56 protein-coding genes (2 of these 56 cut by a window edge) are annotated in these 57,671 nt (G+C 43.8%); 22 read left to right on the top strand and 34 right to left on the bottom strand.

Annotated elements, in window-relative coordinates; translation table 11 throughout:
- The 6 genes from ACVBIL_RS04630 to zapE form a co-directional block, all read right to left on the bottom strand.
- Window positions 1–129 carry the 5' end (the start) of a tetratricopeptide repeat protein gene (locus tag ACVBIL_RS04630; protein ID WP_447165821.1) on the bottom strand. Its footprint begins 495 nt before the window's first position, so 129 of the gene's 624 nt are visible here — the first part of the coding sequence; its start codon is at window positions 127–129; the stop codon falls past the left edge of the window.
- A gap of 174 nt (window positions 130–303) precedes the next feature.
- A complete protein-coding gene (locus ACVBIL_RS04625) occupies window positions 304–1,599 on the bottom strand; it encodes an adenylosuccinate synthase (protein ID WP_447165820.1) in 1,296 nt (431 codons plus the stop codon).
- A gap of 66 nt (window positions 1,600–1,665) precedes the next feature.
- Window positions 1,666–1,854, bottom strand: coding sequence for a DUF2065 domain-containing protein (locus tag ACVBIL_RS04620; RefSeq protein ID WP_447165819.1), 189 nt, complete (start codon window positions 1,852–1,854; stop codon window positions 1,666–1,668).
- A 607-nt stretch (window positions 1,855–2,461) separates the two neighbouring features.
- The gene (gene rpsI, locus ACVBIL_RS04615) at window positions 2,462–2,854 is read right to left on the bottom strand and encodes a 30S ribosomal protein S9 (RefSeq protein ID WP_447165818.1); all 393 of its coding nucleotides are present in this window, start codon (window positions 2,852–2,854) and stop codon (window positions 2,462–2,464) included.
- Window positions 2,855–2,868: 14 nt separating this feature from the next.
- On the bottom strand, window positions 2,869–3,300 hold the full coding sequence (rplM, locus tag ACVBIL_RS04610; protein WP_447165817.1) for a 50S ribosomal protein L13: 432 nt from the start codon (window positions 3,298–3,300) through the stop codon (window positions 2,869–2,871).
- Between the two features lie 376 nt (window positions 3,301–3,676).
- On the bottom strand, window positions 3,677–4,786 hold the full coding sequence (zapE, locus tag ACVBIL_RS04605) for a cell division protein ZapE (protein ID WP_447165816.1): 1,110 nt from the start codon (window positions 4,784–4,786) through the stop codon (window positions 3,677–3,679).
- Between the two features lie 302 nt (window positions 4,787–5,088).
- On the opposite strand from zapE, the gene ACVBIL_RS04600 reads away from it, so the two are divergent.
- The 3 genes from ACVBIL_RS04600 to degS all read left to right on the top strand — a co-directional run bounded on the left by ACVBIL_RS04600 (window position 5,089) and on the right by degS (window position 8,195).
- Window positions 5,089–5,445, top strand: coding sequence for a ZapG family protein (locus ACVBIL_RS04600; protein WP_447165815.1), 357 nt, complete (start codon window positions 5,089–5,091; stop codon window positions 5,443–5,445).
- 167 nt (window positions 5,446–5,612) lie between these two features.
- Window positions 5,613–6,968 carry a DegQ family serine endoprotease gene (locus ACVBIL_RS04595; protein WP_447165814.1) on the top strand — a complete coding sequence of 452 codons (1,356 nt, stop codon included), beginning with the start codon at window positions 5,613–5,615 and terminating at the stop codon, window positions 6,966–6,968.
- A gap of 144 nt (window positions 6,969–7,112) precedes the next feature.
- A complete protein-coding gene (gene degS, locus ACVBIL_RS04590; RefSeq protein ID WP_447165813.1) occupies window positions 7,113–8,195 on the top strand; it encodes an outer membrane-stress sensor serine endopeptidase DegS in 1,083 nt (360 codons plus the stop codon).
- 452 nt (window positions 8,196–8,647) lie between these two features.
- On the opposite strand, the gene ACVBIL_RS04585 is transcribed toward degS, so the two are convergent.
- The 11 genes from ACVBIL_RS04585 to mlaF all read right to left on the bottom strand — a co-directional run bounded on the left by ACVBIL_RS04585 (window position 8,648) and on the right by mlaF (window position 17,708).
- Complete coding sequence (locus ACVBIL_RS04585) at window positions 8,648–8,812, bottom strand: hypothetical protein (protein ID WP_447165812.1); 165 nt, start codon at window positions 8,810–8,812, stop codon at window positions 8,648–8,650.
- Window positions 8,813–8,993: 181 nt separating this feature from the next.
- The gene (locus ACVBIL_RS04580) at window positions 8,994–10,667 is read right to left on the bottom strand and encodes an Ig-like domain-containing protein (protein ID WP_447165811.1); all 1,674 of its coding nucleotides are present in this window, start codon (window positions 10,665–10,667) and stop codon (window positions 8,994–8,996) included.
- A gap of 190 nt (window positions 10,668–10,857) precedes the next feature.
- Window positions 10,858–11,496 carry a response regulator gene (locus ACVBIL_RS04575; protein ID WP_447165810.1) on the bottom strand — a complete coding sequence of 213 codons (639 nt, stop codon included), beginning with the start codon at window positions 11,494–11,496 and terminating at the stop codon, window positions 10,858–10,860.
- A complete protein-coding gene (locus ACVBIL_RS04570) occupies window positions 11,493–12,818 on the bottom strand; it encodes a sensor histidine kinase (protein WP_447165809.1) in 1,326 nt (441 codons plus the stop codon). Before ACVBIL_RS04570 ends, ACVBIL_RS04575 begins: the two co-directional genes overlap by 4 nt.
- 216 nt (window positions 12,819–13,034) lie before the next feature.
- Window positions 13,035–14,297: a UDP-N-acetylglucosamine 1-carboxyvinyltransferase gene (murA, locus tag ACVBIL_RS04565; RefSeq protein ID WP_447165808.1), complete on the bottom strand. Its 1,263-nt coding sequence runs from the start codon at window positions 14,295–14,297 to the stop codon at window positions 13,035–13,037.
- Between the two features lie 21 nt (window positions 14,298–14,318).
- Entirely contained in the window at window positions 14,319–14,570 is a 252-nt protein-coding gene (locus ACVBIL_RS04560; protein WP_028766454.1) for a BolA family protein, read from the bottom strand.
- 13 nt (window positions 14,571–14,583) lie between these two features.
- The gene (locus ACVBIL_RS04555) at window positions 14,584–14,877 is read right to left on the bottom strand and encodes an STAS domain-containing protein (protein ID WP_447165807.1); all 294 of its coding nucleotides are present in this window, start codon (window positions 14,875–14,877) and stop codon (window positions 14,584–14,586) included.
- Window positions 14,877–15,545: an MlaC/ttg2D family ABC transporter substrate-binding protein gene (locus ACVBIL_RS04550; protein WP_447165806.1), complete on the bottom strand. Its 669-nt coding sequence runs from the start codon at window positions 15,543–15,545 to the stop codon at window positions 14,877–14,879. The genes ACVBIL_RS04555 and ACVBIL_RS04550 overlap by 1 nt, the downstream gene beginning before the upstream one ends.
- A 32-nt stretch (window positions 15,546–15,577) precedes the next feature.
- Window positions 15,578–16,048: an outer membrane lipid asymmetry maintenance protein MlaD gene (gene mlaD, locus ACVBIL_RS04545; RefSeq protein WP_447165805.1), complete on the bottom strand. Its 471-nt coding sequence runs from the start codon at window positions 16,046–16,048 to the stop codon at window positions 15,578–15,580.
- 75 nt (window positions 16,049–16,123) lie between these two features.
- Complete coding sequence (gene mlaE, locus ACVBIL_RS04540) at window positions 16,124–16,909, bottom strand: lipid asymmetry maintenance ABC transporter permease subunit MlaE (protein ID WP_447165804.1); 786 nt, start codon at window positions 16,907–16,909, stop codon at window positions 16,124–16,126.
- On the bottom strand, window positions 16,896–17,708 hold the full coding sequence (gene mlaF, locus ACVBIL_RS04535) for a phospholipid ABC transporter ATP-binding protein MlaF (RefSeq protein WP_447165803.1): 813 nt from the start codon (window positions 17,706–17,708) through the stop codon (window positions 16,896–16,898). Before mlaF ends, mlaE begins: the two co-directional genes overlap by 14 nt.
- Window positions 17,709–17,883: 175 nt before the next feature.
- Between mlaF and ACVBIL_RS04530 the strand changes: the two genes are divergently transcribed.
- From ACVBIL_RS04530 to mgtE, 12 genes are all read left to right on the top strand, one after another.
- Window positions 17,884–18,843, top strand: coding sequence for a calcium/sodium antiporter (locus ACVBIL_RS04530; RefSeq protein ID WP_447165802.1), 960 nt, complete (start codon window positions 17,884–17,886; stop codon window positions 18,841–18,843).
- A 47-nt stretch (window positions 18,844–18,890) separates the two neighbouring features.
- Window positions 18,891–19,868, top strand: coding sequence for a KpsF/GutQ family sugar-phosphate isomerase (locus ACVBIL_RS04525; protein ID WP_447165801.1), 978 nt, complete (start codon window positions 18,891–18,893; stop codon window positions 19,866–19,868).
- 1 nt (window position 19,869) lies between these two features.
- A complete protein-coding gene (kdsC, locus tag ACVBIL_RS04520; RefSeq protein WP_447165800.1) occupies window positions 19,870–20,421 on the top strand; it encodes a 3-deoxy-manno-octulosonate-8-phosphatase KdsC in 552 nt (183 codons plus the stop codon).
- The gene (gene lptC / locus ACVBIL_RS04515; protein WP_447165799.1) at window positions 20,418–20,975 is read left to right on the top strand and encodes an LPS export ABC transporter periplasmic protein LptC; all 558 of its coding nucleotides are present in this window, start codon (window positions 20,418–20,420) and stop codon (window positions 20,973–20,975) included. The genes kdsC and lptC overlap by 4 nt, the downstream gene beginning before the upstream one ends.
- 67 nt (window positions 20,976–21,042) lie before the next feature.
- Window positions 21,043–21,582: a lipopolysaccharide transport periplasmic protein LptA gene (gene lptA / locus ACVBIL_RS04510; RefSeq protein ID WP_447165798.1), complete on the top strand. Its 540-nt coding sequence runs from the start codon at window positions 21,043–21,045 to the stop codon at window positions 21,580–21,582.
- A complete protein-coding gene (gene lptB / locus ACVBIL_RS04505) occupies window positions 21,579–22,310 on the top strand; it encodes an LPS export ABC transporter ATP-binding protein (protein WP_447165797.1) in 732 nt (243 codons plus the stop codon). The genes lptA and lptB overlap by 4 nt, the downstream gene beginning before the upstream one ends.
- Before the next feature lie 136 nt (window positions 22,311–22,446).
- Window positions 22,447–23,907: an RNA polymerase factor sigma-54 gene (locus ACVBIL_RS04500; protein ID WP_447165796.1), complete on the top strand. Its 1,461-nt coding sequence runs from the start codon at window positions 22,447–22,449 to the stop codon at window positions 23,905–23,907.
- A 30-nt stretch (window positions 23,908–23,937) separates the two neighbouring features.
- The gene (gene hpf / locus ACVBIL_RS04495; protein ID WP_447165795.1) at window positions 23,938–24,225 is read left to right on the top strand and encodes a ribosome hibernation promoting factor; all 288 of its coding nucleotides are present in this window, start codon (window positions 23,938–23,940) and stop codon (window positions 24,223–24,225) included.
- A 2-nt stretch (window positions 24,226–24,227) separates the two neighbouring features.
- Window positions 24,228–24,671 carry a PTS IIA-like nitrogen regulatory protein PtsN gene (gene ptsN / locus ACVBIL_RS04490; RefSeq protein ID WP_447165794.1) on the top strand — a complete coding sequence of 148 codons (444 nt, stop codon included), beginning with the start codon at window positions 24,228–24,230 and terminating at the stop codon, window positions 24,669–24,671.
- A gap of 207 nt (window positions 24,672–24,878) precedes the next feature.
- Complete coding sequence (gene rapZ, locus ACVBIL_RS04485) at window positions 24,879–25,733, top strand: RNase adapter RapZ (RefSeq protein ID WP_447165793.1); 855 nt, start codon at window positions 24,879–24,881, stop codon at window positions 25,731–25,733.
- Window positions 25,720–25,995, top strand: a complete 276-nt coding sequence (locus ACVBIL_RS04480; protein WP_447165792.1) for an HPr family phosphocarrier protein — start codon at window positions 25,720–25,722, stop codon at window positions 25,993–25,995. Before rapZ ends, ACVBIL_RS04480 begins: the two co-directional genes overlap by 14 nt.
- A gap of 96 nt (window positions 25,996–26,091) precedes the next feature.
- Window positions 26,092–27,456, top strand: coding sequence for a magnesium transporter (gene mgtE / locus ACVBIL_RS04475; RefSeq protein WP_447165791.1), 1,365 nt, complete (start codon window positions 26,092–26,094; stop codon window positions 27,454–27,456).
- Between the two features lie 54 nt (window positions 27,457–27,510).
- On the opposite strand, the gene ACVBIL_RS04470 is transcribed toward mgtE, so the two are convergent.
- The gene (locus ACVBIL_RS04470) at window positions 27,511–28,302 is read right to left on the bottom strand and encodes a molybdate ABC transporter substrate-binding protein (RefSeq protein ID WP_447165790.1); all 792 of its coding nucleotides are present in this window, start codon (window positions 28,300–28,302) and stop codon (window positions 27,511–27,513) included.
- Between the two features lie 593 nt (window positions 28,303–28,895).
- Window positions 28,896–29,570 (bottom strand): OmpA family protein, encoded by a 675-nt coding sequence (locus ACVBIL_RS04465; protein WP_447165789.1) that lies wholly within the window; start codon window positions 29,568–29,570, stop codon window positions 28,896–28,898.
- A 513-nt stretch (window positions 29,571–30,083) separates the two neighbouring features.
- On the opposite strand from ACVBIL_RS04465, the gene ACVBIL_RS04460 reads away from it, so the two are divergent.
- On the top strand, window positions 30,084–30,299 hold the full coding sequence (locus ACVBIL_RS04460; RefSeq protein WP_447165788.1) for a transposase: 216 nt from the start codon (window positions 30,084–30,086) through the stop codon (window positions 30,297–30,299).
- 148 nt (window positions 30,300–30,447) lie between these two features.
- Here ACVBIL_RS04460 and ACVBIL_RS04455 read toward each other — a convergent pair whose 3' ends face one another.
- From ACVBIL_RS04455 to ACVBIL_RS04445, 3 genes are all read right to left on the bottom strand, one after another.
- Window positions 30,448–31,815, bottom strand: coding sequence for a hypothetical protein (locus ACVBIL_RS04455; protein ID WP_447165787.1), 1,368 nt, complete (start codon window positions 31,813–31,815; stop codon window positions 30,448–30,450).
- Between the two features lie 270 nt (window positions 31,816–32,085).
- The gene (locus ACVBIL_RS04450; protein ID WP_447165786.1) at window positions 32,086–33,693 is read right to left on the bottom strand and encodes an FG-GAP repeat domain-containing protein; all 1,608 of its coding nucleotides are present in this window, start codon (window positions 33,691–33,693) and stop codon (window positions 32,086–32,088) included.
- Between the two features lie 274 nt (window positions 33,694–33,967).
- Window positions 33,968–34,543: an esterase/lipase family protein gene (locus ACVBIL_RS04445; protein WP_447165785.1), complete on the bottom strand. Its 576-nt coding sequence runs from the start codon at window positions 34,541–34,543 to the stop codon at window positions 33,968–33,970.
- A 232-nt stretch (window positions 34,544–34,775) separates the two neighbouring features.
- Between ACVBIL_RS04445 and ACVBIL_RS04440 the strand changes: the two genes are divergently transcribed.
- The 4 genes from ACVBIL_RS04440 to ACVBIL_RS04425 all read left to right on the top strand — a co-directional run bounded on the left by ACVBIL_RS04440 (window position 34,776) and on the right by ACVBIL_RS04425 (window position 39,058).
- Window positions 34,776–35,813, top strand: a complete 1,038-nt coding sequence (locus ACVBIL_RS04440; RefSeq protein WP_447165784.1) for a class I SAM-dependent rRNA methyltransferase — start codon at window positions 34,776–34,778, stop codon at window positions 35,811–35,813.
- 368 nt (window positions 35,814–36,181) lie between these two features.
- Window positions 36,182–37,351 (top strand): MFS transporter, encoded by a 1,170-nt coding sequence (locus ACVBIL_RS04435; RefSeq protein ID WP_447165783.1) that lies wholly within the window; start codon window positions 36,182–36,184, stop codon window positions 37,349–37,351.
- Between the two features lie 192 nt (window positions 37,352–37,543).
- Entirely contained in the window at window positions 37,544–38,698 is a 1,155-nt protein-coding gene (gene rlmC / locus ACVBIL_RS04430; protein ID WP_447165782.1) for a 23S rRNA (uracil(747)-C(5))-methyltransferase RlmC, read from the top strand.
- 150 nt (window positions 38,699–38,848) lie between these two features.
- Window positions 38,849–39,058 carry a TOBE domain-containing protein gene (locus tag ACVBIL_RS04425; protein WP_447165781.1) on the top strand — a complete coding sequence of 70 codons (210 nt, stop codon included), beginning with the start codon at window positions 38,849–38,851 and terminating at the stop codon, window positions 39,056–39,058.
- A 117-nt stretch (window positions 39,059–39,175) separates the two neighbouring features.
- On the opposite strand, the gene ACVBIL_RS04420 is transcribed toward ACVBIL_RS04425, so the two are convergent.
- From ACVBIL_RS04420 to ACVBIL_RS04410, 3 genes are all read right to left on the bottom strand, one after another.
- Window positions 39,176–39,499 carry a hypothetical protein gene (locus ACVBIL_RS04420; RefSeq protein ID WP_447165780.1) on the bottom strand — a complete coding sequence of 108 codons (324 nt, stop codon included), beginning with the start codon at window positions 39,497–39,499 and terminating at the stop codon, window positions 39,176–39,178.
- Between the two features lie 111 nt (window positions 39,500–39,610).
- Entirely contained in the window at window positions 39,611–40,126 is a 516-nt protein-coding gene (locus tag ACVBIL_RS04415; protein WP_447165779.1) for a NifB/NifX family molybdenum-iron cluster-binding protein, read from the bottom strand.
- Window positions 40,123–40,419, bottom strand: a complete 297-nt coding sequence (locus ACVBIL_RS04410; RefSeq protein ID WP_447165778.1) for a DUF134 domain-containing protein — start codon at window positions 40,417–40,419, stop codon at window positions 40,123–40,125. The genes ACVBIL_RS04415 and ACVBIL_RS04410 overlap by 4 nt, the downstream gene beginning before the upstream one ends.
- A gap of 438 nt (window positions 40,420–40,857) precedes the next feature.
- Between ACVBIL_RS04410 and ACVBIL_RS04405 the strand changes: the two genes are divergently transcribed.
- A complete protein-coding gene (locus ACVBIL_RS04405) occupies window positions 40,858–41,526 on the top strand; it encodes a YoaK family protein (RefSeq protein WP_447165777.1) in 669 nt (222 codons plus the stop codon).
- A 62-nt stretch (window positions 41,527–41,588) separates the two neighbouring features.
- On the opposite strand, the gene ACVBIL_RS04400 is transcribed toward ACVBIL_RS04405, so the two are convergent.
- Window positions 41,589–42,083, bottom strand: a complete 495-nt coding sequence (locus tag ACVBIL_RS04400) for a peptidylprolyl isomerase (RefSeq protein ID WP_447165776.1) — start codon at window positions 42,081–42,083, stop codon at window positions 41,589–41,591.
- A 433-nt stretch (window positions 42,084–42,516) separates the two neighbouring features.
- On the opposite strand from ACVBIL_RS04400, the gene ACVBIL_RS04395 reads away from it, so the two are divergent.
- Window positions 42,517–43,902, top strand: a complete 1,386-nt coding sequence (locus ACVBIL_RS04395) for an aminotransferase class V-fold PLP-dependent enzyme (protein ID WP_447165775.1) — start codon at window positions 42,517–42,519, stop codon at window positions 43,900–43,902.
- 156 nt (window positions 43,903–44,058) lie between these two features.
- On the opposite strand, the gene ACVBIL_RS04390 is transcribed toward ACVBIL_RS04395, so the two are convergent.
- The 8 genes from ACVBIL_RS04390 to ACVBIL_RS04355 all read right to left on the bottom strand — a co-directional run.
- The gene (locus ACVBIL_RS04390) at window positions 44,059–46,446 is read right to left on the bottom strand and encodes an EAL domain-containing protein (protein WP_447165774.1); all 2,388 of its coding nucleotides are present in this window, start codon (window positions 46,444–46,446) and stop codon (window positions 44,059–44,061) included.
- Window position 46,447: 1 nt separating this feature from the next.
- Window positions 46,448–47,344 carry a transporter substrate-binding domain-containing protein gene (locus ACVBIL_RS04385; protein ID WP_447165773.1) on the bottom strand — a complete coding sequence of 299 codons (897 nt, stop codon included), beginning with the start codon at window positions 47,342–47,344 and terminating at the stop codon, window positions 46,448–46,450.
- Window positions 47,345–47,733: 389 nt separating this feature from the next.
- Window positions 47,734–48,966, bottom strand: a complete 1,233-nt coding sequence (gene norW / locus ACVBIL_RS04380; RefSeq protein WP_447165772.1) for an NADH:flavorubredoxin reductase NorW — start codon at window positions 48,964–48,966, stop codon at window positions 47,734–47,736.
- Window positions 48,967–48,970: 4 nt separating this feature from the next.
- Complete coding sequence (norV, locus tag ACVBIL_RS04375) at window positions 48,971–50,452, bottom strand: anaerobic nitric oxide reductase flavorubredoxin (RefSeq protein WP_447165771.1); 1,482 nt, start codon at window positions 50,450–50,452, stop codon at window positions 48,971–48,973.
- 498 nt (window positions 50,453–50,950) lie between these two features.
- Complete coding sequence (locus ACVBIL_RS04370; RefSeq protein WP_447165770.1) at window positions 50,951–52,498, bottom strand: Ig-like domain-containing protein; 1,548 nt, start codon at window positions 52,496–52,498, stop codon at window positions 50,951–50,953.
- A 381-nt stretch (window positions 52,499–52,879) separates the two neighbouring features.
- Window positions 52,880–53,752, bottom strand: coding sequence for an AraC family transcriptional regulator (locus ACVBIL_RS04365; RefSeq protein WP_447165769.1), 873 nt, complete (start codon window positions 53,750–53,752; stop codon window positions 52,880–52,882).
- A 202-nt stretch (window positions 53,753–53,954) separates the two neighbouring features.
- Window positions 53,955–55,052 carry a cysteine synthase A gene (locus tag ACVBIL_RS04360; RefSeq protein WP_447165768.1) on the bottom strand — a complete coding sequence of 366 codons (1,098 nt, stop codon included), beginning with the start codon at window positions 55,050–55,052 and terminating at the stop codon, window positions 53,955–53,957.
- Between the two features lie 273 nt (window positions 55,053–55,325).
- Window positions 55,326–57,671 carry the 3' portion of a PKD domain-containing protein gene (locus tag ACVBIL_RS04355; RefSeq protein ID WP_447165767.1) on the bottom strand. The gene runs 63 nt beyond the window's last position, so the window shows 2,346 of its 2,409 coding nt (coding positions 64–2,409); its start codon lies beyond the right edge, outside the window; the stop codon is at window positions 55,326–55,328.

Here is a 57,671-nt window from a genome sequence, read left to right as displayed (position 1 = left end):
CGTGAGATAGTTTTTACTTCGAATTAAATCAACCAATTGCTCCTGAGTATAAACATCAACAGCCTTAGGAGTGGCAAAACTTGATAGAGATAATATCGACAAAATTATAATCAATACATAACGCAGCATAAGGATTCTCAATGACAATAGGGTTAATCTAATATCGCTTATCAAGTAACCAATGTTAAAGGTTAACTTAAATATACTCTATTTTATGTCATCGGCAGTATAACGTATTTCTTGAGCTCACTTCTCACTTATAGAGAAGGCAATAAAAAGGCCGCTAATTGCGGCCTCTTATTATTAACTAAACGGATTCACTAGAATCATGGTCTCGTTTCTATCCGGACCCGTTGAGATAATATCGATTGGCGTTTCTAACAACTCTTCAAGACGCTTAATGTAATTCAATGCCGCTTGTGGCAATTGCTCTACAGATGTTGCGCCGTAAGTTGTTTCGCTCCAGCCAGGCAGTGTTTCAAGAACAGGTGTTACCTTCTCATAACCTTCTGCCGCTAGCGGTGTTGTTGTTGCAACCGTTCCATCAGGATACTGGTAGCCAACACAAATCTTAACTTCTTCTAGACCGTCTAAAACGTCTAGCTTAGTTAAACAGAAACCGCTTACGCTGTTGATTTGAACCGCACGCTTCATAGCAACGATATCTAACCAACCTGGACGACGCTTACGACCAGTAGTCGCACCGAACTCATGACCCTTAGTACCTAAGTAATCACCGATTTCGTTTTTCAATTCAGTTGGGAAAGGACCTGCACCAACACGAGTAGTGTAAGCCTTCATGATACCCAAAACGTAATCTAGATGACGTGGACCAAATCCAGAACCTGTTGCAACACCACCTGCTGTAGTATTAGAAGAGGTTACGAACGGATAAGTACCGTGGTCAATATCTAGTAACGTGCCTTGAGCACCTTCAAATAGAATTGGTTCGCCTGCTTTGCGTGCCTGATCAAGTAGCTCAGATACGTCTGTGCACATGCTCTTCAAGTAATCAGCAATTGCTAGAGCATTTTTCAATGTCTCTTCGTAATCAACTGCCTCGCACTTGTAGTATTCAGTCAGCATGAAGTTATGGTAAGCCATCACTTCTTTTAGCTTAGTAGCAAACAACTCTGCATCAAACAGATCGCCTACACGTAAACCGCGACGAGAAACTTTATCTTCGTATGCTGGACCAATACCGCGACCCGTTGTGCCAATAGCATTATTGCCACGCGCTTTTTCGCGAGCAACATCAAGAGCACAATGGAATGGTAAGATCAGAGGACATGCTTCAGAAATTAGTAAACGTTCCTCTACAGGTACGCCACGCTCTTTAAGCATGTTAATTTCAGTCAACAAAGCGTCAGGTGCTAGCACCACGCCGTTACCAATAATGCACTTTACATTATCGCGTAAGATCCCTGACGGAATAAGATGAAGAACGGTTTTGTCGCCATCGATTACTAAAGTATGACCCGCATTGTGGCCACCTTGGTAACGAACGACATATTTAGCCTGCTCGGTAAGAAGATCGACTATCTTACCCTTTCCTTCGTCACCCCATTGGGTGCCGAGAACTACAACGTTTTTGCCCATTATTTGCTGCACGGTAGTGGTTAAAACGGGATTTTAGCAGATCTATGGGGGCTTTAGGCAAGTAATTTATGAAAAAATAATCAACAACACCACCCCAACAGTGACTAAAGAACCACCTAACCTTTGCAAAAGTTGCTGATTTTGATTGGAAATTTCTTTTAGATACGCTCGCCAACGATTTGGAAACAAGAGCGGACCAATTCCTTCAATTATTAACACCAAACCTAACGCCAGCATGATTAACTCGAAAGACATAACATTGTGTTCCTTAGGGTGAACAATCTAGCGAATAAAACGAAATAAAGCACTTACGCCAATCAAAAACACTCAGGGGTTCATAATCACTAAAGTGCCCGAGAAAGACTATCACTTAATACTTTTTAATCTAGGTATTAATTTATACCCATCACATTAAAGATATGGTCATTCAGCGGGAATTCAAAGCTCTGTAGGCAAGGGCTATATTTGCTCCTGCAATACAGACATTCGCCACATCCATGAGCTAGCGGATGATTGAGGCTAATCGTTACTCTCGGCTCAGGCATCTTGCTTCGCCCTACCGCCTAAATCCATTTAGTCGTGTATCGAGAGCAGCATACAGAGTTTTGCGCTTTGCTTTAAACATCTGCCGCACTACGTGAGTGCTCTCAGGCATTGCTCTTCTGTGTTGCAGTGAATTAAAAGGGAATAACCATTTCTTCATCAATGCGCCTTGAATTGAAAGCCTGAGAGGCTCTGAACCGTTCACATCTTTAGTACGATTGGTATTACACCCAAATGACGAGAAAAACGGTAAATGGTAATTTTCAGGCAATAAAAAGCCCAGCATATAGCTGGGCTTTTTGAATTCTGAAAGCGAAAATTAACGCTTAGAGAATTGTGGCTTCTTACGTGCTTTACGTAGACCAACTTTCTTACGTTCAACTTGACGAGCATCGCGGGTAACGAAACCAGCAGCACGTAAAGAAGGACGTAGAGACTCGTCAAGTTCCATCAACGCACGGGTAATACCGTGGCGGATTGCACCTGCTTGGCCAGTGTTACCACCACCCTTAACAGTTACCATGATGTCTAGCTTGTCAGTCATTTCAACTAGCTCTAGTGGCTGACGAACAACCATGCGAGAAGTTTCACGACCGAAGTATTCGTCTAGAGGTAGCTTGTTAACGATAATGTTACCAGTACCTACTTTAGCGAATACGCGAGCTGTAGATGTTTTGCGACGGCCAGTGCCGTAGTATTGAGTTGCAGCCATTGCTATAATCCCGTTTAGATATCAAGAACTTGAGGTTGTTGTGCAGCGTGGTTATGCTCTGTACCAGCGTAAACTTTAAGCTTACGGAACATGGCACGGCCCAATGGACCTTTAGGTAGCATACCCTTAACAGCCTTTTCGATAATCATTTCAGGCTTATGAGCTTGTAGCTTCTCAAAAGTGATCTGCTTAATGCCACCGATGAAACCTGAATGTGAATAGTAAACTTTGCCTTTGGCTTTGTTACCAGTCACAGCAACTTTCTCAGCGTTAATAACGATGATATAGTCACCAGTATCTACATGAGGCGTATACTCAGGCTTATGCTTACCGCGTAGGCGAGAAGCGATTTCAGTAGAGATACGACCCAAAGTTTTACCTTCGGCGTCAACGACGAACCAATCACGAGTGACTGTTTCTGGTGTAGCAGTAAAAGTAGTCTTCATTTACAAAAACCCAATGTTAAAATTCTGTCTCACATGCTTATGCCATCATTGGCAAAAACACAAAAAATGCCATTCCCCGCCCCTTCGAGCAAAGAATTAGGCTTTACAACTTCCACCTAAATGGTGGATAACGAGGGCAGGTTGCGGATTATAGACAAAGCTGAGTTAAAAATCACCTATTTTTTCAGTTTAATTGTTGGCTATTTTAAATCATTACACTTTAGTGCTTTATCGAATCAGCAAAAGCTTTATGGTCTATCTTTAAAGATCTATATATAAAAGCTATTGCATTACAAACCGCATCAGTTTTCTACTATCGTGCCAGCACAATTATAAGCTATAAGCCGCTAACAATTAATTTAACCGCAGTTTACTACTACGGGATATGCTCTAAGGCCAAATAATCATGAGATTGCATCTCTGTCAGCCTTGAACGGCAACGCCTAAATTCAAAGCCAAGCAAGCCTGAGGTGTAAATATCTTCTAGTGATACCGCCGATGAGATAATCAATTTAACATTGCGCTCGTAAAACTCATCGACCATAGCTAAGAAACGACGTGCAATGTCATCGCCAGTCAAATGCTCTCCCATCTGCTCTACATTACTAAGCAGTACAGTATGGTAAAGCCTTGCGACCTCCATATAGTCACGCTGACTACGCGGCCCATCGCATAAGGCTCTAAAATCAATAAGCAAAACACCTTGGGCTTGTTGACGAATATCGATAATACGCCCATCAATTTCGACACCTAGCGTCGACACCTCTGATTCTGGTGCGAGTTTGTTAAAGTATTCTTGTAGGTTTTGCTCAGCTTGTACATCCAGTGGCGAGTGAAATATTTCAGCCTGCTCTAACGTTCTTAAACGATAATCGACCCCTGAATCGACATTTAGAATGTCGCAGTGCTTATTAATAGCCGCAATAGCAGGTAGGAAACGTACACGTTGCAAGCCATTACGATACAAATCATCAGGAATAATATTAGAGGTCGCAACCAATGCCACACCTTCGGCAAACAATGATTCAAATAGCGTACCGAGCAACATAGCATCGGTTATATCTGACACAAAAAACTCATCGAAGCAGATCACTTGATATTGCGAAGCCATCTTTTTAGCAATAATATTCAGCGGATCTCTTTGGCCTTGCAGCTCAGCAAGATCATGATGCAGTTGATGCATAAAGCGGTGGAAGTGCGCTCGCAACTTCTTATCACCTGGAAGAGCATCAAAAAAAGTATCCATCAGATAGGTTTTGCCACGGCCTACTCCCCCCCATAGATACAAACCTTGTACCGCTTGCTTCTGATTCTTAGAAAAAAACGAAAACAATCCTGCACTCTTTCTCTGACGATCATTTAAAGCGAGTAAATCATCGTAGACCCGCTGTAACTGTTTTACGGCTAGCTCTTGCGCAGCGTCATGTGAAAAATCGTCTCGAGTTAAGTCTTGCTGATAATGCTGCCATGGAGTTAATTGCGACACGTAAATCATTCTCTATTTGTAGGGGGTACACACAAATCAGCTCAATGTGAGCCGTTTGACGTCTTATTTTTGAGTAAACTAAGTTTTCAGCAAACTACTTTACAGTAAGTCGTACCACACAAGAAAGCCACAATGCAGATTCAGCTTGGACACGTAAATCACTCAACATTGACAGAAGACACACATAAATCAGCCTAATATGAGCCGTTTGGCGGCTAATTTTCAGTAAACAGTACCACGCTAGAAAGCGTCGATGTATATTTGGCTCAATCAGCATCATATAAGTATATTTAGGAGTCTATATGGAGTGGGCATTAACCCTTGCCGCATTTGTGATTGGTGGCGTATTTGGCTATGTAGGTCATACTTTACTGGCTAAGAATAATCGCCATAAATGCAATAATGAGCAATTAGAGCAAACTCAGTTAGAAATGAGTCAGTATAAACAAGAAGTGTCAGATCATTTCGACGAGCAACATAAGCAACTTGCAGAGCTAACGGCGCAACTAAACCGAGTTAATCAACAGTGGAACGCGTCAGCAACTCTTTTTACCTCTCCAATAACAGAGAAACAATTAGCAGAATTAACGATTAAACCGGCAAGCAAGCTTGAAGATAATGTCGATTTAATCAAGCAGAATCAGACAGTCGTCGCATAGCGTCTTGGGGATAAGTTAACCTTTGTTAATAATTGATGAACTTTTTGATACTCATTTGAGTCGGAATCAATAATGAATGAAAGCTCTTTCAGTGCTAAGTGCCTAGCGCAGCCCTTATTATTGAGGAGTCATTCAATTTAGTTTTGAAAAATTGGAGCAATATATAAATGAAGACAAAATTATCCTTAGTTTCAGCAGCCCTTTTAGGCGCAACTCTGACCTTAGCCCCAGTTGTTTCTCAAGCTGCAATACCTTTGGCTGTCGGTGGTCAAGAGCTACCGAGTCTAGCGCCGATGTTACAAAAAACAACGCCTGCCGTGGTAGCGGTAGCGGTTTCTGGCACCCATGTTTCCAAGCAAAAAGTACCCGATGCATTCCGTTATTTTTTTGGCCCTAATGCCCCACGCGAGCAAGTTCAGGAGCGGCCATTTAAAGGCTTGGGTTCAGGGGTAATTATCGATGCCAAAGAAGGATACATAGTCACTAACAACCATGTGATTGAAGGAGCCGATGAGATCCTTATTGGCCTGCACGATGGTCGTGAAGTCGAAGCGAAACTTATTGGTACCGATGCAGAATCTGATATTGCCCTGCTACAAATCAAAGCCAAAAACCTAACTGCGTTAAAACGCGCCGATTCTGATGAGCTGCAGGTCGGCGATTTTGCCGTAGCCATTGGTAATCCATTTGGCCTTGGGCAAACCGTCACCTCAGGCATTGTCAGTGCCATGGGTCGAAGCGGCCTAGGCATTGAAATGCTAGAGAACTTTATTCAAACCGATGCTGCAATCAATAGTGGTAACTCTGGTGGTGCACTGGTTAACCTTAACGGTGATCTTATCGGTATTAATACCGCTATCGTCGCTCCCGGCGGCGGCAACGTGGGAATTGGTTTTGCCATCCCTGCCAATATGGTTAATAACTTGGTTCAACAAATTATTGAGCACGGTGAAGTGCGCCGTGGTGTGCTCGGTGTAATGGGACAAGACCTCACCAACGAGCTCGCTAAAGGCTTCGGTATTGATACCCAACACGGTGGTTTTATTAACGAAGTTATGCCAGACAGTGCTGCCGATAAAGCGGGTATAAAAGTCGGTGATATCATTGTTAGTGTAAACGGACGCAGCATTAAGAGCTTCCAAGAACTGCGCGCTAAAGTGGCCACTATGGGCGCGGGTAGCAAAGTTGAGTTTGGCTTGATCCGAGACGGCGATGACGAAACGGTCACTGCGGTGCTAGGAGAATCGACCCAAGCTGCAGAGGCTGCAGCTGGTGCCGTACACCCAATGTTGCAAGGAGCTAAACTTGAAACAGCAAGCACATCAGGCGTTGAAATTACTGATGTTGCCCAAGGTTCTCCTGCTGCGGCAAGTGGTTTGATAAAAGGCGATGTCATCGTCGGCGTAAATCGTACTAAGGTTAACAATCTAAAGACACTTAAGTCTGCGCTTGAAGAGCAAAAAGGCTCTGTCGCACTAAAGATTAAGCGCGATAATACGAGTTTATATTTAATCTTAAGATAAGATTAATAACTCGCTATAATTGACAGCCGAGCCCTAGTGCTCGGCTGTCTTTTTAGCACTTGAACCGCTTTATCATGCGCGTTAAGTACAAATTCGTACAAACATGTTAATATATTTCATCTTTTTAGCATTAATTCTCCGACCATGATCATTAAAGACACTCTTATATATGTCGGTAAAGCCGTTCTTTTTGGCCTTATCATGGCTGCTGTTATCATTTTTATTTTACCGCTAATTACTGGCCAAAGCCTAACGAACGGCATAACTAGCCGAGTCTCCAGTAATAGTAACGAGCTATCATTCTCTACTGCCGTACGCCGAGCGGCGCCAGCCGTAGTCAACATCTATAGCCTGAGTATCGACCAATCTAAACCGTTAAATCCAGGTTCTCTTCAAGGCCTTGGTTCTGGCGTTATTATGAGCAAAGAAGGTTATATTCTTACCAACTACCATGTTATTAAGAGAGCCGATGAGATTGTCGTTGCACTACAAGATGGCCGTAAGTTTACCTCTGAAGTTGTTGGCTCTGATCCTGAAACTGATTTAGCGGTACTGAAAGTTGAAGGTGACAACCTTCCTGTTGTACCTGTAAGCCTAGATATCCCAGTTCGTGTTGGTGATGTGGTATTGGCTATTGGTAATCCATACAACCTAGGACAAACCATTACTCAAGGGATTATCAGTGCAACGGGTCGCAACGGATTAAGTTCTGGCTATTTAGATTTCCTACAAACTGATGCCGCCATTAATGCTGGCAACTCAGGTGGCGCACTCATTGATACCGCAGGCCAACTTATTGGTATTAACACCGCCGCCTTTCAGATTGGCGCTGAGGGTGGTGGGCACGGTATTAACTTTGCCATCCCAATTAAACTAGCCCACAGCATTATGGGTAAGCTGATTAAAAATGGCCGAGTTATACGTGGTGCACTTGGCATTAGTGGTGAAGCCGTCGGCCCGGTTATGGCGCAAATATTAAATATCCCCGATCTCACAGGTGTCGTGATTACCGAAATTGACCCTAATGGTCCAGCAGCAAAAGCTAAGTTACAGCCTCGCGATGTGATCACCAAATATGAAGGTGAATCGATTCCAGGTGTTGAGATGCTGATGGATAGAATTGCTGAAACCACACCGGGTAAACAGGTGATTATGACCGTTATTCGAGAGGGTAAATCCTTTGAGGTCCCTGTAGTGATAGGTGAAAAGCCTGTTCATAATAATTAGGTTCTAGGTCAGAGAATTAGCAGGTTCTAGCTCTGAGAATTAGCAGGTTCTAGGTTCTAGGTTCTAGGTTCTAGGTTCTAGGTGCTAGGTTCTAAATTCTAGGTGCTAGGTTCTAGGTCTGAGAATTAGCAGGTGCTAGGTGCTAGGTGCTAAATTCTAGGTTCTAGGTTCTAGGTTCTAGGTTCTAGGTTCTAGGTGCTAGGTTCTAGGTCTGAGAATTAGCAGGTGCTAGGTGCTAGGTGCTAGGTGCTAGGTGCTAGCAAAACATAAAACGCGAAAAGGCAAAACAGTTCAGCTGTTTTGCCTTTTTCATTTAATGCTTATTCTCTTGCTGAATCGACTTGCTCTTGCACCAGCTTCAACAGTCTCAACCCTATTCACCTTTACAGCCTTAGCTTTAGCTTCTTGGCTTTTCCTGCTTTCCTAGAACCTAGGATCTTTCTTAGCCTTTCCTAGAACCTGCTATTTTGTTTGAACAGACCAACCCAAAATGCCAATTCAAATAGCACCCCAAAAATAACTAGGCCTGTCGCCCCTTTTGCCGCTCCCGCGATATAACAGACTATTGCCGCGCTGATTAATCCAACTAAAATAGTGGCTCTCATCCATAATGACATATTGCTCTCCCTTTCTTGTGTCATTACGACTATAACAATCCCTACTGAGTCGCTCATCAATTCCAGATTAAACTTTGTTCAGGTTTATCGTTCGCAGCTCAACCTTCGGCGCACAAAAAAAGCCACGCTAAATAGCTTAGCGTGGCTTGTCGGGAGGGACTAAATAATGATGATTTTGTTTTTATTTATGGATTTTAGGTAACGCCTCAGCTCTCTGTGTATAGTCTGCATGACACTCACCACAAGAGTATTGTGCGGTAGACCATGGCATTTGGAACTTGCCATCTTCGGTGAACTGCTTTGCCGCTGGGTCAAGGTCAATAGTGAACAAGTGAGACTTCACATCACCAAATACTGTTGTGCCATCTTCACCTAAATGAGTGACGGCACTCTTGGCAAGCTTTGGCATATGACAGTCGGTACACTCAGCGGCTTTATGCGGCCCAGCAGCCCAAGTGTTTTCAGCAAACTCTTTATCATGACAAGCGGTACACTCTTTCACTGCTCCAGTGTGTAGACCATCAGCGCTGTCTTGATTGACCGTCGACTTGTGAGAGTCATGACAAGTGGTACACGCCATACCACTCTTAGGACCAATCTCTTCGCCCGCTTTGTAAGTACCATGATCCTCAGGAACGACACCTAGCATTTCATCGCCAGTCTGGTGATGCTTAGATAGACCACTACTTGAGATAATACGACCACCCACTTTGCTACCGTCAGGGAAGGCAACATTATAAGCACTGACAAAAGTTGGATAATCTTTCTCACCATCACGAGTATGACACTCAGCACAAGTAACCGCTTTACCAAAAGCCATATCTTCAGCTAAGAAGTCTTCCGTAGTGCGGGCCATAGCTATCTTAGTGATATTATCTTTTGATGGTGCAGCGATATGTTCACTACCCGCGCCATGACAAGATTCACACTGAATACCTTGCTCAGCAAATGTGCCGCCCATACCTGGTAGGTCATCTTGACGCTCTAGATTACGAACATCATCTCCTTCGGTAGTGCGTTTCCAACCAGTAGTATGACAATTGCCACACTTGTATTGGTAGTTCATATCCCCCGTTTTATAGTTACCCATCACATCGGGGTCATTAAGGTGGTTATCGGGGATATTAAGCTCACCCTCTGCGTTACGTATGTTGTACTGCACATTGGTACCAGTAACGATATAACCATCGGCATCTAACCAGCGCATCTTCCAGTGGTAACCACCGACGACATAAGTCACATCGTCATAGCTTGTTGGTGCACCTAAGGCGTTGTTCGTTGTGCCGTCAGCATCAGGGCCTGCAATTTGAAGTAAGTCAATAGCTCCTGTAATCGACTCCTCAGGAGTATAGGGGAAAGCAGGTTGCTCACCGTTAGCAATTTTTTGGATCTTAAAATTATGACCCGTTTTACTAAAGGTCTCATATTTACCACTATGACATCCCGCACATGCCGCGCTGCCAACATAAGTTAGCGGCTCAGGCTCAGGTTGCGCCTCAACAGTCACAGTCACCACAGCAGATGCTTCATCGGTACCATCGGTGATGGTGTAGTTAAACTTCACTTCGCCCGTTTCAGAACCTGCTGTAAAGTCGACTTTGCCATCTTTAACGACAGCGCTATCGGAATCGACTGACACGATGGATAAAGTATCACCATCTGCATCGGTATCATTGGCAAGTACATCAATTGTCACTACATCTTCAGCCAAAACATTGGCAAAATCAGCCACTGCGACAGGCGCAGTGTTCTCAACAGGTAGGTTTACTTCGTTATTGTTATCACTACCACAAGCAACCAACATGGTGATCATGCTCGCGAGTAATAGTTTTTTACATGGAATTGTTGTGTTCATAAGTTCATCCTCAACATTGCTATTCACATCGCCAACGTTGCAGAGAATGGCGATTGATATGCCTCTTTGGACATGTTTCAAGTATTGAAGAGTTACTACTAAAGAGATAGATAATTAGAATTCACTAGTACGAGAAAGTTGTGAACTTTTGTTATCAACTTACATCTAACGCATTGTTTAATATAAAAAATCAACCATGAGAAATGTTGTGATTTGTTATCACAAATTGACCAGTGTTTGTCAAAATGTAGATCTTACTCTCATTTTGCGTAACAAGTCCTGCCTTCTTTAACTGCCGCAGATGGAAATTAAACTTGGTATGGTCTTCAATTTCAACTAAACGACATAGATCCATAAACTTCAGCGCTTTATGCGTTGCAAGCACTTTAAGGGCTTTACGCCGATAAGGATTAGCCAGAGCGCCATAAACTAAATCTGGGTCAAGATCGACACGGCTCTTGAACAGTTGCTTCTCCGCTAAACTTCGTCTTATGGTGACGATAAGCTCATGGCTTTTAAAAGGCTTAGTCATCACGCTATCGGCACCTTTTTTCATCGCATCCACAGCGGTATCGACAGTAGCATAGGCTGTGATAATAATGACTGCGAGTAAGGGTTGGTTTTGGCGCAGGTTAGAAATAGCTTCAACCCCGGTCATCCCCGACATCAACAAGTCCATCAAGGCAATATCAAAGTGTTGTTTTTCGCTCACGGCAATGGCCGCCTCAGCGCTTTCGACAGCGGTAACGCTAAAGCCTTCAAGTTCAAGTATTTCTACTATATTTTGACTAAGCTCTAAGTCGTCCTCTGCGAGTAAAACGGCGGTCATGAATAATGCTCCCGATAAAATGTTAGTTCTACCCGCGTTCCCTTTCCTTCGCTGCTCACGATATTCATTTTCCCATTATGTAGTGACATGATTTGTTCACAAATTGCCAAACCAAGACCCGTGCCTTGCCCTATCGCTTTGGTGGAGTAAAATAGTTCAGTTGCGCGAGACAGTTCCTCTACGCTCATACCGCTCCCCGAATCTTCAACCAAGATACAAACCTTCTCGTCATCTTGTATCGCTTTTATAACAATAGCGTTATGGGGATGAGAGGCGTCAATGGCATTGCAGAGCAAATTAATAAACAGCTCTTCGAGCTTAATTTTTTCTGCATATAAAATGATACTGGCACTGCATTCAAGCTCAATATGATGCTGTTTAGTACGGTGCGCCAGTAACTTTATCGCCGAATCCAACACGCCTTTGACTGTGATAAAGCTGCGCCTCCCCGAAGCTGGCCGAGCATAACTGAGTAGCTCTTTACTAATCGATGAGGCTCGCTCAATGCCAAGACGGACACGACTTAGGTAGTTGGTTTCAGACTCAGATACTTGTGGATGTTTTCGCTCCCACAAATCCAAGGCTAAAGTAGATGAGGCCAGTGGGTTATTAATCTCATGGGCGACCCCCATCGCCAGTTGACCAATCGCCTTGTATTTATCTGCTTCTATCGCCCGCTTAAGCTTTGCCTCTGTGGCCTGCTCTTTTTCTAAATCAAAGACTTTAAGCGCCTTAAACAGTGCAATTAAAATAAGGCCACCAGCAAAAGTTCTTAAAACGGGTACGCTATGATGAGACTCCGTCGGAACCAAGCCTGACAGTACACCGTAAATCATTAACCCAACACCACAGAGCGCAAAGTACAACCCATAACCATGCTCCTCTTGTCGTAAACTGTTGCCATAGAACACCATGCCTATCCCCGCCAAAGCCGCTGAACCAAACCCGACTAAACTACGCGTATAGCGGCTAGCTTCTTCAAAACCGGTTTTGTTCACAGCAAGATGATGTAAGTCAGGGATCACTAAATAGCCGTAACTCAAAAGTAGCGCGATAATCAGTCCATGGCCAATATACGCCAGGCGTTTATTGCTAATGGTTAATATCTGCCAAGCAAATACCATCAAGGCAGCGTAGGATAAGAATAGCTTTACCAAGCAGAGCCATTGAGTCAGTAAACCATATTGAGGGGCTATATGGTCTGAAAAAATAAGTACGTACAGTTCAGACCATTCATGAAAGGCATGAGAAAAACCGAATATGGCCAAAGCCCAAAGCGTGGGAGCCACCTTTAATTGACTGTAACGAAAATTTCGAAACACCACGGCACAGCCCATCGAAAAAAATACGAGGCCGTAAAAAAGATAAATATTAAACGTGACAAATACAGGCATGACACAAACATAGCACCCAATACTTAAGTTTGATTTGATCTGCTTCTTGTTTCACCAGTTTGTTATTTGCGCTAGCTCATAAAACAAAAAAGCCACTTAAGTGAATACACTTAAATGGCTTTTCATTGCTAAGGATTTTAAACCTTATGCCTTAACGCGTTCAACGTGTCCGCCTAGGCCTTTAAATTTGTCTTCGATATGCTCGTAACCACGATCTAAGTGGTAAATACGATCGACAGTTGTCGTACCTTCTGCCACTAAACCGGCAATCACCAAGCTTGCTGATGCACGAAGATCCGTTGCCATCACCTGCGCACCATTTAGCCTTTCAATACCGTGAATAATACACGTATTGCCTTCCAGCTCCATGGTTGCGCCCATGCGGCTAAGCTCTGGTACATGCATAAAGCGGTTTTCGAAAATGGTTTCGGTAATGGTTGATGTGCCTTCTGCTAGTGCGTTTAACACACAGAACTGCGCCTGCATATCAGTTGGAAAGCCTGGATAAGCTACGGTCTTAATATTCACCGCTTTAGGGCGTTTACCCTGCATATCTAACTCAATCCAGTCATCACCAGTTGTGATACTTGCGCCAGCGTCTTCAAGCTTTGCCAAAACGGCTTCAAGTGACTTAGGATCCGCTTTAGTACAACGGATTTTGCCACGCGTCACAGCTGCCGCGACCAAGAAACTACCGGTTTCGATACGGTCAGGCATCACTCGGTAATCACAACCTTTAAGTGACTCGACACCTTGAATGCGCACGGTATCGGTGCCAGCACCTTCAATTTTAGCGCCCATAGCAATCAAGCAGTTTGCTAAGTCGACCACTTCAGGCTCACGAGCAGCGTTTTCGATAATGGTTTCACCATCGGCCAATGATGCTGCCATTAGCAAGTTTTCTGTCGCGCCAACGCTAATCATATCCATAAAGATATGCGCGCCTTTTAGGCGGCCATCAACACGTGCCTTAATATAGCCTTCTTGCACTTCAATTTGTGCCCCCATCTGTTCAAGACCTTGCAGATGCAAGTTAACAGGGCGGGCACCAATGGCGCAGCCACCAGGCAAAGACACATCGGCAGTGCCGTACCGTGCAAGTAAAGGGCCCAAAATAAGAATCGATGCACGCATGGTTTTAACCAACTCATACGGCGCGCAAAACTCATTAAGATTCGTTGTAGAGATACGTACTTTGTCAGTGCCAGAGCGAGTCACTTCAGCACCTAAGCAGCGCAGTAATTCGCAGCTTGTATTCACATCTCTTAGATTTGGAACGTTAGAAACATTGAAGTCCGTCTCCGCCAACACACCTGCCATTAAGATTGGCAAGGCAGCATTTTTAGCGCCTGAGATAACCACGTTTCCAGCAAGTGCACCACTTGCTTCAATTTTTAATTTATCCACTTTAACTCTCTAAATCCGCGATTACATATTAAAGACTTTTTCACGCTTCCATTGTGTTGGCGTGAAGGCGTTAATCGTAATAGCGTGTAACTCACCGCTAGTAATGTGGGCCATTAATGGGCCGTAAATTGTCTGTTGTTGTTTCACACGTCCCATGCCGTCAAAGCACTCACCTACAGCAACAATCTTGTAGTGTGTCCCTTCCTGGGTCACTTTAACTTCCTCTAAAGAAAGCGCGTCTAAAAGGATGGTTTCAATTTCTTTGCATTCCATGGAACTATTCACCTTACTTAGCTTCTTCAATAAAGAAGTCGTTTAAATCATATAATATAATAAATTTCTTAAGCTGCTCTGAAGGCGAGACTAACTCAAGACTTGCACCTTTGGCGGCAAAAATACTGGCTAACTCAAATAAAAATGCCACGCCAGCGCTGTCACAATACTCAATAGCAGAGAGCTGCAAAAATGCGGTCTCTGGCGCTAAAATATCCTTGCGTCTATCCCATAGACTGCGCACAACATCTTGATCTAGTCGACCCGATATTGTGCAATAAATCCCTTGCTGCTTAAAGCTTGCCACTAGCTCTGTTTCTCTTTAGCGTTTAAATCAATATGCTGAGTCGTGCGCTCTTTGAGCATATTTATCACAGACTCAATACCTTGTTGGCGAACAAGGTTAGTAATTTCTGATTGCTTCGATGATAACAAACTAACGCCTTCGGCCACTAGGTCAAACGCTTTCCAGGTACCATTTTTTAAACGTCGCGCTTTAAACTGCAACTTAATTGCCGGGCGGCCTTGTTCTACAACTTGTACATTAACACTGACAAACTTCTCACCGGCAAAATCTTCGGCTCTGCCATATTCTACAGTTTGGTCGGTATATTCGGTAAAAGCCTGCGCGTAAGTTGCAACCAAGTAGTCTCGAAATGCCTCAACAAAACGTTCTCGCTGATCTTTGCTCGTCTCTTTAAGATACTGACCTAATACCTTATAAGATGCATACTTGTAATCGATATACGGCATCAGCTCTTCGGTTACAATCACTTTTAAATGATCCGGATCGGCATCAATCAACTTTTTATCTTGATGAAAGCGAGCAAAGGTCTTGTTTGCAACGGCTTCAACCAAAGTAAAAGGGTTAGTTTGGTCGATGTCAGCACTTGCTGTTACGCCTGCGGCCGACACACCGAAACTGAACACAGCTACCAAGGCGAACATGATGCTCCGATAAACACCTTTCAACATTCTATATACTCCTAAGACTTGCTCTATAAAGGTTAATCCTTTGACCCCATGCTATACAGGAACTGACCTATCAACTCTTCTAAAACGAGTGCTGAATGGGTGTCCTCAATACTGTCACCATCGACTAGTAATTCGATATCGTCATCCATAAAACCCGGAGTAAGCCCCAAAAACTGTTCGCCCAGCAGACCGGATGTCAAAATAGACAAGCTACTCGTCTCCGGAAAATACTGATAACGCTTGTCCATTGCGATGCTGACTATCGGCACCAACTTCTCTGGGTCAAGATTGATTGCACTCACGCGGCCAACCACCACGCCACCGACTTTAACGGGAGAGCGTACCTTAAGACCACCAATATTACTAAACTTGGCGCGCAACGTATAACTGCTATCGCCCGATTTGACCTCGACGTTGGCAACATTAAACACCAAGACTAAAAAGGCTGCCAAGCCGGACAATAAAAATAGACCGACTAGAATCTCAATTTTCCTTGTCAACATAACTCATTTACCACTCTATTCAATAAATCTAAACAATAATTAACGGCGTGGAAGCTTCCTGCGTCGTCGTAAAAATTACTGGCCAAACATCATCGCAGTAAGTAAAAAATCCAACGCTAACACTGCTAAGCTCGATTGTACTACTGTCTGAGTCGTTGCACGGCTAATGCCTTCCGGGTTAGGAATAACATGGTAGCCACGATAAAGTGCAATCCATGTCACCACCACAGCAAATAAAAAGCTCTTGATAATACAGTTAACAATATCTTGTCGCCACTCAACCGACGCCTGCAATATCGACCAAAAACTGCCACTATCTATGCCTTTCCACTCCACACCAACGATGTGACCACCATAGATCCCTACAGCAGTAAACATCAGGGCTAACAATGGCAAACTGATCACGCCCGCCCAAAAACGTGGCGCTATAATTTGTCTCAGAGGGTCAATAGCCATCATTTCAAGACTCGCTAACTGCTCGGTACTCTTCATAAGGCCAAGCTCTGCCGTTAGTGCTGAACCCGCTCGGCCAGCAAACAGCAACGCAGTCACGACCGGGCCGAGCTCCCTTAATAAGCTCAACGCCACCATCGGCCCAAGGCTTTCTTCGGTGCCAAAGCCCACAAGAATATTATAGCCCTGCAGTGCCAGCACCATACCAATAAACAGGCCTGAGACTAAAATGATAACCATCGACTGCACGCCCACCACATACAGCTGTTTCATCAGCAGTGGCACGCCTTTTCTAAATCTTGGCCGATGTGCAATCGCTCCCCACAGCATAAGACCCGCTTGCCCAAGCCCTATCACTAACTCAATTGCAGACCTACCTAATCGAGCAATTTGGTTAATCAAGCTCACTGAGTAGTTCCTTCTTATAATCTTCTGCAGGGAAGTGGAATGGCACGGGGCCATCTGGCTCCCCACCAATAAATTGTTTTAATTTTGGATTATCGGCTAAACGTAGCTCTTCGGGTGTACCGTGAGCGATAATACGTTTATCTGCGAGTACATAAACGTAATCCGCAATACCGAGCACTTCCACCACGTCATGAGATACCACAACAGAAGTCAGGTTAAGCGCATCAGAAAGCTCACGAATAAGCTTAACTAATACCCCCATAGAGATCGGGTCTTGCCCAGCAAATGGTTCATCGTAAAGCACCATTTCAGGCTCTAATGCGATTGCACGAGCTAATGCTGCTCGACGCTGCATACCGCCAGAGAGCTCTGTAGGCATCATCTTCGCCGCGCCTCTAAGCCCTACGGCTTCGAGTTTCATTAATACAATGCGGCGAATAATGGCTTCGGGTAAACCAGAGTGTTCTCTTAACGCAAACGCGACATTGTCGAGTACATTCATGTCGGTAAACAGTGCGCCACTTTGAAATAACATGCTCATGCGTTTACGCAGAGTAAATAACTCGCTGCGACTGCACTTATGCACATCAATGCCGTCAAAACACACGCTGCCGCTATCTGGGGTTAACTGACCACCAATCAACTTTAATAATGTGGTTTTTCCTATCCCGCTTGGCCCCATAATCGCGGTGACTTTACCTTGAGGTATTGACAGACTCACGTCTTCAAAAATGACTCGCTCGCCGCGACTAAAAGTCATATTTCGGGTTTCAACCAATGTTTTGGAGATTTGAGTCATGCAAGCGCCCTGCATCTATTTAATGGAAACTTCCATTTTCCGTACCGGAAAGGGAGAAATTGTACGTAATTGACTAATGAGGCACAACCAAATCAAGACTATCTCGCCTCAATACTTTCATTTTTCTTCAATTACAGCGAAAATACGCGGCTATACCCAAAAATACTAAGAATCGATGTTATTTAATATTTTCATGTTAGTCGCAGGCTTAGGTGCCCTTGTTTGGAGTGCCGATAAGTTTGTTTATGGTGCAGCCGCCTTTGCTCGTAACCTTGGTTTACCACCAATGTTAATTGGTTTAACGATTGTCGCTATGGGGAGTTCAGCCCCTGAAATGTTCGTCGCGGCAACCGCATCACTCGACGGTATGACAGACACCGCCATTGGTAACGTCCTCGGCTCTAACATCGCTAACATCACTTTGATTCTAGGTATTACTGCCTTGCTAGGTGCCATTTCGGTGAGTTCACAGACACTCAAACGCGAAATCCCCATGATGTTAGTCGCTACACTGATTGTAGGCTACTTCCTTTACGATGGTTTTTTAACCCGTATCGAAGGCATTAGCTTATTGGTGCTATTTATCGCTTTAATGGGTTATCTTATTTGGCACGGTTTAAACAATAAAAACCGTGATGCCTTAGCCGAAGATGCTGAAAATGAAATCCCTGCGGATGTGCCAACACGTAAGGCTATTTTATGGCTTGTGGTTGGTATGGTATTGTTACCATTATCAGCTGACTGGATGGTGCAAGGTGCCGTTGGCATAGCAAAAGCCTACCATCTATCTGATTTAGTAATCGGATTAACCATTATTGCCGTCGGCACAAGCCTGCCTGAACTCGCCGCTTGTGTGGCAGGCGTCTTAAAAAAGGAAGACGACCTTGCGATTGGTAACATAGTTGGTTCAAACTTATTCAATATTCTAGCAGTACTTGCTATACCTGGCATCATAGCGCCAGGCGCAGTTGACGCTGCGGCGAGTACGCGCGATTTTTATATGGTGCTTGCAACGAGCAGCGCACTGGCAATACTGATCTTATTATCTGGCCGCGCTAGACAACTAAAACCCTGGCACGGCGTTGTATTACTTATTACATTTATCGCATACCAAGCATTACTCTTCCTATCTTAAGTAATGAGTGCGATACGTTAAGCAGCAATTTAAAGAGAGACCAAGAAATGGTAGATGCAAATCAACTACGCCAATGGGGCACTAAGGTCATCGATATAGAGAAGCAAGCACTCGATAATCTATATCAGTACATTGACTCTTCAGAGTTTGCCCAAGCTTGCCAACTGATCTTGCAATGCACAGGTAAAGTGGTTGTGATGGGTATGGGCAAGTCTGGCCACATAGGCAACAAGATTTCAGCTACGTTAGCCAGCACAGGCACACCTGCATTTTTCGTACACCCAGGTGAAGCCAGTCACGGTGATTTAGGCGTTTTAAGCGAAAATGACATCGTACTGGCCATTTCTAATTCGGGCGAATCGAGCGAGATTTTAACCTTAATGCCTGTCATTAAGCGCATGGGATTACCTATGATATCGGTAACGGGTAAACCTGATTCGAATATGGCAAAACTGGCCCAATTGCATCTTTGTATTGAAGTGCCAGAAGAAGCTTGTCCACTTGGACTTGCGCCAACATCGAGCACCACAGCGACGTTAGTTATGGGTGACGCCCTTGCGGTTGCACTATTACAGGCTCGCGGCTTTACTCAAGATGACTTTGCACTGTCTCATCCTGGCGGAAGTCTTGGGCGTAAATTACTATTAAAAGTCAGCGATGTGATGCACAAGGGTAATGAGTTGCCGAGTGTACAAGATGATATCTGCATTACCGACGCCCTGTACGAGATCTCTAAAAAAGGTCTGGGCATGACAGCGGTTGTCGATGATAGCAACACTTTAGTCGGGATCTTCACCGACGGCGATCTGCGCCGAGTGATTGATGCCGAGGTCAATTTAAGAACCACGCCAATTGCAGAAGTGATGACCAAAGGGTGCGTGACGATTACTGATAATGTACTTGCAGCAGAAGCATTAAAAGTCATGGATACTAAGAGTATTAATGGCCTAGTGGTGATTAACGATAAACAACAGCCAGTAGGCGCATTAAACATGCTAGATATGGTAAAGGCAGGAGTAATTTAATATGTCTAAACAAGGCTTATATGGCCCTATTAGCGATGATATTTGGCAAGCTGCTAGCAAAATCAAGCTGCTGATTTGCGATGTTGACGGCGTATTTTCTGATGGCCTGGTTTACATGAGTAACAGCGGTGAGGAACTTAAAACATTCCATACCCGTGATGGATATGGTGTGCGCTCGGTATTATCTGGCGGCATCCAAGTGGCTATTATCACAGGACGTAAATCACAAATCGTCGAAGACAGATTTACAGCCCTTGGGGTCACTCATATCTACCAAGGAGTCGATAACAAGCTTGCACCTTATAATGAGCTACTATCACTTTATAATGTTAGCCCAGAAGAGGTGGCTTACATAGGTGATGACATGGTCGACTTACCCGTTATGCAACAAGTTGGCCTTTCTGTTTGCGTGGCCGATGGTCATCCATATGTTAAACAACACGCCAAGATGACCACACATATTAAGGGCGGCCACGGCGCGTTACGTGAGCTCACTGATTTACTGCTATTAAGCCAGGATAAATTCGACTCGGCCCACGGGATGAGTATATGAACCGCGTTACCCTAGCGATTATCCTCTTTTTTGGTACTGCACTTTTGCTATATTGGCAAGTTCAGTCGAAAAAAAGCGAACAAGAGCTAAATATCGATATGAGTCAGCGACCAGACTATATTATCGATGATCTACGCAGCATCGAATATAACGAGTTAGGGTTAATCAACAGCGAAGTAACCGCTAAACACATGGAACACTTTGATAGCGTCAATATGACCTATTTTACTGAGCCTGTTTATCTGATTTACCCCGATGACGGTCAAGCCCAATGGCGGCTTCAAGGCGCTAAAGGCAGTCTCAATAATATGACCAGTAAGGTAACCTTAGAAAACAATGTTATTATCGACTCTATTAGTCCAGAAGAGCCGATTCAGACCCTAAGCACAAATTATCTTGAGCTTGATCTGAATACCATGATCATGACCTCAGATGAAATGATCCACGTCACTGGCAACGAATTTGTCATTCAAGGCTTAGGCTTATATGCCGACCTGAATGCCCAGAGTGTAAAGCTAGTCAGCCAAGTAGAAGGGATCTACGAAGCTAAGTAACACTCCTATAATTGAACACTTTTACACTCAGCTAAAGCGACAGGCTTTAGCTGAGTAGAAGGACACTATGAAATACAATCAATCTATCCTTGCGGGCCTATTTTGCCTGCTCAGTTTTAGCACTGTCGCTAAAGTCGATGATCTGCAGCAAGAAGTAAAAATCGCCGCTGCAAGCCAAGAGGCTGACATTAAAAACAATCAAGTTATCTTTTTTGGGCCAGTCGAGGTTACTCAGGGGTCAATTAAGATGAATGCTGATGAGCTACGAGTCTTTTCAAAAGAAGATAAGAGCGGCAAAACACTGGTAGCGACAGGTAACCCGGCGACTTACACCCAAATGATGGAAGATGGCCGTCCAGCAACAGCCAGCGCCAAAGAGATCCGTTACGAGCTAGCGACGCGCACACTGACCTTAGTCGGCGAAGCGACACTAGAGCAAGATGGTAGCCAAGTCACGGGTAACCGCATCAAATATAACATCAGTTTACAGCAGCTTATTGCAGAAAGTACCGGTAAGGGCGACGACAGAGTTATCACCATCATTCAGCCTGAAACCTATCAAGAAGAAAAGCCTGAAACGCCAGTTAATAAGCAGGAACAGCAATGAGCCAGATCACCTTAAAAGCGGTCAACCTTGCTAAGAGCTATAAGAATCGCGCCGTTGTGCAAGATGTCAGTTTAACCGTAAAAACAGGACAAATTGTCGGCTTACTTGGCCCGAATGGCGCAGGTAAAACGACCACTTTCTACATGGTTGTTGGCCTAGTACAGAGTGACAAAGGTAAGATCTTTATCGATGATGACGATCTAACACTCGATCCAATGCATTTACGCGCCCGCAAAGGTATCGGCTACTTACCTCAAGAAGCCAGTATTTTTAGAAAATTATCGGTGCGCGACAACATTATGGCTGTTTTGCAAATTCGCGATGATATCAATAACGAGCAACGTGAAGAGCAATTAGAGCATCTGTTAGAAGAGTTTCACATTACCCACATCCGCGACAGCCAAGGTATGGCGCTGTCAGGGGGGGAGCGTCGCCGAGTTGAGATTGCCAGAGCACTCGCGGCCAACCCTAAGTTCATTTTATTAGACGAGCCGTTTGCAGGTGTTGATCCGATCTCAGTTATCGATATTAAAAAAATCATTGAGCAGCTTAAAAGCCGCGGCTTAGGTGTATTAATTACTGACCACAATGTTCGTGAAACATTAGACGTTTGTGAGCATGCCTATATCGTAAGTCACGGAAATCTCATTGCCGAAGGCACGCCTGCTGAAATCTTGGACAACCAACAGGTTCGTGCGGTGTACTTAGGTGAACAATTCAGGCTATAGTTAATTCACAGTATGGAAGCTAATAAACTCAATATGGAATTCTTTCCAATAAAAATCAAACTATTGAGTTTTAGAGCTACCTTCGCCAATTCAGCGAGCTTAAACGTTTAACTACAGTGTAGGGAATAGCGGTACGATGAAAGCGTCACTCCAGCTCAAAATGGGTCAACAGCTCACCATGACTCCACAGTTACAACAGGCGATCCGTCTGTTACAACTGTCTTCTTTAGAGTTACAACAAGAGATCCAACAAGCATTAGATTCTAATCCGTTACTAGAGTTAGATGAAGAGCAATCAGATGGCGACATGGACAACAGTGACGATCCATCTTCAAGTGATTCTAATGACCTAGATCTAGATAGCGCCAGCGTTGAAACCTCCGATGCCATGACTCAAGACTCTATGCCAGATGAACTGCCAATGGACACGACTTGGGATGAAGTCTATACCGTTTCTTCTAATTCAAGCTCAGGCGTGAGTCGTGAAGACGATATGCCATTTCAAGGCGAGACGAGTGAAGGATTATATGAGCATCTCGAGTGGCAAAAAAATCTGACTCCATTTTCAGAGAATGATCTCGCTATCGCCACCGCTATTATCGACGCCATTGATGAGCGCGGTTACTTAACCCAAAGCTGTGATGATATTTTAGAGGCGATGGGCGATCCTGAAACCGAGCTTGATGAAGTCGAAGCCGTTTTAAAACGCATTCAACATTTTGACCCCATTGGCGTTGCAGCGCGTGATCTTAGCGAGTGTTTGCTTATCCAATTAGCCCAGTACGCCGCCGATACTCCGCATATTGATAACGCTAGACTACTGATTAAAGACTATTTAGACCTGATTGCTGGACGTGATTTTAGGCAGTTAATGCGTAAAACTAAGCTCAAAGAGGATGATCTGCGTGATGCTATCACACTGATCCAAACCCTCAACCCGAGACCAGGGCTCGCTATTGCCCGTAGTAAAGACGAATACGTGATTCCAGATGTATCTGTTAGCAAGAAAAAAGGTCGCTGGGTAGTAGAGCTTAATCCTGATTACATGCCTAAAATTAATGTTAACCAACATTATGCCTCTATGGCTCGTAGCACCAAAAATCAGGCCGATGGGCAGTTTATCCGTGGTCATTTGCAAGAAGCTAAATGGTTTATTAAAAGCCTTGAAAGCCGTAACGACACCTTGCTAAAGGTAAGTAACTGTATTGTGAAATTCCAGCAAGGATTTTTTGAATATGGCGAAGAAGCCATGAAGCCTATGGTACTAAACGATATTGCTGAAGCCGTTGAAATGCACGAATCAACCATCTCACGCGTTACCACTCAAAAGTATATGCATACCCCAAGAGGTATTTTTGAACTCAAGTATTTCTTCTCCAGCCACGTAGGAACAGATGATGGGGGGGAGTGTTCATCAACAGCAATTAGAGCATTTATTAAGAAGTTAGTCGCAGCAGAAAACCAAAAGAAACCATTGAGCGATAGCAAAATGGCGCAACTTTTGGCTGAACAAGGGATTAAAGTTGCTAGACGTACGATTGCAAAATATCGAGAAGCAATGCTGATCCCCCCCTCAAACCAACGTAAGAGTTTATAACTCAAAATTAGGCACTTGGAGGATCGATATATGCAAATCAACCTGACAGGACATCACGTCGAAATCACGGATTCATTGCGAGGTTATGTAGAAGAAAAATTTACAAAGCTTGAACGACATTTCGATCAGATCAATAATGTGCACGTTATTTTGAATGTACAGAAAATGCAGCAAATTGCCGAAGCAAAAATCCACCTAAAAAATGGCGAAGTATTTGCGACTTCGGAAAATGCGGATATGTATGCCGCAATCGACTCCCTGATAGATAAACTAGATCGTCAGGTAATTAAACACAAAGAGAAGCTAACTAAACACTAACGATGGAACTAAGTACCGTTCTGCAGCCGGAGTGCACTACCTGCGCCACTCCGAGCAGTAAGAAAAAGGTACTGGAATTAATCAGCGATATTGCCGCTGTCCAGTACCCTACCCTTTCTTCACAAGAGATTTTTGAAAGTCTGTTGGCGAGAGAAAAAATGGGTAGCACGGGTATAGGTAATGGTATAGCGATTCCTCACGGAAGGCTGTCAAATATCGAGCGTCCAGTTGCTGTCTTAGTTAAATGTGAGGTTCCAATTCCATTTGACGCTATAGATAAGCAGCCTGTCGACATTCTATTTGCCTTATTGGTGCCATCAGAACAGTGCGAGCAACATTTAGCTACGCTGTCCTTAATGGCAGAAAAACTCAATGATAAAGCCGTAGTTAAGCTGTTGAGAAAAACCAGTAATGAGTCTGAGTTATACCAAGTCATTACCCAATAATTAACTACTCAGGTCTTTACGTTATTTATTTTGTCGAAACGAAAAATAGATGATTTAAAGGCCTAAGTAATTATTACAGCAATATTATTTATTTTTTTCATCTGCTCAACCTCTTGCTTTCAACTTTAAAAAAGTTACTCTATACACATATGTAACATAGTCACAAACCCCAAACATTTAGTTTAATTTCTATCAGGTAGTCATACGATGAAACTTGTTTTAGTCTCAGGTCGCTCCGGTTCAGGCAAGTCTGTTCTATTAAGAATGCTAGAAGATCTCGGCTATTATTGTGTCGATAATCTGCCACTGCCTATGATGGGAACCTTACTCAAAGAGTTATCAGGCAATACTAAGCTTGTGGCTATCAGTGTGGATATTCGTAACCTGCCTGACAAGAAAGATGAACTGGTTAAGCATCTTACTTTTCTGCCTGATGGGGTCGAGTTACTGAGTTTCTTCCTTAACTCGAGCGATGAAGTATTGCTTAAGCGCTATAACGAGACTCGTCGGCTACACCCTTTATCTCACGATAACATTTCACTTAAAGAAGCTATCGAATTAGAAGGCCGCTTACTCGAGCCGCTCGCGAATATCGTCGATCATTACATCGACACCTCAAACTTAAACATCTACGATCTTAACGATCAGGTGCGCGAGATCTTGCTTGGCAATGTCGACAAAGAGTTGATGATCAACTTTGAGTCATTTGGATTCAAGCATGGTATGCCAACTGAAGCTGACTTTATGTTTGACGTGCGCTTTCTACCCAACCCACATTGGGAGCCAGATTTGCGCCCGATGACGGGGCTCGATAAACCCGTGCAAAATTTCTTAAATGAACGACCAATGGTGAATCTGTTTATTAAGCAGATCGAAGATTTGCTAACAACTTGGTTGCCCGATCTAGAGCGTAACAATCGCAGCTATCTCACCATTGCGATTGGCTGTACAGGTGGCCAACACCGCTCGGTTTACATAACCGAGCGCCTCGCGGCTCACTTCAAAGATGGCAAGCACAAAGTACAAGCCCGTCACCGAGAGCTCAAAAATGCCGACCATTGAACGTGAAGTCACCATCTGTAATAAGCTTGGTCTTCACGCTCGCGCCGCAACAAAACTTGTGATTCTAGCCTCTGAATTTGAAGCCGAAATCACCATCATTCAAGGTGACAAACAAGCTTCTGCGACGAGTGTACTAGGCTTATTAATGCTCGAAACCGGGATGGGTAAAACGGTTCAATTACTTGCGACAGGGGCCGATGCAAAAACGGCGCTCAATGCTATTTGCGAATTGATAGACGCTAAGTTTGACGAAGATAATTAATTAGTTATTTTCCCATTGAATATCTTCGTTATCGCACACACATTCTCTTTAGTTAAGTTATGATAAGCGCCTTTAAAACTACCCAGTGAGGGAGCCATGCCGATTGAAGTCTTAGATAATGAAACAACAGACCAACGTCTCAATCAGCTGACTCAAGCATTAGGCAATGGCATGTTTGTCCATGTTCGCAACATGTTGCAGGATATGGCCGCATCGGATATTGCTTTTATTCTCGAATCTTCACCACCTCGCACCCGCCAAGTGCTATGGCAGCTGATCGATCAAGAGCACACAGGTGAAATTCTTGACGAACTCGGTGAAGAACTTAAAGACAGCCTGATCAAACAGATGAGTCCAGAGCGGGTTGCAAAAGCAGCTGAAAGCATGGACACAGATGACTTAGCCTATATTCTTCGAAGCCTACCAGACAGCGTTTTTAATCAAGTATTGCAGTCGATGAGCAAGCAAGACCGGGTGCGTGTCGAGCAAGCGCTGTCGTACCCAGATGACACCGCTGGCAGCCTGATGAATACCGATACGGTAACCTTAAGGCCCGATGTCAATATCGATGTGATTTTGCGCTACTTAAGAATTCGTGGCGAACTGCCTGATGCCACCGACATGCTATATGTGGTCGACAAACAAGATCGTGTGTTAGGCGGTGTACGTATCGCCGACCTGCTGACCTGTGATCCAAATGCCTCGGTACGTGAAATCATGATATCGGATCTAGAAGCGATCCCAGTCGGCATGTCTGACACCGAAGCGGCGCAATTATTCGAACGTCACGACTGGGTATCAGCTCCAGTCATCGATGATGACAATAAGCTACTAGGCCGTATTACCATCGATGACGTGGTCGATGTTATTCGTGAAGATGCCGAGCATTCAATGATGGGTATGGCGGGCATGGACGACGACACGGACACCTTTGGTCCAGTGTTAAAAAGTACGTTTCGCCGCTCGCTTTGGTTAACAGTGAACTTGTTCGCTGCACTGCTTGCCGCATCGGTCAGTAACATGTTTGAAGGTACGATTGAGCAATTTGCCACTATCGCTATCTTGATGACAATTGTGCCTAGTATGGGCGGGGTTGCCGGTAACCAAACGCTCGCATTGGTGATCCGCGGTATTGCCTTAGGCCAGATTGGCCAAAGTAACTCACGCTGGCTTATCGGTAAAGAGTTAGCCATTGGCTTCCTCAATGGCTTGCTATGGTCTGTTCTCATTTTTGCAGCTGTATGGATATGGAAAGGCGATATCGCCTTAGGAGCCTTGATTGCTGGCGCTATGCTCATCAATATGACGGTGGCTGGTCTTGCCGGTGCCACAATTCCACTCATGCTGAAGAGAATGAACATTGATCCTGCATTAGCTGGCGGTATGGTTTTAGCCACTGTAACCGACGTGATTGGCTTATTTGCCTTCTTGGGCTTAGCGACGGTGTTCTTGCTTAATTAATTGTTTAAACTTTCAATAAAAAGGCCGCTATCGCGGCCTTTTTGCTATCTGTTGCTATTGCTTAAGCGGCGCATCAAAACCGTAGTCTGCTAGAATTGTTTGACCTGGCTGCGACAGAATATACATCGCCAGTTTCCACGCATCCGCTTGAGCATCATTGAGCACAATCAAACCATAATTAGCCCCTACACTTAAAGGCTCTGGCATCTGTACTACTTGCAGATCTTTCACCTCTTTTTGAGCTAACACTGCATTGGTGCAATATGTCAAAAACAGATCCGCGCGTTTGTTTTCCATCACCCAAGCGTAGGTATTACGCCCCTTAGGCGCTTTCGCGCTATTTTCACCGCCAGTAAGCTGCAACGCTTTGGCTTCAAGCTTAGCGGTAGCTCCAGCTTGCAAGTGGTCAGCCTTAGCAAATATTTTCCAAGCATAATCGCCCGAAGGATCAGCTTTGGGTGTTGAGGTACCTAATCGCACATTAGGATCCAGCATCGCAGCTAACAGCCCCTCACTGTTGATATTGACGCTCGGCTGCGCGAGTGCACACATCTGATTACGAGCAAACATCACCACACTTGCGCCTTTACCAGCAGCCTGTAATGCCAGCGGGTGTTTCATATTTGCAGAGGCAAACACGCCAACCTTCTCACCGTTTTCGATACCCTTTCTCAGCAGCCCTGATGGGCCATAATCAACATGCACCTTTTGCTCGCCCGCCTGCTGATAGGCACTGACAATATCATTCATGGCATTTTTTAAACTACCTGCCGCCCTCAGTTCAATAGGCGTAGCATTGGCAACAAGGGGCAACGTTAGCAGTGAAACCAAGATCCATTTTTTCATTATTGTTTCCATTATCGGCATTAGTCTTTATCTAGATGAACTTACTTTAGGCAATGAAAAAGCATCTATAACCAAATAACAATACTTGCCATTTAGTAAGTTAACTCTAGTTACTCACTCCGAGAGATCAATCACTGCCTCAGCAAACAGCCAAGACAAAAAGTCCCATCAGCTTTATATTTATGCAGCCATAACGCATTGTATACCCAGGCCACCTGAAGATGCAGGGTTCAGTGGGAATTTAATGCGCTTTAAGCAAGGCGTTGATTGCAGTTAATGGTTGTTCCCTTAGCAAGATCAATAACGCAGCAGAAAGTGCATTAAAACCCATCGAAGAAGGCTTTGCGCAAGCCCACTTCGTTGTTGCACTAGCTTAAAAGGGAGTTACCATTCCTACGCTAATACGCCTAGAATTGAACTCGCGCAAGGCCTCTGAAATGAGCATGTTCAAGTCGTTTGGGTATAGTATCGAACTTATGTTGCTCATCCCCATATTCTAGCTAGGATAAATGACACAGATAAGATAGCCAGTTGAGGGCACAAAAAAAGCCACTCAAGAGTGGCTTTTAATGCATCGCTGTAACTATTGCTGGTTACGCGTTTGGCATCGGGCTTAGAATAATCTCTACACGACGATTTTCAGCTCGGCCCAGTTTAGTTTGGTTAGAAGCGACTGGCTTTGACTCGCCCATACCATGCGAAGCTACGCGCTGAGCCGGTACTTTGCTCTGTGTTAAGTAGTTCGCCACTTCACTTGCACGTACTTGCGACAATCTTAAGTTATAAGATTCGGCGCCCGAACTGTCGGTATGGCCCATTACATTTAACTTAGTTTCGTCATATTCAAGCGCCACCAACACCACGCTGTTTAGTACTTGCTGAGCACGTTGACTTAAGTCTGTTTGATCTACACCAAACGTCACATCATTTGGCATATTAAGGATAATATTATCGCCACTTCGAGTTACGCTCACGCCAGAAGATTGTAGTTTTTTACGCAGTTCAGCTTCCTGCACATCCATATAATAACCAATACCGCCACCTAATGCCGCACCAGATGCAGCACCAATCAAAGCGCCTTTACCGCGATCATTTTTACTTGAAGATGCTACACCAATCGCCGCACCAGCAATCGCACCGATCAAAGCGCCATTCGTCGCCTTAGCATTTTGAGATTCATTGGAATAAGGATTGGTTGTTTGGCAACCTGACACCATCATGGCAGCAATAAGGCCACCAGCAAGATAAGAACTACATTTTACGCTCATTTTTACCACTCCAAACCGCTTCTGCTCGTCACAAAAGCAGCCACATATAAGTTGTATTTGCAAAGCAGTATATAAACCACAGCAAATTAGACAATGGACTGACTGTTAAGTGATTTAAAATTGAACAACTTATACAGTGTCAAACTCACCATAAACAGCCTGCATTATCGTATCGTTTTCCCTATTGCCTGATTTTTTAAGGGTATGATGAGCGCACCAACATAGTGCGCTAACGCACCATTTGTGAACATTTTTTTGCCATTGATATGCACCAAAATGAGAAGGCGAACACTAACCAATTGAAACATATCTAATTTAAATACACTACAGCTTTGGCACGCCTTAAGCATACTCATTATTGAGTATTCACAGACATCAAAAAATAATAATAAACACGGTTTGTGAGTAGCGACAAGGTCAAGTAACACAACCTTGCCATGGGAACTCCGTCACCACGCTCAAAGACGTCCAAACTACTGATGTTTAACATTAGAACTTAAAAAGAGAATGCCGATGGATGCTATGAACCTTAATCTAAAAGTGATCAACGAAGTCAAAAACAACGGCCGCTTATTATCGGACGTAGCTAAAGACTATGGACTGTCGACTAAAACTGTTTATCACATTATTAATGAAAATGAGCGAGGCTCAAAAACCAGTTCACTCCCCATTATGCAACAGACCAAACAGTTAGCTTTACGTATAAAGCAGCTACTCGGTCGTCACTAAATTTAACAGGCTGTACCCTGTTAAAGCAGAGGCGAGAAACACTATTTTTCGCCGCAACGAAATCAAAAGTTAACGCGCTAACTCTATATAAATAAAATACGCTTACTGTGATTTTCGCCTCTGCACCCCATCATTAATCCATTAGCAACTATTGAAAAGTTGTCAGTCGGTAACCCAGAGGTTCATTGTCATCTCTATTTAGCACCATGGTGTAATTACCCGCTTGACTGAACTGCACCACATCAGACTGATACAATAAGGTTAACGTGTCATTTTCATCTTCAAAAACCACACTGATTTCATAGTCATCTGAGGGTAGGCTAATCACACCTAGCTCGGTAAACTCTAGCCCTGTTAACTTATATTCGGCTGATTCTATCGTCTCGCTTTGTCGCACAAAATAGATCATCAAATCGTCAAAATCCGGTACCAAATTGGCCAAGCTGATCTGGTGTTCAAATGCTCTTGGACGATGGTCGTGACTGATAGTCATACCGTTAGTTTCTCCCAGTTCATCTTCATACAATAAAATGGACTTACTTTCATCTTGATTGAAAGTAACCAATAAATTATTTGCTAGCACTGCGTTAGTTGTACTGTCTACAACAGTGACGCCATAGTCGTTGTAGCCAATGTCTTTAAACTCTGTCAGTTGATTTTTATTCAGTTCATAAAGGTATTGCGACTCATCATTACTCACAATCTGTGCATTAATTTTGTCAGTATCATTTAAGCCGTTAAACAGGCGAAACTCTGCATTAGCATCAATATTTGCGTAACTCTCAGGTGTTCCAGTAGAGTCAACATTGTCGACCGTCAGCTTGGGAATGCCAGGGCCAAAGCTATTACGAATAATCAATTTATACACAGTGTTGGCATTCAGTTCGAGTGTCGCAGTGGTATAAATTGGCACGCTTTCCCCGTTTTCAGTGAGGTAGAGAACATATTCTCCGGTATCGTACATCTGCTCAGTGGTGTGCTCTTTGTAACTGAGTGAATCAAGCATTACTGCTGAACCAAACTCCTCATCTGGTTTGGCAAAATATAGATCAAAACTGGGCTCTCCCATCGCAGCATGTGCCACCAATACCTGCATCTTACTGTAATCACCACTTTCATCGTTATTAAGCTCATCCATTTCACTACGGCTATAGCTGATATCAACAAGCTCGGGCTCACTATAATCCCCTACCAACATAAACAGATGGTTATCAGTGTTTACCAGCTCGACTGTCGACTGATAAAGGGATTGCTCATCATTTGTCGCATCAAGCCCTGTAATTTCTAACTCTACGTTCCCCGCCAGATACTCATATCTAGGCATCGAGTCTGCGTAGTCAACGTCGGAGTATGGATAGTCATCCAATACTAACCTCGTCGCAGTACTATTTGGCGAAGCATTATAATATTGGATATAACTACTGTTGCTGCTTGATTCATTATCATCAGAGCTGCAGCCTGCAACGCTCAGCAATACTAATGACAAACCTGTTCCTACCCACCGTGTGAATTCCATTTATCTTCCTTAACTAATTTGCAATAAGTGCGTTACTTATGACACTCAAAATACGTCAAGAACTGTCAGATTATGAAATGAACAGCAAGGCTTTGAATAGCTTTGTAAACTTGTGTGAGTTTTCGAAGATATGTCCGTAAAACGTCAAGATTGCCCACGTAAATGTTCAGGGCCGACATTGCAGGATTGCGTCCATAAAAAAAGCAGCTTTACTAAGCCGCTTTTTTTATGGGATAAATATCAATAGTTTTAAGCTATCAGGAGTACAAGCTAACTTGCCAATAACACTCTAAATTGATTCGCTAGCTTCTTATCATCTTGTCGGCCATATTTAATCAGTAGGTCTTCTCGGCCATCACCATTTAAATCCTCAGCCTTTAACATGCTGCCTTCAACAGGGAGTTTAAGCTCATGCTTTTGTGCGTCACGGCTAAACAGGTTCTCGCCACGCTTGCCTAAATAGACTTTCAAAGTCGACTCATCGTCAGATAATAGAAGGTCTTTTAGTCCATCACCATTAAGATCAGCAAGCTTAACCACTGGGCTACCACTCTGTCCCGAGCTCAAGCTGAAGTTAAGCTCAACCTCTTTGCTGACATTAGAGTCATCACTGAAACGGCCATTGGCATCCATCTTAAATAGATGAACATCTTGATCTATACTGCCCGACAATAATGCACCGATAATTTGCGACACGCCTATATCAAAGCCTGCAACCATCACTTCATCTTTATCATCATTATCAATATCGACAAACTCAAGACCGGTTAACGTTCCTTCAGCCCGAACTACACTACTAGGCTCTTTTAGAAAGACTAACTTTCCTTGCTTGTTTTCACCCAGATAGATTTCGTAATCATTCACCCTATCGAATACGCCACTACTCTTGGTATAACGGATCACCATATCGGTGATACCGTCATTATCAAGATCTTTAAGCTCTTCAACTTTTCGGTAAACCAGCTCACTTTGATCTAATTGCTCGCCATAGGCATCACGCTTATTCCACCAGTCAATTCCGCTGATAGCTTGGCTCACCGAAATAAACTCAACAATAGGATCAAAGCCCCGAACGCTTTGTTGCAGATTTTCAGGATCTGGGCTTTGAGCTGCGACTTGAGTATCATTTTTGGCTTGAACGTTTGCTTGAGTTGGGATGTCAATTTGAGTCTGCTTATAAACTTCTAACTCCCCCTCACCAATTTTGACGATATCGACCAAACCATCGAGGTTAATATCGCTGACATAAAGTGTAGATTGAGTATAAGTCGCGCCATCATCAAACAAACGAGACTGAGGTTTAATTGGCAGAGTTTGGCGCACAAAACCTTGTTCTGCGGCCAAGAAAAGGTGTACTTGATTAAAGTCATGGATCAAGATGTCATCGCGTTGATCGCCATTAAGATCCTCAATAAACTCACCACGACTAATAAAGTCAGGCCGATCTTTAAATGATAAAGAATCGATGTTCGCCACAGCTTCAATCTGTGGTTCTACAGCATCATCTACATTGACCAAGACGTGCAGCTTATCTTGAGAAAGAAAATATAATTGCTGTTGCTCACCAGACTGATTTTCTGTGATATCAAAACTGTGCAGACTTTGCGGTAACTCGAGCTTGAAGGCGAGCGTGTATTGCCCCTGTGCGAGTTGATAAATAGCCATCCAGCGATAGCTCAACCCATCGACGCCAAATACAACTAACTCTTTACCCGGTTGCGATAACAGATCTGCAGCGATAATGGGGTGGGTTAATTCAAAAGGCGCGTTAATGGTAGATTCTGTAAAGCTCAAAGCCGGTTCAGCTAATGTATTGAATGACAAGCTGCAGCCCAGCAGCGCCGAGGCGGTGATTAATCCTTTAAACGCTGATCCCATGTTATAGCACTCCATTTTAATCACTATCTCATCATTTTGATTCAATCACTGAAACTAGCGGTTTTACCGTCAGAGTAAAACCACTAGTTAACAGTTTGTAACATAAGAAGCCACTAATTGAGAAATTTTCTTCTTGAACGCTTTTAAAGCTCCAATAGTTAGCACCCAACCAATTAGCCATTAGCCATTAGCCATTAGCCATTAGCCATTAGCCATTAGCCATTAGCCATTAGCCATTAGCCATTAGCCTAGCAGAACACTCCCACGGCAAAACTTATAGAGCGAGTTTGTTACAGATCTCTTTCGCAATGCGTCGACTAAAAATCACCGACAGATGCAGAATAATCACAAAACGTTTATTTTCAGCAACCCGCCAAACAGAGCTTGAGCTGGGTACAATCGTAAAATCGATAGGCGTGCGATAAGAGTAGAGCTTAACCCCCTCTAATAAGATTTCAGACTCGGCAAGTTCAACAAGTAAGCGACTATTAGGCCTCAGCTGCTTAACCCCTTTGGAAGGATAAGGCAGGTAAGCCAAATAGCTGCCATTGTGAGGCGTCGATAAACTAAAGAACTGACTCACTCGCCGAGCACCGCCTAAGTGTTGTAAGTAGTAGCGTCCAACAATACCGCCCATACTAAAGCCGACTAACACTATCTCGGCGTCAACACCAAACACGGCATCGATTTGTTCGCTTAAGTTGTTTGCGGCATGCTCAATACCGTGGCGACCATCGAATGGGCTAATTGTTGGCGAAAAGCATTCATGACCCGATGCTTGTAGTCGCTTTTGCAACCAGCGCATCACATGACCCGTATTAAAAATGCCGTGCACTAACACCACTTTCATCCACTTGCTCCCTAGCTAGACTCAATGACACCGTAGCACTTCCAATGCCTATTTGTGCGTCAATTTCCTATCCGAGTCAAATCTTATCAGCCCATATACTCACACCAATTGGTATAAGTCACCAAAGCCTTACTCTCATCGCCTTAGCTTCAAGATTGAAGGTATTTATTAGTGCAATTTTGCTATCATTAGCGCGTCACCTCTGACCGTATTTCAAATGAGCCCAATATTTATGTCGGTAACTACATCGAACCCAACCGCTTTATCCGTTTCTCAAGCATTGAGCCAAGCCATTGCCAAGCGAGCTGATTTCTTGCAGCACTCTGCAGCGCAGCAAACTGATTGTTACCGTATCTTCCACGGTACGGTTGAAGGCTGTAATGGACTCAATATTGATCGTTACGGTAATGCATGGCTCATTCAAAGTTTTCACCAATCACTGACTGAAGATGAGTTAGCAGATGTGACAGAGCAGCTGATGGTGCTAGCTGAACAACCGGTGATCTATAACGATCGTTCAGATAAGAACTCTCGCGTACTGAACCCATTAACTGAGCAATTGCAAGAATTCGCAACCAGCGAACAACAGATGCAAGAGAATGGCATTCAATTTACCACCAAGCTGCGCCATGAAGGTCAAGACCCACTGCTGTTTTTAGATATGCGTATCGGCCGAGAATACGTTGCCGCAAACAGCCAAGGTAAGACGGTACTAAACCTGTTTTCTTATACTTGCGGTATCGGTACTGCGGCTGCAGTAGGTGGTGCTAAGCGCGTGGTTAACGTCGACTTTTCCTCTTTCGCCCTAGCCGCTGGCCGTAAAAATGCAGCCTTAAACCAAGCTGAGAATGTATGTGAATTTATTCAAAGTGATGCTTTTCCTGCGTTACGACAACTTGCAGGTCTTAAAGTCGGTGGCCGTCGCAACCAAAAGCTGCCAGCTTATCCAAAGCTGAGTGCAACTCAGTTCGACTTAGTATTTCTCGACCCACCAAGATATGCCAAGAGTGCATTCGGCATTGTCGATCTCATCAATGATTATCAGGGCTTATTTAAACCCGCACTATTAACCACCAAAGCTGGCGGTACTATCGTGTGCTGCAATAATGTAGCAAAGGTTGATCGTGACGAGTGGTTTAATAGCTTAGTGCGCTGTGTTGAAAAGCAAGGCCGAACAGTCACACAGCACACCTGGTTAGATTGTCATGCCGACTTCCCCTCATTTGATGGTAACCACCCATTAAAAATCGTAGCGCTGCAATTAAGCTAATACCTCTAAATCAGCTATAAACCAAACCCAAAAAGCGGCCTTAAAAGCCGCTTTTTAACCATCTATTAACCTAACCCCACTGAACCACCTATAAGTAAGCATTAACTTAAAAATAAAAACCTATCCCTCATCCCCAGTACCTTCGCTATAGAACATCCATTTAAAAGCTAGAAATAGATAAAGCAAAGCTAAAACCAATAAAAGATAAATAAAGCAAAATCATCAACATAGAGCGATAAAACCCGCAAAAATCGTTTTTTATTAATCCGTACATAAATTAAGCTTTACTTTCTATATTAAAAGCATAAAATCCGCCTCCAAAGACCAACACTCAAACTTTAATAAGTATCAATCTATAGGAGATAAAGGTGGACATTTCTGCCTGCAAACCACACAAAAACAGTACATTCGTACCTGTTGCTGGTTTATCATTTTTTGCTGTCGCATCTGGCTTCTTAATGAGCCTTATCCCATTGTCATTAGCGTCATTTGGCATGGATAACTCATTGGTGGCGTGGTTAGCGAGCATCTTCTATTTGGGTATTTTAGTTGGTACGACGTGTATTCAAACGATCGTGGCTAAAGTCGGCCATCGATTTTCGTTGATGCTGTTTTTAGCCATGCTCACCCTAACCATTGTCGCTATGCTCGTCATGCCGACACCGACAGTTTGGCTAACCGCCCGCTTTATAGCAGGTTTTGCCGTTGCTGGTGTATTTGTGGTGGTCGAATCTTGGCTATTGATGGCTGACAGCGCTAAGCAAAGAGCCAAACGCTTAGGCCTGTACATGACCTCCCTTTATGGCGGTAGTGCACTTGGTCAACTGGCGATTGGGCCTTTAGGCGTAAATGGTGCTACCCCATTTTACTGGGTAATCGGCCTATTGATGTTAGCTATCTTGCCACCTCTTTTAGTAAAAAGAGGTCAGCCAGAAAGTATGGAGCATCAGAAGATAAGCTTGCGTGAAGTCAAGAAGATCAGCCTGCCAGCGATTATTGGCTGCCTTGTATCTGGCATGCTGTTAGGTCCTATTTACGGCTTAATGCCAAGTTATATTAACGGCCAATTTGCCAGCACAGAGCGCACCGCATTCTTAATGGCCATTATTATTCTAGGTGGTATGTTAGTTCAGCCCTTAGTGAGTTACTTATCGACTAGGATAAGCAAAAGCCTATTGATGGCGCTGTTTTGCTTATTAGGTACCATAGGTATCGTCGGTATTGCTGATGGCACATCTATCACCTTTATTACTACAAGCTACTTCTTACTCGGTGCGAGCTGCTTTGCGTTATACCCAATCGCTATCACACTCGCATGTGAGTCAATGGCGATGGAAAAAATTGTCGCTGCAACAGAGTTAATGCTACTGAGCTACAGTGTCGGTTCGGTATTTGGCCCTATCATTGCTGAGCACAGCAGTAGCTCGGCGCACTCGTTGATCACCTACCTAGCGGTAGTATTAACGACTACGTCTATTTACATGCTAATTAAGAGCCTGCAAAACACCCGTAGCGGCCACACCCCAGCTATTGGCTAATACCGTAAAATGTTATAAAAAGCGCAGCGAAAGCTGCGCTTTTGCTATCCAGAATGCAGTAAAATATCCCCTCCCAACTAAAGGGCGATTTTTTAGTGAAAAACCACTAAAATACGCACTAGATGGCTATTTAAATCCGTTTATCAAAAATAGCCAGCATAAATTGTCACCTTCGATGTAGAGTACCTATCAGTGAAATGCGCCCACTTTGATCAACAACAGTGTCTATCTTGCCGCCATATTCAGCAGCCTATGTCTGCGCAAGTTGACGCAAAAACACAAGTCCTAACCCAGCTTCTTAGTGACTTTGAGGTTGAGCAATGGCACGCCCCAGTATTTGGGCCTGATAGTGGATTTCGTAATAAAGCCAAAATGGTCGTTCTGGGCGCTGCACATCAACCTATTCTAGGTATTGTTACGCCTTCGGGGGCACCTGTGAGCTTATGTGATTGCAGCCTATATCCAGATGATATGCAGCAGTTACTGCATCGCCTAGAGCTGTTTGTACGTCAGGCAGGGATCCCTCCTTATAATGTTGATAAAGCCAAAGGTGAGCTTAAGTTTATTTTACTTACCCGCAGCCAAGTCAAAGGTGAGTATCTGCTGCGTTTTGTGCTCAATTCTCATAAATCTATCGAACGTATCGAGCGTGAACTCCCTAAATTACTCGGTGAATATCCACAAATCAAAGTGGTTTCGGCTAATATTCAGCCGGTGCATATGGCGATCCTTGAAGGTGAAGAGGAGATCTTCTTAACCGAGGAAACTCGCTTAGCCGAACAGTTTAACGATGTGCCTTTGTTTATCCGTCCAAAGAGCTTCTTCCAGACTCACCCTGAGGTCGCAGCAAAACTCTATCAAACGGCAAGAGAGTGGGTTGCCGAGCTTAAGCCCAACTCTTTATGGGATCTTTTCTGTGGTGTGGGTGGTTTTGGCTTGCACTGCGCCGCCAAAGACATTGCTCTAACTGGCATTGAAATCTCAAGCGAGGCCATTGCCTGTGCCAAGATATCGGCAGAGGCTATGGGGCTAACCCAAGTCGACTTTACTGCACTGGACTCGACTGATTTTGCTCACGGGCGTGATGCAAATGACAAACCCGATGTGGTTATCGTCAATCCGCCAAGACGAGGCATTGGGCAAAGCCTATGTGACTCATTATCTATGTTTGCCCCTAAAGCTATCTTGTACTCAAGTTGTAATCCACACACTTTGGCTAAAGATTTAGCCAATATTAAGGGCTACCGAATTCAAAAAGTGCAACTGTTCGATATGTTCCCCCATACCGATCATTTCGAAGTGTTGGTGATGCTGCTAAAAGAAGCACCACTAGATAATCATCTATAAACTAATAACATATGACCCATGTCTCAAAAAATAAGATATGAGGTAAGCAAATGCGACGTGATTCAAGTAAATGCGACATATTGTCCGTGGCAGATATTAATTCGCCAATAAGAACTTTATAATAACTCCTTTATTATTAAGGATATACTTATGAGAATCAGCGCACGCAACACACTGAATGGCACTATCAAGTCAATCGATGAAGGTTCAGTAAACAACGAAGTTGTTATCGAACTAGCACCAGGTGTTGAAATCACATCTGTTGTAACTAAAAAATCTTGTGAGCAACTAGGTCTAGTTGTTGGTGGCCCGGCTTACGCTATCATCAAAGCAAGCAACGTAATGGTTGCTGTAGATTAAGCATATGTTTAATAAAAAAAGCCGCCAACACTCATGTGTAGGCGGCTTTTTTGTATCTTTTGTTTCACACTGAAATTCGTCGCGACTATCGCTAGCAGCAAGCTAACTATAAACCGACTACAAACCAAGCGAGGCACTTATCGCGCCAATAATAATTAACGACATGCCAATTAAGATCATATATTTGACTCGGGTCGCCTGCTTGTAAGCTAACAATCCCGCATACTGAATATCAATATTCTCTGAATTTTCAAAGCCTCGACTCAAGGTCCAGGTAAATAGCGTCATACGGTCAAAAGAAGACATAAAGCTGCCTTGAGATCCAAGTAATGCATCCCATTGCGCTCTGTCATGCTGCTTCAGTGCTCGGTTAAGCTCTGGTAAGCCCATAAAGGCAAGCCCCAGAAGTATAATGATAAGTCCCATTGCTAACACAGCCATAACGTCCTCCTTTGACGTAATAGTGTACTAAGATGGGATATTTTTCTAAAAATGTAAAGTGAGTGTTCAATTTATATACAACAGATACAATGTACTTTCTAACATCTAGGGCTACTTTACACTCCTAAAGCCCGCGTATTGCACTGCACCTTTAGTCTTCAGATCCTCTATTAATTGAGGTGTCTTGAGTAACCGAGGAGCTAAACTATGACTTGTACTCGGCTTTGAGCTACAGCCACAACCACCGCTCGAACCTCCACAGCAACCGCCTTTCTTTTGATGGTTAAGTGATGCCCGCCCCAGACTCGCATCCACTAAACGATTATTCAGATCCTTTGCAGCACGAATAAGCTCTCCTAGCGCCAAGGAGTTATCCGCTTTACTTACGCTAATGCCCGCATCAAGTAATTTGCCCAACATGCGCTCGCCAATATGCTGCACGATCACGATATCAGTTTTGTACTGTTGAATTAGATTTAGCATCGCCTTTTTAGCACTACAACCACCGCTCATAGCAGGGTTAACTAAACGAGCAATTAACTGCTGCTCATCATAAAAAGCGATTTCAGCGGCCTTGGTAAAGTGAGTAGCCAAACGATCTCGACTCATTGGAATTGCGATTATCATGGTAAATCCTTCTTCATGTTCTGAGGGAGTAAAAGCGCCTTTCCTTGAGTGACGGCTGTAGCAACCTTCTTGCGGGCACTCGCCAATAAATAACCGAATGTTTGCCTAGAGATCCCCATTGATGTCGCGGCATCGAGTTGGCTCATTTTCAGTACATCACCTAAATTTAATGCTTCAAATTCATCAGCTTCTAATTGAATTTTTTCAAGTTCAGTCGATGGAATGCCATTGGGTTTAAATAAGCTACATGGCACGCAGCAGGAAAGATGACGACACTTCTTGGGTCTAGGCACTGTAAGGCTCGCTACGATTAGTGGATTTCGCTTCTACTCTTGTCTGTCACCGATGAGTGACGGCTGACATTATTGGCCTACGCCAACAACCTGATTATTAGACATCTGTTGCAGGTAAACTGTGGCTAAACTCACACTCAAAAATATTCAAACAGGCTAAATAATGCTTACTTATAAAAGCGTTACCTTAACTTTTGCAGTACTGACTTGGCGTATTCCCAAGGTGCTGTTTAAAAAGTTAATCAATACGCCATCACGCAACTTTTGCGATCCAAGCAGCAGTTTAGTATGTTGATAATTGGCAAAATATAAGGTGCAAATTAAACCGTATGTCTCGAGCCGGTTTAACGCTCCCACGATCCTAATTTTCTGACCAATTGTCCGCGTTCTTCTGCGCTCATAATAAGCGCTGTCGATGTGTGCAACTAAGGCTATACCGTGATTTCTAAACTACCTAAATGGGTTGAGTATGGCGCTTTCATTCTGGCTTTTACTGCGGGCAGCGTAAACGCCATCGGTTTGCTGGGCTTTGAACATCAATCTGTATCCCACCTCTCTGGCACGGCCACTTTGGTGGGCACCCAGTTGTTAAGCTCATCACCTACAGTCCTGTTTCACCTGCTTGGAATATTAGCCAGCTTTACCCTTGGCGCAATGCTTTCTGGAGCATTTTTGTCCGGCAGCAGTGTCAAACTAGGCCGCCACTACGATACCCTGTTGCTCATTGAAGCTGGTTTCCTCCTATTTGCTATCTACTTACTGCAAGATGGCACCTATTACGGACACTATATGGCTTCAGCAGCTTGTGGTCTGCAGAACGCTCTGGCGACCACTTATAGTGGTGCCATCGTGCGTACCACACACGTTACTGGTATTTTTACAGATTTGGGTATCATGCTTGGTGGCACCTTCAAGGGTGAGAAATTCGACAAGCGAAAAGCCATACTGTTTCTGTTAATCATTGCAGGCTTTATCTCCGGTGGCACACTGGGCGCTTACCTATTTGCCAAGTTGCAGTTCTTCGCCCTACTTGCCCCAGCTGCTATCTGTATTGCACTGGCGATGAGCTACCGAGTTTATAAAATTCACACAGCGGCAAAACATTGATTTTCTACTGTGGTTTAAAACAATAAAAGCGCCAATTGGCGCTTTTATTGTTTTAAATTTCATTATTGGCTAATTGTTACTTTCTCAATAATGATCTGCTCTCTTGGCACGTCATCATGGTCGCCCTTTGAGCTGGTTTTAGCCCGACCAATCTTAGTGACCACATCCATACCTTTGGTCACTTGGCCAAACACAGCGTAACCCCAACCTGCGTTGGTCGTTGCTGTATGATCTAGAAAGCTATTATCGGCTAAGTTAATAAAAAACTGCCCTGTTGCAGAGTGCGGCGCGTCGGTACGCGCCATAGCAATGCTACCGCGCACATTTTTAAGGCCTCTATTGGCTTCATTAACGATGGCCGCTCGGGTTGGTTTTTCTTCCATTTCAGCGGTGAATCCGCCGCCCTGGATCATAAACCCTTTAATCGCACGATGAAAAATCGTGCCCTCAAAAAAACCGTCCTCACAGTACTTGATAAAGTTCTTAGCACTGACAGGTGCCTTGTCAAAATCAAGCTCTATCTCAATATCACCAAGGTTAGTGGTAAAGGTAATCATGGTCGTTTCACTCTCATCATAAAATTATCCAGCGGAAGGTAGCACTTTTAGTAAAGCTTGACTGTAAAAACATGCTCCCAGCTCTAATCGAGTTTAGTTTAGCTGTGCCTACACATTGAATTTCATATATGAGCAAGGACTCAGCTTTCATTCGCTAACATAGTAATCTTTACGAAAAAGTTAAAATAACCACTAACTAAGCACCATTAAACCTGCTGATAACATAAAGCGTCAAAATACTGTCAATACCGTTGAAAATTAACGATTTATGTCAAAAACTCAAAATACTATATGCGATATCAATCACATTATTAGCGACTTCTGAACTATAAAATCCATCAATAAATACAACATTTACCACCTAACAACCAAAAATAACAAATAAAAAATATAAGCACCTATTTTTAAATATAATTTCAAACGAGAAAAAACAATGAACAATAAGAACCAAGCAAGCTTAGCCAATGTTGAACGTAGACGCTTTTTGAAGACAACAACAGGGGTTGCCCTTGCCGCTGCGGGAACCAGCCTATTACCTGCAAGCGCTCAAGCTAGCACTGATGATTATGTAGAGACTTTCCATGGTAACGGTTCAGAACATGGCTTTTGGAACAAGGTACGTAAGGAATTTATCCTAAACAAGCGCACCACTTACATGAATATCGGTACTGCGGGTACCATGCCAAAACGTGTACTAAAAGACTATAATCATGCTAACGAGCAAATCTCTATTAACCCTTGGAACAGCAATATTCCAACCTTAGATTATGCTAAGCAGATCGCTCCTAGCTTTGGTGCTGATGAACATGAATTGGTGCTATGTCGTAATACAACCGATGGCCTATGTACAATAATTAATGGCTTACAGTTTGAATACGGCGATATCATTTTAACCACCAACCATGAGCACCACGGCGTTACAACACCACTTAAACATGTGGCACAACGCTATGGCGCAGAAGTTATTGAACTCGCACTACCAGTGTATACACCAAACAATGAAGTAAGCGTTGATGACTTTGTGAAGGTGTTTAGCGACGCTGTAAACCTTTATGGCAACCGAGTGCGTTTAATGGTGTTCTCACATGTCACCTTCACCACAGGTACCACTTTACCTGCTAAGCAAATCTGTAAAAAAGTCGCCATTCCAAACGGTATTGTCACCTTAATCGACGGCGCCCATACCCCTGGTATGTTTAACCTAGATTTCCACGATATTGATTGTGATTTTTACTCAGGTGCAGGCCATAAGTGGCAGTGCGGCCCTGGCGCAACCGGTTTCCTATATGTACGTGATAACGCCAATCGTCTATTTGAGTTTTGGAGTGATCGCGAAACACCACTATGGTTCATCAATACCTCTTCATCTGCAGCTGAAGTACAAACTAAGTTGCAATCGGTTGGTCAAGATAACTACCCAGCAAAACGTGCATTAGCAGACGCTTGCGCACTGTGGGATGAGATTGGACGCGATGCCATTGAAGAGCGCATTTTAGATTTAAGCGCGCTATGCAAAAAAGAATTAGCGAAGAAGTTCCCTAATGCGATGATCTTCGCACCTGATATTCGCAAGCTTTCAAGCGGCCTAACTACGTTTAACCCATTTGATGATCTAAACAATGGTGAACTACTGACTGAGTTCCGCGATCGTTTACATGACGAATATGGCTATATCGTTAGAACCACCTCTTTCTATCTAGACCCTAATGACGCGTTCAAGACTTACTCTTTACGTATTTCGACTCACCTTTTCCACGACAACGATGATGTTAAGGGACTGGTTAAGGCGATGAAGCAGCTCTACCGTGAAATGAAATAGAGATAAAGGCCAAGTGGGAGGCGAGTTCTCCCACTAGATTAACCCTTACTCAATAAAAACGGCCTGTCTTTTATCAAAGACAGGCCGTTTTCTGATTTAATCGCAGCGACGGGTCCTGCTCACTGACTCATTCACTGGCTTATTCAACGGGCTCGTTCAACTGACTTGCTTAATATCCCGATTTTGGATGATATCAGCTTGCTGGCTGCATAACGGCTCATTAAGTGATAGCTGATCATTAAGTAGTAGCTGAGTAAACTCAGCTGCAGGAACCGGACGACTAAACAGGTATCCCTGACCGAACTCACAATTGTGCTGTTGTAAAAACTGCGCTTGCTGTTCGTTCTCAATCCCTTCGGCAACCACTTTCAGCTTTAACGATTTAGCCATGGCCAATATCGCCGATACTAAGGATTCGTCAGATGAGCTAGTTGTCATCTTATTGATAAAGGCGCGATCAATTTTCAGCTTGGTAAATGAAAACTTTTGCAGATAACTTAACGCCGAATAACCAGTACCAAAATCATCAATAGATAAACCCACACCGAGCTGTTTTAAATAAGACAACATCTGCATCAAGGCATGACCTTGGTCGATCAATAAGCTTTCGGTCACTTCCATATCAAGCTGACTGGCAGGTAAGCCCGTCGTTCTTAATACATCCACAATCCGCGCCTGTAACTGCTCACAATAACGGAATTGCACACTCGAGAAGTTAATCGCAATCGTTATCGGGCTTATCGCCTGCCAGCTTGCCGCCTGAGTACAAGCCTCGAGTAAAACAATGTCACCGAGTCGATGGATCAACCCATTTTTTTCCGCTAAAGGAATAAAATCCTCTGGCGAAACAAAACCAAGCTCACTGTCGGTCCAGCGCATAAGCGCTTCGGCAGCAACAATCTTACGTGTGGTAAGATCTAAGATCGGTTGATAGTAGATCTCGATATCACCTTGCTGAATAGCAAGATGCAGGCGTACATTGAGTGCAAAGTTACGCTGCACATCGAGATTCATATTCTCATCGTAAAAGCTAAAGCCATTTCTGCCCATGTCTTTAACGCTGTACAGCGCGGTGTCTGCTCGTTTTAGCAGCGTCGAAGCATTACTACCATCCCTAGGGTACACCGACATACCGATACTGGTTGAGATAAAAAACTCTTGTTGTCCAATATGAAACGGGTTTTCGAACACAGATAAAATACTGCTGGCGACCAACTTAGCGGAGTCTTGATGCTGTATGTCTGGCACTATCACCAAGAACTCATCCCCCCCTAAACGAGCGACAATATCAGTGGTGCGCACAGACTTCAGTAGACGCTTACTGACTTGCTTTAATAGCTGATCGCCCGCGTGATGCCCCTCGGTATCGTTAACCTGCTTAAAGTTATCTAAGTCGATAAATAGCAGTAGAACTTGAGCCTGTTTTGCCTGAGCGGTACGAATGGCTTCTTGCAAGCGAGCCATAGCATGGGTGCGATTGGCTAAATGAGTTAATTCATCATGAGTCGCTTGATAAGCCAACTTACGTTCAGATGCCTTACGTTTAGAGATCTCCTCATGCAATTGGGTATTTTGCATTGCTAACTTATTCTGCTGCTCTGAAGATAACTCCACCTGTGTCTGTAGCACTAAGTTAGCGTTATTCACCCGCATTAAATAAATAAGTCCCATAAACACCGGCAGCGCCAGCAAAGATATAGCCGCAATAAACCAAGCCGAAGTAAAAATATCTTGTTCGCTAACAGGCTCAAACCAGGCTTCTAACCTAAAAGGGGTCGAGTACACCCTTTTTTCAAAGTAGATGAGCCCTGAGCCATGAGTAGAATAGGTGCCACTTTGGCGCTGCAACTTAGTCGCGCTTTCGGGAAGTGAATCCCATACCAAAACATCACCTACTGATGTTATCAACCTAATACAACTACCACTGTCTTTATGCTCCTGAGTCGAGAGCAATTGAATGAGCAGATCGGTATTGAAATAAGCCACCAAGATCGCAATCGGCTTGTTCTGATGGTAAATCGTCTGCAATAACTGGACACTAATACCCTTATCGTCTTTGACGATGTGGATCTTCTGGCCGATAGTTTCCATCTCTTGAATCGGCAGCTGACTAATATCAAATCCTAACTCAGGTTCGGTATCGACGATAACCGTTTCACCTAACCCGACAATAATGACTCTAGAGTAGATCAGTTGATCATCCATTTTATTCGACTGAGTAAAATTATCTATTGTCCGGTTCAGGCTAAACAAGCTTGCACCTAAGCCATACTTAAGCGACATGCCAGCAGCAAAGTTTGAGAAATAAGTGCTTACGTCTCGCTGCAGACTTAAATTTGCAATGCTCTTTTCACTGGCATCGAAGAAAAAGCTTAAGTTTTCAGTGTAATTACTCACTCTTAAATTGAGCGCGTTGTTCTGTGACTCCTTTAGACGACTCTGCCCTAGATTAGTCACAGTCAAAATTAGGATTAAATAGCCACTCAATAAAATGCCAGCAATGATGATAGCTGTTTTGCTGTTGAACCATTTGAAGTGTTTCATTTTACTTGTGATTACCAGCTGCCGTTTGCTCAAAATAGTCTTTGTAATAATGAAAAATGGTCGGATAGTATTTGTTAACTAAGCGATTATAGCTGCCGTCTGCACGGATCTGCTTTAGATACTGATTAAAGGCCTCTCGCAGCTGTGGGGAATCCTTGCGAAAGCCGATTGCCATTCTTTGATCTTCTGAAATGGGGCCGATAATCTTAATTGCGTTAGGCCACTTATCAATGGCGATCAGTGAATCTGCAACATCGAGTAATGTCGCTTCAGCTTCAATCGTCAGTAAAAATGGCACCATTTCATTAAGCTGTAACTGCTTGGTGGGTAAAATGATATTAGCCTCTGTCGCATACAGGTCATAAAGATCAGGCTCCAAACAAGACTGCTCCATCGCCAAAATATCTCGATCTTTAAGCAAGCCTTTAACCATGCGAATATCGCCCAAAACCAAGCCGCTGGGTTTTATTGGCGTAAGGTCAGATTCAGTGCGCGCAACCAGCCATACTGCAGATGGAAAGTAGTCATCTGAAAAATCGACAACTTGCTTGCGCCAATCTAAGGTGGTCAAGCCATTAGCGATCACATCGCCAACTATCGGCATCGGCTCGCCATAAACAATTTGCTTATCAACATACAGGGCATTGCGACCCGTAAGCTTACCAAGCACCGTTGTCCATTGCGCAGGCACAAATTGATATTCAAGCCCCAGATGCTCCGCAAAGTTTTGCATCAGCTCAATATCGAGTCCGCTATGGCTAATCTTGTTACCTTCTTCATATTGAGAAACAAAATTAGCATAGGGCACGCCCACGTGTCGCAGCACCCCTTCTGCTTTTATCTCGGCTAAATCCCTTGCCATGACTTGAGACGTGAATACACCCAAAAAAATGAACATTACCAGCAGGCCTTTGTTCAAAGTAGAAGTAAACCTTGATTTCACTTGAAACCTCATAGTAAATATCTCTCGACTTAAGGAATATTTAGGTAGAATTTTGAGCGTGGAGTATACCGATCGCCGCTAGAAATTCCACGACCTAGCCAGCAATTTTAGCAATCATGCTAAGATTACCTCACTTAGCATGACAAATGACGAAATAAATATATTAAAACAATTATATACACACTAATTAGCAACGTATCAATTACAAAAAACAGCGTAAAAACGTGTCAAAAAAATGGCTAGTGACAACAAAAACACAATTAGAAACCAGCAATAAAAAAGCCAGCTAAGCTGACTTATTTATTGGTTATTTTTTAAAGAAATCAACAACGAGATCTTTAGCTTTAAACTAAGCTTGTCGTTAAGCTTTTCAGTAGTGTAAAAGCGCTTGCCATATGCTCTTTCGCGACCACAAATCCTTGTAACTCGCCGTTAGTATTAAATGCCTTAACACTGCAGCCATTGGCATCAACATCTAGCTGCCATCGACTCACATCTTTTACGGCATTGCCGCTAAGTTGAATTGGGTAATGCGGCGTTTTAACCTTGACCAACATAGCAGGCAATACCAACGGTGTAGCCTGTCCTAATAATGTTTTTGCCAGCGCGTTAGCGCTCAATAACGCTGGCTGTAAGTAGGCTAATACTTGGCCATTAATTTCAGCGCAGTCACCGATTGCAAACACATCGCTCGCAGATGTTTGCAGGTAGTCATCCACAACAATACCGCGATTCAATGCTAGGCCGGCTTGCTTGGCTAATTGAGTGTTGGGTTTTAAGCCGGCGGCGCACAGTACATGATCGACTCTAAAAGTGTCACCGCTTGCTAATTCGACTTGCAGCTCCCCACCATAATTAAGATCAAGAGTATGATTAAGGCTAGGAGTATTAATCTCACTGTTCTCGATTATTGCGCTATTAGCGCAATAATCGATGCGGCTAACCGTATTACTAAGCACAAGCTGCACGCCCAACGGCTGCATCTGCTTAGCGAGCTGATTGGCAATATACTCAGGTAATAAATTTGCCATCAGTTGATCGCAAGCATCCACTGTGATCACTTGTTTACCCGCACTCGCAAGATCCATCGACAACTCGACTCCGATCAACCCCGCACCAATCACTAAGATCCGCTCCGCTTGATGCAGCTCTTGCTGACAAGCTTGAAACTCTTGCAAACTATTTAGCGTCAGCACGCGATCGACAGCGCTACCAGACATTGGCGGGATAACTGTGCTTGCGCCAGTTGCGAGCACCAGTTTTGCATAGTGATACGCTTTCCCGGCAGCGCAGATCTGCTGCAGACTCGGAACAATCTCTTCCACATACGTGTTGGCATGTAACTCAAAATTCAGTTCTATGGCTAACTCTGATCCTGCGATTCGCACCAGATCACTCGCTAGCTGCTGCTTTGAAAACACATGGCTCAAGTCTGGTTTGTTGTAATCATCACCCTTGTCAGCAGTAAAAACGTGAATCGCAGTGATGGGATCGCTACGCCTAATCGCCCTGATCAGTTGGTAAGCAGCAAAGCCACTGCCAATAATGATAATCGGTGCATCATGTTGGTCCTTCATCACACTAAGCCTCTGCTATTGCTTGGAATACGCCTTTACCAATCCCGCAATCGGGGCAGAGAAAGTCTTCAGCAACATCGGCCCATGTCGTGCCTGGCTGTACCCCCTGGTTAGGCTCGCCAATTGCGGGATCATAAACCCAGTTACACACTGTGCAGAGCATGCGTTGTTCGCTGGTGTCACTAGCGCTAACGGCCGCTGGAGCACTTGGAGTGAAACATTCTACAGCCAAATCACCTTGGGGTTGTTCACGGTTAACAATGTTTTGCTTTAATGGTTCAGATAGATCTTTAAGCGCCCATTGCTTAGCAATATGTCTGCCGTAATCACGACATTCGCGCATCGCTTTACCGTCTGGTCGCCATTTAGTTTTCATGCCATACGTGGTTTCAAAGCCCGCATCGGTTAAGCGAGTATGAATGCGATCCACAGCGCCTCCATTCCAACCAAAGCTACCAAACGCGCCGGCTTTTTTATTTTTAAAACGTAGGCCGGTGATCTCTTCAAGCATGCCAGCCACTTTTGGCATCATCACGTTATTCATGGTTGATGAGCCCACCAAGATCCCTTTCGATCTAAAGATACTGGCCAGTATGTCATTCTTATCTTGGCGCGACACATTAAATACTTTAACCGTCACACCGGGGTCAACATCATGGATCCCTTGCGCGATCGCATCGGCCATCATACGGGTGTTATTTGACATAGAATCGTAAAACAGGGTAATGCGATCTTCTTGGTAATCATTCGCCCACTCAAGATACTGATGAATGATCTGAGTCGGATTATCACGCCATACAATGCCGTGAGAGGTTGCGATCATATCCACTGGCACATTAAAGCTCAGCACTTCATGAATTTTCGCGGTGACTAGGCTGCTAAAAGGGGTCAAAATATTAGAGTAATAACGTAAACATTGATCCATCAACTCAGTTTGATCCACTTCATCGTTAAACAGGTGCTCATCACAATAGTGCTGGCCAAAGGCATCATTGCTATACAGCACAGCATCGCCAGTTTGGTAGGTCATCATACTGTCTGGCCAATGCAGCATTGGTGCTTCGATAAAGATCAGCTGCTTGCCATTACCAATATCTAAGGTGTCACCGGTTTTCACCACATTAAAGTTCCACTCAGGGTGATGATGATGACCCACTATCGAATCAACCGCATTCTCGGTACAGTAAATCGGCGTGTTAGGAATTTTTGCCATCAATGCAACCAGTGCACCTGAATGATCTTCTTCAGCATGGTTAATAACAATATAATCAATCTGATGTAGATCGATCTCCATCTCTAGGTTTTGAATAAACTGCTGGCTAAATCTGTGGTCAACGGTATCGATCAATACCGTCTTTTGCTCGCGAATAAGATAACTGTTGTAGCTCGTACCTTTAGTCATCTTAAATTCAGTACCGTGGAAATCTTGTACTTCCCAGTCGCGCTGGCCTACCCAATGGATATTGTTCTTTACATGGATTGTCATATGCTCACCTATTACTCAATTCAACTAGTGCGTTTACACTAAACTTGGCTGAGTAATAGCAGCTAACGTGCCAATCTTTTACTGCATTGATTTATCTAGACTTTTAACTATAAACCCAAAACAACAATGTCTTTTTGATAATAAACTTTATTGTCAAAATGACCACCTAGTGTCAATAAGACATTTCATTCCATAGCCTTAATCATTGTATTTAGCGTCATAACACCCATCTGGGTTTTATCTACTTTTAGGACAAAATATTGCTTAATGCGGTTCAAATGAAACCCATTTATTAACAATTTTAAATATTTGAATATACGAATGAATGCACTGAAATAAGCGCTTTGGGAGGATGTGCTACAGAGAAAGAGTACTCTAAGCAGAAGTGCTTTCAGTTAGTAATAAAAAGCCCCGCAGCAATTGCAGGGCTAATATGGTAAAGCTTTAATGGTAGAACTTAAGCTAGCGCCTTAATAGTAGCCCTATGCTTTTAGCCGATTACAGGTGCATCTTATTAATTAAAGCGGCACGCGCATCGAAGTCTTCTTTATGACAGCTTGAGCAGCTGTCTTTAGAGGTATTCCAAGGTTGGACATACTTACCGTCTTTCGAGAAATTCTCTGGGCTATCGGCAGGATAGTCTAAGTTAATTCTGAAAAAGTGCTTATCTTTTGGCATATGACAACTTTCGCACTTGGCCACAAAGCTATGTATTTCAAGCTCAGGAGTAAATGGCTTGTCGTAGTGACAATCGATACACTCTCTCACCATGGCATTTTCATGGCCAGGTTGATCGCTATTGATTTTAGACTGATGTGGGTTATGACAAGTATGACACGCCATATCATGCTTCTTACCGGTGATTTCACCCGTATCAGCATCCATACCTAATAGTGCATCACCCGCTACTCGACCACCGATATCATAAGGAATTGTACGCCCACCTATGTTATCGCCACCAAAGTCTTGGTTATGCTCACTGATAAAGGTCGGGAACTTACGATTAGTTTTTTTACTGTGGCACTCAGCACAGGTAATGGCTTTGCCAAACGCCATATCCGCTTGTTGCAAATCAGAGCTATAACGGCCTTTTGCAATACGGTCGATATCATCAGCAGATTGAGTCTTAATATGCTTATCGCCTGCCCCGTGACAAGCTTCACACTGAATACCCGTCATCTCAAAAGTTCCCTCGATACCAACGAGTCCATCTTGATGATTAGGGTTTAATGGTGAATCAGGCGTATAGTCTTTCCAACCTGTTGTATGACAGTGACCACAATCAAATGAATGGGAATCTGGCTCTCCACCTGGCGCGTATCCCGAAATATGATCAATGCTAAAATCCTCACCATTTTCAGGCAGAATTGCTCGCACACCGGTACCAGATAGAATGTAACCATTTTTATCTAAGTACATAGCTGTACGATAGTAACCACCAATAACATAGCTGACTTCATCCCAACTATTGGGTGTTCCTGCACTGTTATCTGCGCCATATAACAACTCAACCGAACCTTCTAGTGAAGAGAATGGGAACTGCGGTGCCTCGCCATTTTCTACCTTACTTAACTTAAAGTTATGACCCGTTTCTAGGAACGTTGCTTTATCTGTGTGGCAAGTCAAGCACGTTTGCGTACCAACAAAGCTGCCAGTTTCGGTCCCCTCAGACACCTTAATCGTCACAGTTGAATTATCTGTCGCGCCTTGAGGATCGGCAACCGTGTAGCTAAACACCACTGTGCCCGGCTGATCTGGAGTAAACAATAACTGATTATCCTGAATCACGCCTGCACCACTACCTTCGGTAAGCTCAACCACTGTCAGTGTTAGTGCATCACCATCAGGATCGCTGTCATTAGCGATAGCATCGACCATGACAGGCGTGCCCACTATTGCGGTAGCTGATGTAGGTTGTGCAATCGGAGCGTTGTTGTCGCTTGGAGGAGGTGTTACGACATCATCATTGTCCGAGCCACAGCCCACCAATACGGTAATCATACTCGCGAGTAAGAGTTTTTTATATGAAACGTTTATATTGTTCATCATGATATTCCCTGCAAAAATCATCTTCTCTTTATATGTAAGTTTTTACATAATTTTTTATATTTGCCTTACACAACAGCGGTAAGCCTTTAATAAAATATGGCAACTCACATACGTATAAAAATTCATCACCACTTTTTCAAAGGGGCAAAAAACGGCTCATCAGATGAATTGATATGCTTAGAAAAGCTATTATTGGTCTTGTTATTAGTGAGTTCTATATTCTACAAAATAGAAAGTAGTCAATTACCACTTAAGTAGTAATGGACTTATCATCCCAAAAATGGTGATTTTCGTACCGAGCAATAACTATGTGAACTTGAGGGCTTTTAATTATGAGGCTACTGACTTACTAGCAAGTGCGATACTAGAGAAGTTAGCTTAAGCAGCTGAACACTCTTTAAACTGAGACGGTGTAAGCTGAGTATGGCGTTTAAAAAATTTCACAAAATAGGTCACATCATCAAACCCTAATTCATAAGCGATCTCTTGGATCTTATCGCGACCAATAATAAGCCGACGTTTGATCTCAAGAATGGTATGAGCATCAATCAGCTGCTTTACTGTTTGACCGCTAGCTTGCTTACATAATTGATTTAGCGATTTATAAGAGATGTGCAACATCTCGGCATATTCAGATGCGTCGCGGGTATGGACGGTATGACTTTCTATCAATAATAAAAACTGCTGAAAACGCAGTGCTTGCGCCTCGCTTAGATGCTCTGCTTGCGTTTTTCGTTCACAGGCTAAAGCCACTAGTAAGGACGAAAATAGCAGCTGCACTAATAACGGATTCCCCGTGTCACTCTCCTGCGCTTTATTTATCTCAAACAGCAGATTGTCACAGCTACTCACCAAGGCGGTACTCAACACCAGCAAGGGTTGCTGCGAACTGACTAGATGAGTGGGGGTAAAAAACGGAATACGGATATTGGTTAAAATAGTATTTAAAAAATCTTCGGTAATATTGATCATTTTACCTTTAGGTCGACTTTGCAGATCAAAAGCATGCACTTGGTGCTTATTCACAAAAATAAAGCTGCCTGGTGTAAACTCATGATATTTAAAATCAACAAAGTGGCCACCCTCACCTTCCGTAATGTAGATAAAACAGAAGTAGTTAATCCGATGCGGTTGTGATGGGCAAAAATTACACTTTGCCAGCTTGGTATAAAAGTGTTCTAGATCCAGTATTTCTACACCTGCTTTATGGATATTCGCCGCTCTAAATTCAATACTTGGGACACTTTTCATCAACTCGGCCTACTGGGTTGCCTTTGTTATAAACAACAAGGCAATAAAACGCTAATAGCTACTTTAGCGAACTATCTAGTGGCATAAGCTAATAATCAATAAATACTCCGAAAAATGTTACTTAGCTCCCAATATAAATGCTTTTACATAATAACTGGTTAATAGATTAAGTTGCCATGAGCCTAATGGCTTAAAAGTACATTTACACATGGCTAAAAACGTCTACCACCGCAGCTTCAGGCTGATTTTGGTAGCGCTTAAACATCTCTACCACGGCTTCGCTCTCACCGCTAAAGCCTTTCTCTGCAAGAAACTGCTCATTGTAAAGCTTACAAGCAGAACGCTCGGGAAGATCGCAATAAAAAGTCACTATGGTGTTACCTTTGCCCATTTTAGCTGCAGCGTATAAAGCCCCTGCAACATTTAGCGCCGCGCTGCTACCGAGCACAATGCCATCATGCTCTCTCACATGACGCGCAATCGCTACTAAATCAACATCAGGTAAGGTGATCGCTTTATCGATCTTCGCCTGATTAAAGTTTTCCACCAAACGCATAATGCCGATCCCTTCGGTAAAAGAACTGCCACTAGAGGCATATTGCCCTGTTTTAAGGTAGTGATAAATGCCTGAACCATCGGGATCTACTAGCCAAGTTTGTAGCTGTGGATTTTGCTCAGATAGATAACGTGAGTTGCCAGCAATGGTGCCACCAGTGCCAGCAACAGACACTAACGCATCGATCTTGCCGTGAATTTGCTGCCAGATCTCAGGGCCTGTACGAATAAAGTGAGCCTTGCAGTTACTGGTATTTTCAAACTGATCCGCCCACCAGTAGTCATCGTGGGCTTCGCCTAGCCGCTTGGCTGTGTGATAAAAATGATCCGGATTGGCAAAAGGACACGCATCCACCAATTTAAGTTCGGCATCATAAAGCGAGATCATCTGCTCTTTCTCCCGCGCCTGGCCTTTGGGCATGACCACCAGCATCTTAAAACCTAATGCTTTGGCGACTAACGCGAGTCCTATCCCCGTGTTCCCTGCCGTACCTTCAACGATAGTCATGCCAGGCGTTAACTTGCCACTAGCAACAGCATCTTGCACCATCTGCAGGGCGGCGCGATCTTTGATAGAACCTCCGGGGTTTTGCTGCTCACACTTAAGCAAGATCTCACAGCCACTCAACTGACTCAGGCTATTAATGCGTAACAGAGCTGTATTACCGATAAGATCGGTAATCCTGTTGGAGATTAAAAGTTGGTTCTGTTCTAGACTTTGATCTTCTGCTGAGAAAGGTGACATAGCAGGCTGTCTCTTTTGGCTGCAATAACTCAATATTAGGCATTAATAGCAGTAAAGCCAAACCTATCAAATTTCCAGCAAAAGATTAAACCTATATTCCCAGCCCCGACGACACAGCTAACTGCCAACGGTTAGCAGACCATGACTCACTACACCCAAGCTAACTCACAAAGTTTAACTAAGAAGACAAAAATAAAAGGCCCCTTCTAAAACTAAGAAGAGGCCTTATTCGTGAACTCTATATGCAACAAAGTCCTACATATTTACTTTAGATTACTGGTTGAGCATAGATACTCTATTTGGCTCAAGGATCATGCGTTGAGGCGCAGAGTTACCCATTGGGCTGCTCGATAGTCGCTTACTCGGTGAGTTTGCTTGCTCTGAGTTGACGTTATTGAAGTACTCTAGGTCAATCAGCTCATACATGTTCCAGCGCGGCGCAATACCGTAGTACCAGTCATCAGTAGAGTTATTACGACCCACCTGCGACTCTTGTACATAAAAACGCTTACCAATACGACCATCAACCACTTTTAGTAAACGCCATTCGCGGTACCAGCAAGACTCGTCTTTATCCCAGCACTTCCAATCGGCAAAGCTATGCTTTAACTTGCCGTTAGTCTCAATGGCCCAAGTCATTACATTACCTGAATAATTAATAAGATTTGGCGGTGTGCCTTCGGCGTCCCAAAAGCGAGTTCCAGAGTTGTCATCTCGCGTTTGGAAGCCAAAAAATACGCTCTCGGCTGCAGTGCAATCCAGACTCGTTACTGAATAGCAGTAATTCAGCTTATCACCATCCCAGGAGTCGGCTGACCACTGATTAATTGTAGTTTGCCAATATTGCTCTGTGCCTGTTAAAGCGGTTTCAACAGTAAAACTTGTCTCCGCATCTAACTGAGTCGCGAAGCCAAATAACGACGCAAGCAACTGACCATCTTTATCAGACGCTTCTGAGTAGATAGCCAAATCACCAGCACCACTATCGATAACTGAGTAAGATTGATTAAAGTCAGCAAAGACTAGTACTAAAGTGCCGTCTGTTACAGACCAATCAAACTCAGCACCAGTGTCCTTACTCACACCACTGCCACCAGCTAGAAATTCCAGCACTTCAAAGTGATTACTGTCTTTGCTTATGTCGTTATAGACCTCAAATCCCCATAAACCGGCAATATTCGTATCGACGAACTCAACACCTGCGGTTGCCGACTTACGCATCAAAGTATCAGAGGAATATTTACTCTCCCAAGTCTCCGCAGTAATAATCTCACTACCGACATCAATAGGATCCATGGTCACTTTAGTGACACTTTCTACTCGATAAGTATCTAGTGCAGATCCTGTTGTCAGGCGCGTCATACGCTCGGTTATTGGTTCATTACTCACTACAGCCTGAGTGATCCCTGCCGCGATAATCTTGTCTCTCTGCTCTTGTGAGAGTTTATCTAACGAGCTAACACTTGGGTAGCTCGCACTAGCTTGAGCCTCAGTATATGTGAGTAGAATATCTCCATCTTCAACTAGCCAAGTGAACAGGGACACTCCGCTACTAGTTGCAAGCTCACCACTGTTATCATCGGCAAACTCATAACGACTGCCGCCTCGGGCAATGAAAGTCGGTGCTACTGGAGTAGTTTGGTAATATAAAGATGGAATATCCGCGGCTTCAACTGGTGGCGTTAACTCTGGATCGGTAACAACTGTATCGATCGCTTTTTCAATCGCGCCAGGCGTCGCTTCCTCAATGGTTTCAACCAATGCATTATATTGAGCAGGATCGGCGAGTACCGAGACTAAGTCGGTCCCCTCTGCAAGTATCGCTTCATCACTATTAATTAGGATCTGTACAACAGCAGCAGCCTCAATCAAGGCATCTGGATCAATCTGACTTTCAACGAGTTCAAAGGCCTCTAAATTACTAGGCTCTTCACCGCCATTGGCAGCAACGAGAAGACTATATAATGCCGTCGATACTGCAGAGACAGAGATAGCAGGCGTATCCTCTACCGCTTGTACGCCTTGAGATGCGACTCTTTGATACTTTGGACTTGCCTGAACCTCAACAATAAGTCCGCTCAACTGAGATAATGAAGGTAAAAGCGAAGCGAGTTCCAAGCTTGATTCTGTAGCCGCGGTTAGCTTCACACTCGAGTTCAACTCAACATCATCATCAACAGCTAGATCAACGCTAAAGTTACCCGCCTCATCGGCTAAGCCTTCTACAGCCTCATCACCAACAGTCGCAGCCACTTTAGCGCCAGCATATTGCTCACCTACGACTTTACCAGCTAATTTATAGATATTTTCAATACGTTCAATATTGGTGTCAGCGGTAACTGCTGTCGTTGCGCCTTCATTATCAGTAACAGTCACTTTAAAACTGATTGGCGTATCACTCGCGACTGCTGGTGCTGTAAAAGCAACTTGCGCCGTATCGATACCTGTAAGTTCTAGCTCTGGACCGGCGGTTTGCTCCCATAAATAACTTGCGATACTGCCATCACTGTCACTCGCAGATACTGACAGCGTCGAGGCTGACTTCTCTGTCAATGGAACAAACTCGGCACTTAGCATAGGCGCGGTATTGGGGATTTCGATTGGAGCGTTGTCATCTGA

This window comes from Shewanella sp. 125m-7 (genome assembly GCF_052977045.1).
The sequence above is the reverse complement of the archived record's forward strand: the minus strand, read 5'-3'. Positions and strand labels throughout refer to the sequence as shown.

Coding starts and splice junctions, on each gene's coding strand:
- degS (WP_447165813.1), top strand. CDS start 7,113: ATGATCATTAAAGACACTCTTATATATGTCGGTAAAGCCGTTCTTTTT.
- ACVBIL_RS04450 (WP_447165786.1), bottom strand. CDS start 33,693: ATGGGATCAGCGTTTAAAGGATTAATCACCGCCTCGGCGCTGCTGGGC.
- ACVBIL_RS04585 (WP_447165812.1), bottom strand. CDS start 8,812: ATGTCATTATGGATGAGAGCCACTATTTTAGTTGGATTAATCAGCGCG.
- ACVBIL_RS04575 (WP_447165810.1), bottom strand. CDS start 11,496: ATGACCGCCGTTTTACTCGCAGAGGACGACTTAGAGCTTAGTCAAAAT.
- ACVBIL_RS04560 (WP_028766454.1), bottom strand. CDS start 14,570: ATGGAATGCAAAGAAATTGAAACCATCCTTTTAGACGCGCTTTCTTTA.
- norV (WP_447165771.1), bottom strand. CDS start 50,452: ATGACAATCCATGTAAAGAACAATATCCATTGGGTAGGCCAGCGCGAC.
- mgtE (WP_447165791.1), top strand. CDS start 26,092: ATGCCGATTGAAGTCTTAGATAATGAAACAACAGACCAACGTCTCAAT.
- ACVBIL_RS04415 (WP_447165779.1), bottom strand. CDS start 40,126: ATGATAATCGCAATTCCAATGAGTCGAGATCGTTTGGCTACTCACTTT.
- rapZ (WP_447165793.1), top strand. CDS start 24,879: ATGAAACTTGTTTTAGTCTCAGGTCGCTCCGGTTCAGGCAAGTCTGTT.
- ACVBIL_RS04600 (WP_447165815.1), top strand. CDS start 5,089: ATGGAGTGGGCATTAACCCTTGCCGCATTTGTGATTGGTGGCGTATTT.
- ACVBIL_RS04455 (WP_447165787.1), bottom strand. CDS start 31,815: ATGGAATTCACACGGTGGGTAGGAACAGGTTTGTCATTAGTATTGCTG.
- ACVBIL_RS04395 (WP_447165775.1), top strand. CDS start 42,517: ATGAACAATAAGAACCAAGCAAGCTTAGCCAATGTTGAACGTAGACGC.
- ACVBIL_RS04460 (WP_447165788.1), top strand. CDS start 30,084: ATGGATGCTATGAACCTTAATCTAAAAGTGATCAACGAAGTCAAAAAC.
- ACVBIL_RS04420 (WP_447165780.1), bottom strand. CDS start 39,499: ATGGCTGTGTTAGCAATGGGACTTATCATTATACTTCTGGGGCTTGCC.
- ACVBIL_RS04550 (WP_447165806.1), bottom strand. CDS start 15,545: ATGTTGAAAGGTGTTTATCGGAGCATCATGTTCGCCTTGGTAGCTGTG.
- norW (WP_447165772.1), bottom strand. CDS start 48,966: ATGAAGGACCAACATGATGCACCGATTATCATTATTGGCAGTGGCTTT.
- ACVBIL_RS04440 (WP_447165784.1), top strand. CDS start 34,776: ATGTCGGTAACTACATCGAACCCAACCGCTTTATCCGTTTCTCAAGCA.
- hpf (WP_447165795.1), top strand. CDS start 23,938: ATGCAAATCAACCTGACAGGACATCACGTCGAAATCACGGATTCATTG.
- ACVBIL_RS04445 (WP_447165785.1), bottom strand. CDS start 34,543: ATGAAAGTGGTGTTAGTGCACGGCATTTTTAATACGGGTCATGTGATG.
- ACVBIL_RS04625 (WP_447165820.1), bottom strand. CDS start 1,599: ATGGGCAAAAACGTTGTAGTTCTCGGCACCCAATGGGGTGACGAAGGA.
- ACVBIL_RS04400 (WP_447165776.1), bottom strand. CDS start 42,083: ATGATTACCTTTACCACTAACCTTGGTGATATTGAGATAGAGCTTGAT.
- rpsI (WP_447165818.1), bottom strand. CDS start 2,854: ATGGCTGCAACTCAATACTACGGCACTGGCCGTCGCAAAACATCTACA.
- ACVBIL_RS04580 (WP_447165811.1), bottom strand. CDS start 10,667: ATGAACACAACAATTCCATGTAAAAAACTATTACTCGCGAGCATGATC.
- ACVBIL_RS04525 (WP_447165801.1), top strand. CDS start 18,891: ATGGTAGATGCAAATCAACTACGCCAATGGGGCACTAAGGTCATCGAT.
- ACVBIL_RS04620 (WP_447165819.1), bottom strand. CDS start 1,854: ATGTCTTTCGAGTTAATCATGCTGGCGTTAGGTTTGGTGTTAATAATT.
- mlaF (WP_447165803.1), bottom strand. CDS start 17,708: ATGACTCAAATCTCCAAAACATTGGTTGAAACCCGAAATATGACTTTT.
- kdsC (WP_447165800.1), top strand. CDS start 19,870: ATGTCTAAACAAGGCTTATATGGCCCTATTAGCGATGATATTTGGCAA.
- ptsN (WP_447165794.1), top strand. CDS start 24,228: ATGGAACTAAGTACCGTTCTGCAGCCGGAGTGCACTACCTGCGCCACT.
- mlaD (WP_447165805.1), bottom strand. CDS start 16,048: ATGTTGACAAGGAAAATTGAGATTCTAGTCGGTCTATTTTTATTGTCC.
- ACVBIL_RS04470 (WP_447165790.1), bottom strand. CDS start 28,302: ATGAAAAAATGGATCTTGGTTTCACTGCTAACGTTGCCCCTTGTTGCC.
- ACVBIL_RS04480 (WP_447165792.1), top strand. CDS start 25,720: ATGCCGACCATTGAACGTGAAGTCACCATCTGTAATAAGCTTGGTCTT.
- lptC (WP_447165799.1), top strand. CDS start 20,418: ATGAACCGCGTTACCCTAGCGATTATCCTCTTTTTTGGTACTGCACTT.
- ACVBIL_RS04385 (WP_447165773.1), bottom strand. CDS start 47,344: ATGTTCATTTTTTTGGGTGTATTCACGTCTCAAGTCATGGCAAGGGAT.
- rplM (WP_447165817.1), bottom strand. CDS start 3,300: ATGAAGACTACTTTTACTGCTACACCAGAAACAGTCACTCGTGATTGG.
- ACVBIL_RS04370 (WP_447165770.1), bottom strand. CDS start 52,498: ATGAACAATATAAACGTTTCATATAAAAAACTCTTACTCGCGAGTATG.
- ACVBIL_RS04530 (WP_447165802.1), top strand. CDS start 17,884: ATGTTATTTAATATTTTCATGTTAGTCGCAGGCTTAGGTGCCCTTGTT.
- ACVBIL_RS04465 (WP_447165789.1), bottom strand. CDS start 29,570: ATGAGCGTAAAATGTAGTTCTTATCTTGCTGGTGGCCTTATTGCTGCC.
- ACVBIL_RS04360 (WP_447165768.1), bottom strand. CDS start 55,052: ATGTCACCTTTCTCAGCAGAAGATCAAAGTCTAGAACAGAACCAACTT.
- ACVBIL_RS04365 (WP_447165769.1), bottom strand. CDS start 53,752: ATGAAAAGTGTCCCAAGTATTGAATTTAGAGCGGCGAATATCCATAAA.
- ACVBIL_RS04425 (WP_447165781.1), top strand. CDS start 38,849: ATGAGAATCAGCGCACGCAACACACTGAATGGCACTATCAAGTCAATC.
- lptA (WP_447165798.1), top strand. CDS start 21,043: ATGAAATACAATCAATCTATCCTTGCGGGCCTATTTTGCCTGCTCAGT.
- ACVBIL_RS04500 (WP_447165796.1), top strand. CDS start 22,447: ATGAAAGCGTCACTCCAGCTCAAAATGGGTCAACAGCTCACCATGACT.
- ACVBIL_RS04390 (WP_447165774.1), bottom strand. CDS start 46,446: ATGAAACACTTCAAATGGTTCAACAGCAAAACAGCTATCATCATTGCT.
- ACVBIL_RS04595 (WP_447165814.1), top strand. CDS start 5,613: ATGAAGACAAAATTATCCTTAGTTTCAGCAGCCCTTTTAGGCGCAACT.
- lptB (WP_447165797.1), top strand. CDS start 21,579: ATGAGCCAGATCACCTTAAAAGCGGTCAACCTTGCTAAGAGCTATAAG.